General features: G+C 71.3%; 49 protein-coding genes and 1 pseudogene (2 of these 50 cut by a window edge). 26 read left to right on the top strand and 24 right to left on the bottom strand.

Features of this window, described 5'->3' with window-relative positions:
* A protein-coding gene (locus tag ACIGHB_RS03390) for a hypothetical protein (protein WP_360321133.1) crosses the window boundary here: on the top strand, positions 1-553 show its 3' portion. The gene continues 212 nt to the left of window position 1, outside the view; the window shows 553 of its 765 coding nt (coding positions 213-765); the start codon falls outside the window, past its left edge; the stop codon is at positions 551-553.
* Between the two features lie 164 nt (positions 554-717).
* On the top strand, positions 718-1,278 hold the full coding sequence (locus ACIGHB_RS03385) for a hypothetical protein (RefSeq protein ID WP_399909135.1): 561 nt from the start codon (positions 718-720) through the stop codon (positions 1,276-1,278).
* Positions 1,279-1,445: 167 nt separating this feature from the next.
* Here ACIGHB_RS03385 and ACIGHB_RS03380 read toward each other — a convergent pair whose 3' ends face one another.
* On the bottom strand, positions 1,446-1,931 hold the full coding sequence (locus ACIGHB_RS03380; RefSeq protein WP_360321139.1) for a hypothetical protein: 486 nt from the start codon (positions 1,929-1,931) through the stop codon (positions 1,446-1,448).
* A 463-nt stretch (positions 1,932-2,394) separates the two neighbouring features.
* Between ACIGHB_RS03380 and ACIGHB_RS03375 the strand changes: the two genes are divergently transcribed.
* Entirely contained in the window at positions 2,395-3,057 is a 663-nt protein-coding gene (locus ACIGHB_RS03375) for a class F sortase (RefSeq protein ID WP_360321142.1), read from the top strand.
* A gap of 108 nt (positions 3,058-3,165) precedes the next feature.
* On the opposite strand, the gene ACIGHB_RS03370 is transcribed toward ACIGHB_RS03375, so the two are convergent.
* The 3 genes from ACIGHB_RS03370 to ACIGHB_RS03360 all read right to left on the bottom strand — a co-directional run bounded on the left by ACIGHB_RS03370 (position 3,166) and on the right by ACIGHB_RS03360 (position 6,910).
* Positions 3,166-4,449, bottom strand: coding sequence for an extracellular solute-binding protein (locus tag ACIGHB_RS03370; RefSeq protein ID WP_360321145.1), 1,284 nt, complete (start codon positions 4,447-4,449; stop codon positions 3,166-3,168).
* Between the two features lie 265 nt (positions 4,450-4,714).
* Complete coding sequence (locus ACIGHB_RS03365) at positions 4,715-5,593, bottom strand: polysaccharide deacetylase family protein (protein ID WP_399909132.1); 879 nt, start codon at positions 5,591-5,593, stop codon at positions 4,715-4,717.
* Between the two features lie 99 nt (positions 5,594-5,692).
* Complete coding sequence (locus ACIGHB_RS03360) at positions 5,693-6,910, bottom strand: CapA family protein (protein ID WP_360321151.1); 1,218 nt, start codon at positions 6,908-6,910, stop codon at positions 5,693-5,695.
* 290 nt (positions 6,911-7,200) lie between these two features.
* On the opposite strand from ACIGHB_RS03360, the gene ACIGHB_RS03355 reads away from it, so the two are divergent.
* The 4 genes from ACIGHB_RS03355 to ACIGHB_RS03340 all read left to right on the top strand — a co-directional run bounded on the left by ACIGHB_RS03355 (position 7,201) and on the right by ACIGHB_RS03340 (position 9,365).
* A complete protein-coding gene (locus ACIGHB_RS03355) occupies positions 7,201-7,776 on the top strand; it encodes a sigma-70 family RNA polymerase sigma factor (protein ID WP_399909129.1) in 576 nt (191 codons plus the stop codon).
* Positions 7,777-7,780: 4 nt separating this feature from the next.
* Positions 7,781-8,212: a PaaI family thioesterase gene (locus tag ACIGHB_RS03350; RefSeq protein ID WP_360321157.1), complete on the top strand. Its 432-nt coding sequence runs from the start codon at positions 7,781-7,783 to the stop codon at positions 8,210-8,212.
* A gap of 82 nt (positions 8,213-8,294) precedes the next feature.
* Complete coding sequence (locus tag ACIGHB_RS03345) at positions 8,295-8,798, top strand: hypothetical protein (protein ID WP_360321160.1); 504 nt, start codon at positions 8,295-8,297, stop codon at positions 8,796-8,798.
* A 93-nt stretch (positions 8,799-8,891) separates the two neighbouring features.
* Entirely contained in the window at positions 8,892-9,365 is a 474-nt protein-coding gene (locus tag ACIGHB_RS03340; RefSeq protein ID WP_360321163.1) for a hypothetical protein, read from the top strand.
* 4 nt (positions 9,366-9,369) lie between these two features.
* On the opposite strand, the gene ACIGHB_RS03335 is transcribed toward ACIGHB_RS03340, so the two are convergent.
* The 7 genes from ACIGHB_RS03335 to ACIGHB_RS03305 form a co-directional block, all read right to left on the bottom strand.
* Positions 9,370-10,581 carry a histidine kinase gene (locus ACIGHB_RS03335; RefSeq protein WP_399909127.1) on the bottom strand — a complete coding sequence of 404 codons (1,212 nt, stop codon included), beginning with the start codon at positions 10,579-10,581 and terminating at the stop codon, positions 9,370-9,372.
* On the bottom strand, positions 10,578-12,491 hold the full coding sequence (locus ACIGHB_RS03330) for a cation acetate symporter (RefSeq protein ID WP_399909125.1): 1,914 nt from the start codon (positions 12,489-12,491) through the stop codon (positions 10,578-10,580). The genes ACIGHB_RS03335 and ACIGHB_RS03330 overlap by 4 nt, the downstream gene beginning before the upstream one ends.
* Before the next feature lie 19 nt (positions 12,492-12,510).
* Complete coding sequence (locus ACIGHB_RS03325; RefSeq protein ID WP_360321172.1) at positions 12,511-12,894, bottom strand: hypothetical protein; 384 nt, start codon at positions 12,892-12,894, stop codon at positions 12,511-12,513.
* Between the two features lie 109 nt (positions 12,895-13,003).
* A complete protein-coding gene (locus tag ACIGHB_RS03320) occupies positions 13,004-13,771 on the bottom strand; it encodes a LytR/AlgR family response regulator transcription factor (protein WP_399909123.1) in 768 nt (255 codons plus the stop codon).
* 10 nt (positions 13,772-13,781) lie between these two features.
* Complete coding sequence (locus tag ACIGHB_RS03315) at positions 13,782-14,654, bottom strand: Fpg/Nei family DNA glycosylase (RefSeq protein ID WP_399909121.1); 873 nt, start codon at positions 14,652-14,654, stop codon at positions 13,782-13,784.
* A 99-nt stretch (positions 14,655-14,753) separates the two neighbouring features.
* A complete protein-coding gene (locus tag ACIGHB_RS03310; RefSeq protein ID WP_399909119.1) occupies positions 14,754-16,838 on the bottom strand; it encodes a SpoIIE family protein phosphatase in 2,085 nt (694 codons plus the stop codon).
* Between the two features lie 47 nt (positions 16,839-16,885).
* Entirely contained in the window at positions 16,886-18,169 is a 1,284-nt protein-coding gene (locus ACIGHB_RS03305; protein ID WP_399909117.1) for a DUF6777 domain-containing protein, read from the bottom strand.
* A 328-nt stretch (positions 18,170-18,497) separates the two neighbouring features.
* Between ACIGHB_RS03305 and ACIGHB_RS03300 the strand changes: the two genes are divergently transcribed.
* The 3 genes from ACIGHB_RS03300 (at position 18,498) to ACIGHB_RS03290 (ending at position 21,534) form a co-directional block, all read left to right on the top strand.
* Positions 18,498-19,424 carry a YndJ family protein gene (locus ACIGHB_RS03300; RefSeq protein WP_399909364.1) on the top strand — a complete coding sequence of 309 codons (927 nt, stop codon included), beginning with the start codon at positions 18,498-18,500 and terminating at the stop codon, positions 19,422-19,424.
* Complete coding sequence (locus ACIGHB_RS03295) at positions 19,421-19,996, top strand: DUF1990 family protein (RefSeq protein WP_399909115.1); 576 nt, start codon at positions 19,421-19,423, stop codon at positions 19,994-19,996. The genes ACIGHB_RS03300 and ACIGHB_RS03295 overlap by 4 nt, the downstream gene beginning before the upstream one ends.
* A 128-nt stretch (positions 19,997-20,124) precedes the next feature.
* A complete protein-coding gene (locus ACIGHB_RS03290) occupies positions 20,125-21,534 on the top strand; it encodes a lipase maturation factor family protein (RefSeq protein ID WP_399909113.1) in 1,410 nt (469 codons plus the stop codon).
* A gap of 107 nt (positions 21,535-21,641) precedes the next feature.
* On the opposite strand, the gene ACIGHB_RS03285 is transcribed toward ACIGHB_RS03290, so the two are convergent.
* The 3 genes from ACIGHB_RS03285 to ACIGHB_RS03275 form a co-directional block, all read right to left on the bottom strand.
* Positions 21,642-21,812, bottom strand: coding sequence for a hypothetical protein (locus ACIGHB_RS03285; protein WP_360308815.1), 171 nt, complete (start codon positions 21,810-21,812; stop codon positions 21,642-21,644).
* A gap of 300 nt (positions 21,813-22,112) precedes the next feature.
* Positions 22,113-23,588 carry an SDR family NAD(P)-dependent oxidoreductase gene (locus tag ACIGHB_RS03280; RefSeq protein ID WP_360308812.1) on the bottom strand — a complete coding sequence of 492 codons (1,476 nt, stop codon included), beginning with the start codon at positions 23,586-23,588 and terminating at the stop codon, positions 22,113-22,115.
* A gap of 64 nt (positions 23,589-23,652) precedes the next feature.
* Positions 23,653-24,363 (bottom strand): IucA/IucC family C-terminal-domain containing protein, encoded by a 711-nt coding sequence (locus ACIGHB_RS03275; RefSeq protein ID WP_399909362.1) that lies wholly within the window; start codon positions 24,361-24,363, stop codon positions 23,653-23,655.
* Positions 24,364-24,772: 409 nt separating this feature from the next.
* Here ACIGHB_RS03275 and ACIGHB_RS03270 point away from each other — a divergent pair, with 409 nt between their 5' ends.
* A complete protein-coding gene (locus tag ACIGHB_RS03270; protein WP_399909110.1) occupies positions 24,773-25,759 on the top strand; it encodes a DMT family transporter in 987 nt (328 codons plus the stop codon).
* Here the strand turns inward: ACIGHB_RS03270 and ACIGHB_RS03265 are convergent.
* The 10 genes and pseudogenes from ACIGHB_RS03265 to ACIGHB_RS03220 form a co-directional block, all read right to left on the bottom strand.
* Positions 25,640-27,127, bottom strand: a complete 1,488-nt coding sequence (locus tag ACIGHB_RS03265) for a transglycosylase family protein (RefSeq protein ID WP_399909108.1) — start codon at positions 27,125-27,127, stop codon at positions 25,640-25,642. The two genes, ACIGHB_RS03270 and ACIGHB_RS03265, sit on opposite strands and share 120 nt — an antisense overlap.
* A gap of 423 nt (positions 27,128-27,550) precedes the next feature.
* Complete coding sequence (locus tag ACIGHB_RS03260; RefSeq protein ID WP_399909106.1) at positions 27,551-27,913, bottom strand: GNAT family N-acetyltransferase; 363 nt, start codon at positions 27,911-27,913, stop codon at positions 27,551-27,553.
* A gap of 17 nt (positions 27,914-27,930) precedes the next feature.
* Positions 27,931-28,356 carry an aspartate 1-decarboxylase gene (gene panD, locus ACIGHB_RS03255; RefSeq protein WP_360308801.1) on the bottom strand — a complete coding sequence of 142 codons (426 nt, stop codon included), beginning with the start codon at positions 28,354-28,356 and terminating at the stop codon, positions 27,931-27,933.
* Between the two features lie 297 nt (positions 28,357-28,653).
* The gene (locus ACIGHB_RS03250; protein ID WP_399909104.1) at positions 28,654-31,008 is read right to left on the bottom strand and encodes an ATP-dependent Clp protease ATP-binding subunit; all 2,355 of its coding nucleotides are present in this window, start codon (positions 31,006-31,008) and stop codon (positions 28,654-28,656) included.
* A gap of 22 nt (positions 31,009-31,030) precedes the next feature.
* The gene (locus ACIGHB_RS03245; RefSeq protein WP_399909102.1) at positions 31,031-32,443 is read right to left on the bottom strand and encodes a flavin monoamine oxidase family protein; all 1,413 of its coding nucleotides are present in this window, start codon (positions 32,441-32,443) and stop codon (positions 31,031-31,033) included.
* 495 nt (positions 32,444-32,938) lie between these two features.
* Entirely contained in the window at positions 32,939-34,486 is a 1,548-nt protein-coding gene (locus ACIGHB_RS03240) for a long-chain fatty acid--CoA ligase (RefSeq protein ID WP_399909100.1), read from the bottom strand.
* 183 nt (positions 34,487-34,669) lie between these two features.
* Entirely contained in the window at positions 34,670-35,530 is an 861-nt protein-coding gene (locus ACIGHB_RS03235) for a phytanoyl-CoA dioxygenase family protein (protein WP_399909098.1), read from the bottom strand.
* 420 nt (positions 35,531-35,950) lie between these two features.
* Positions 35,951-36,718, bottom strand: coding sequence for a hypothetical protein (locus ACIGHB_RS03230; protein WP_399909360.1), 768 nt, complete (start codon positions 36,716-36,718; stop codon positions 35,951-35,953).
* A 187-nt stretch (positions 36,719-36,905) separates the two neighbouring features.
* A pseudogene (locus ACIGHB_RS03225) lies at positions 36,906-37,313 on the bottom strand (transporter); the annotation flags it as partial.
* 199 nt (positions 37,314-37,512) lie between these two features.
* Complete coding sequence (locus ACIGHB_RS03220; RefSeq protein WP_399909096.1) at positions 37,513-37,704, bottom strand: hypothetical protein; 192 nt, start codon at positions 37,702-37,704, stop codon at positions 37,513-37,515.
* A gap of 1,001 nt (positions 37,705-38,705) precedes the next feature.
* Here ACIGHB_RS03220 and ACIGHB_RS03215 point away from each other — a divergent pair.
* The 15 genes from ACIGHB_RS03215 to ACIGHB_RS03145 all read left to right on the top strand — a co-directional run.
* Positions 38,706-39,911 carry a PucR family transcriptional regulator gene (locus ACIGHB_RS03215; RefSeq protein ID WP_399909094.1) on the top strand — a complete coding sequence of 402 codons (1,206 nt, stop codon included), beginning with the start codon at positions 38,706-38,708 and terminating at the stop codon, positions 39,909-39,911.
* Between the two features lie 229 nt (positions 39,912-40,140).
* Complete coding sequence (locus ACIGHB_RS03210) at positions 40,141-41,697, top strand: flavin-containing monooxygenase (protein ID WP_399909092.1); 1,557 nt, start codon at positions 40,141-40,143, stop codon at positions 41,695-41,697.
* Positions 41,694-42,761 (top strand): alpha/beta hydrolase, encoded by a 1,068-nt coding sequence (locus ACIGHB_RS03205; protein ID WP_399909090.1) that lies wholly within the window; start codon positions 41,694-41,696, stop codon positions 42,759-42,761. Before ACIGHB_RS03210 ends, ACIGHB_RS03205 begins: the two co-directional genes overlap by 4 nt.
* 147 nt (positions 42,762-42,908) lie before the next feature.
* A complete protein-coding gene (locus ACIGHB_RS03200) occupies positions 42,909-44,063 on the top strand; it encodes an NAD(P)/FAD-dependent oxidoreductase (RefSeq protein WP_399909088.1) in 1,155 nt (384 codons plus the stop codon).
* A 124-nt stretch (positions 44,064-44,187) separates the two neighbouring features.
* Positions 44,188-45,708: an APC family permease gene (locus ACIGHB_RS03195; protein WP_399909086.1), complete on the top strand. Its 1,521-nt coding sequence runs from the start codon at positions 44,188-44,190 to the stop codon at positions 45,706-45,708.
* A 12-nt stretch (positions 45,709-45,720) separates the two neighbouring features.
* The gene (locus ACIGHB_RS03190) at positions 45,721-47,211 is read left to right on the top strand and encodes an aminobutyraldehyde dehydrogenase (RefSeq protein WP_399909084.1); all 1,491 of its coding nucleotides are present in this window, start codon (positions 45,721-45,723) and stop codon (positions 47,209-47,211) included.
* Positions 47,212-47,273: 62 nt separating this feature from the next.
* Complete coding sequence (locus ACIGHB_RS03185; protein ID WP_399909083.1) at positions 47,274-48,377, top strand: Zn-dependent alcohol dehydrogenase; 1,104 nt, start codon at positions 47,274-47,276, stop codon at positions 48,375-48,377.
* A 129-nt stretch (positions 48,378-48,506) separates the two neighbouring features.
* Positions 48,507-50,516, top strand: a complete 2,010-nt coding sequence (locus ACIGHB_RS03180) for an FAD-dependent oxidoreductase (protein ID WP_399909081.1) — start codon at positions 48,507-48,509, stop codon at positions 50,514-50,516.
* A 38-nt stretch (positions 50,517-50,554) separates the two neighbouring features.
* Entirely contained in the window at positions 50,555-52,102 is a 1,548-nt protein-coding gene (locus ACIGHB_RS03175) for a class I adenylate-forming enzyme family protein (protein WP_399909079.1), read from the top strand.
* A gap of 47 nt (positions 52,103-52,149) precedes the next feature.
* A complete protein-coding gene (locus tag ACIGHB_RS03170; protein ID WP_399909077.1) occupies positions 52,150-53,328 on the top strand; it encodes an ABC transporter substrate-binding protein in 1,179 nt (392 codons plus the stop codon).
* 17 nt (positions 53,329-53,345) lie between these two features.
* On the top strand, positions 53,346-54,200 hold the full coding sequence (locus tag ACIGHB_RS03165; protein WP_399909075.1) for a branched-chain amino acid ABC transporter permease: 855 nt from the start codon (positions 53,346-53,348) through the stop codon (positions 54,198-54,200).
* Positions 54,193-55,998, top strand: a complete 1,806-nt coding sequence (locus ACIGHB_RS03160; RefSeq protein ID WP_399909073.1) for an ATP-binding cassette domain-containing protein — start codon at positions 54,193-54,195, stop codon at positions 55,996-55,998. The genes ACIGHB_RS03165 and ACIGHB_RS03160 overlap by 8 nt, the downstream gene beginning before the upstream one ends.
* On the top strand, positions 55,988-56,707 hold the full coding sequence (locus tag ACIGHB_RS03155) for an ABC transporter ATP-binding protein (protein WP_399909071.1): 720 nt from the start codon (positions 55,988-55,990) through the stop codon (positions 56,705-56,707). The genes ACIGHB_RS03160 and ACIGHB_RS03155 overlap by 11 nt, the downstream gene beginning before the upstream one ends.
* Positions 56,708-56,719: 12 nt before the next feature.
* Positions 56,720-57,607 carry an amidohydrolase family protein gene (locus ACIGHB_RS03150; RefSeq protein WP_399909069.1) on the top strand — a complete coding sequence of 296 codons (888 nt, stop codon included), beginning with the start codon at positions 56,720-56,722 and terminating at the stop codon, positions 57,605-57,607.
* Positions 57,604-57,671, top strand: partial view of an enoyl-CoA hydratase/isomerase family protein gene (locus ACIGHB_RS03145; protein ID WP_399909067.1) — the beginning only. 691 nt of this gene lie beyond the right edge of the window; 68 of the gene's 759 nt are visible here — the first part of the coding sequence; its start codon is at positions 57,604-57,606; its stop codon lies off the right edge, out of view. Before ACIGHB_RS03150 ends, ACIGHB_RS03145 begins: the two co-directional genes overlap by 4 nt.

Raw genomic sequence — 57,671 nt, 5'->3', positions numbered from 1 at the left:
CCAGGAGGTGGTGCGCCAGGAGGCGCAGGCGATGCACGAGATCTCCGAGCGGGTCGAGGTCTACCCGGAGGCGGTCCGCGCGCGGATCCGCGCGGACGTCGACGCGTACGTCTCCTACGTGGTCCACGAGGAGTTCGCCCACATGGCCGAGGAGGGCGAACTCACCGAGGAGGGCGACGCCCTGCTCGGCAAGGTGCGCCGCAGCGTCACCGACTACCAGCCCGCCAACGACTTCGAGGGGCAGGCGTACCAGCCGCTGGTCGACCAGGTGATGGTCGCCGACGACGCCCGCGGCGCCCGCGGCCAGAGCGCCGGGGAGACGATGCCCGGCGTCGTCTGGTTCGGCCTGATCATCGGCGCCCTGGTCTCGGTGGGGCTGATCTTCACGCTCCAGATCCGGCGCACCGGCCGCGAGGTGCTGCTCGCGGGCCTCTACAGCGCGCTGATCGCCTTCCTGCTCTTCCTCATCTGGGACTTCGACGCCCCGTACGGGCGCGGCCTCGCCGCCACCGACGCGCCGTTCACCGACCTGTTCCCGCAGGTCACGGAGTGACCCGGAGGGCGGGGCTGGGCCGCCCGGGGGACACGCGTGCCCCATTCGCACGTCTGGGATCGCGGCTGTGGTAGTGCGCTCCTAGCGTTTCGGGCAACGAGGTGTACGCAGGCTTCTCGCGGCCAGACCGCCGCGGCCGGCCCTCGGGACCCGGAGGAATCACCATGCGCGCGATACGTGCCGCTTCCACCGCCCTGCTGGGGGCGGCCACCCTCGCCCTGGCCGCCCCCGTCACCGTCGTCCACGCGGCCGACGGTGCGCCCGCGCCGAACCCGCGGGTGCGGGGTGCGAAGGCCCCGGGCGATTTCGTCGTCTCGCCGTCGCTCGTCGCCCCCGGCGGGCGGGTGACGCTCAGCGCCCCCGGCTGCGCCAGTACGGCGACGGCGACGGCGGGCATCTTCGACACCGTCCAGATCCCGCCGGGTTCGTCGGTCACCGCCACCGTGGACACGGACGCCCGCCGCGGCGCGGCGTACACGGTGGCGTTCAACTGCTCGGGCGGGGTGCAGGACAGCGTCGACCTGACGATCAGCGGGGTGGCCGCGGCGACCCCGACGATCAGCTCGACGGTGCTGCTGGCCCCGCGCGGGGTGCGGGGCGGTCTCGGCGGTTCGCAGAGCGGTCTGGAGTCCGGGAAGCTGGCGGCCGGTACGGCGCTGGTGCTCGCGGCGACGGCCGGCTCGGTGTACGCGATCCGCCGCCGCGCCTCTTCCCGCCGACACTGACCCGGTTCCCACCGGATCCCGGTTCCCACCGGATCCCGGTACCCACCGGATCCCGGTACCCACCGGCCCGGTTCCCCGCCCCGGGGGCGGACAGCCCGCCGCCCCCGGGTCCCTGTCCGGGACACGGGGGCGGCGGGCACGGTGGGCCGACCGGGAGGTTCGGCCGGTCAGGCACCCGTGCCGGTCATGCGGCGGCGACGGAGGACGAAGACACCGCCGCCGAGCGCCGCGGCGGCGACCAGGCTGCCGCCGACGGCCATCTCGGTGGAGCTGGGCGCCAGCGAACCGCCGAGACCGCCCTGGGCGCCGCGGCCCGCGAGCACGCGGAACGGGTGCGTGACGACCCGGGAGTTGTCGCTGCACCTGACGGCCAGGTTGTAGTTGCCGGGGGTGGCGTTGTTGTAGACCCGGGCGATCGCGCTGGAGAGGCCGTTCGAGTTGACCGAGAGGTTGGTCTCCGGGAACGCGTTGGACGTGACCGTGCCGCCGTGGCCGCAGCCCCTGGCGGTGATGGTGATCGTCGACCCCGCGTGGACGTCCTGGGGGTTGACGGAGACGTCGCTGGGGCCACGGGTGGCGTGGGAGAGGGGCGCGGCCAGAGCAACCGCCGCGAACGCGGTGGCGGTCACCGCCAGAGTGCGTGCAGCACGCATGGTTGAACCTCCAGTGGAAGACGCCCCGAAGCGGTGCTCCGGGAGATTCGACGAGTACGCCTTCCATGACGAACCATCACAAGTCGGACTGGTCCCTGCACCTCGACACTGGGCCGGTCCGGTGAGCGCCGATGCCGCCGATCGAGTTGCGCGGGACACCACAACCGCAGGTCAGGGGCGTGCGAAATGATTGTCCGACGAGTACTCGGATGGGTCAGCGCGCGGTCACCCGGGGCGAGCAGCGGGCCGGAGAGGCACCGCGCGGACGGCATCTGACGGGTCGTCGGCCAGGGTGCGCGGCCCGGCGGCGTCCGGTCGGCCCGGCGGCGTCCGGTCGGCCCGGCGGCGTCCGGTCGGCCCGGCGCCACCCGTACGGCCGCTCCGGGCTACCCGTTCGGGCCGCCCGGAGCGCAGGCGCGCGGAGGCGCCCTTACCGTTCACACGTCGCCACGAAGGGAGAACCATGCCCCCGAAGGACTTCCGCGTCCCTGAGCGCAGGAGACGTCAACCCTGGGGCGTCCTGGCCCTCGCCATGCTGTCCGGACTCGCGATGATGCGCAACGGCGTGGACGTCGCGGGAGGTCCGCCGCAGCCGGCCGCCGCGGCCCGTCCGGTGGCCCGTCCGGTCGTCCCGCCGCCCGCGGAGGCGTCCGCGGGACTCCAGCCGCTGCCCTTCGCACCCGCCTCGCGGATCCGCATCCCGGCGATCGACGTCGCGGCGCCGGTGATGGACGTGGGGCTGGACCCGGAGGGCTGGGTGGCGGCCCCTCCCCCGCAGGACGCCAACATGGCCGGCTGGTACCAGAACGGCATCGCGCCCGGCCAGCGCGGCACCGCGGTGGTCGTCGGGCACGTCGACAACAACAGCGGCCCGGCGGTCTTCTACGGCCTCGGCTCGCTGGAGAAGGGCCAGCACGTCGAGGTCGAGCGGTACGACGGACGGGTGGCGGTCTTCGAGATCTACGGCATCGAGGTCTACTCCAAGGAGGACTTCCCCGGGCCGCAGGTCTACGGCGACACCGGCCACCCGGAGCTGCGGGTCATCACCTGCGGCGGCGGCTACACCCGGGCGAAGGGGTACGCCGGGAACGTCGTCGTCTACGCGCGGATGGTCGGCTCCCGCTGACCCGTTCGGTGACGCTCGGAGCGGGCCCCGGGGACGTCCGGGGCCCGTTCCGCGCGCGGGCGCCGCCGGTCGGCGACGGGGGACGAGTGACGGCGGAGCCGGGTGAACCTACCCCGCCTGCTTCGTCATCTCCCGGACGTCACGGGCGATGTCCTCCAGGACGACCTGGGGATCGGCGGAGGGTGCGACGGCCTTGCCGATGTTCCGCTTGATCGTGTTGCTGACCTGGAGCCACGACGGTTCGTTGACGGGATACAGCTCGGCGCCGCGCAGGGCGTCGAGGAACTGGGTGGCGCTGGGGTCCGCCGCCGCGTTCTCGGTCTCCAGGTTCGCCGAGACCGTCGAGGGCAGCAGGTGGTAGCGGCCGGCGAACTCGTTGAGGTTCTTGTCCTCGTAGACGAACTCCAGGAAGGAACCGACCAGTTCGCGGTTGCCGTCCCGCTTGAAGGCCATCATCCAGTCGGCGACGCCCGCCGCCGGCGGCGCCTGTCCCTCTTCCAGCGTGTCGGAGACCGGCATGGCGATCGTGCCGACCTTGATGCCCTTGGCCCTGGCCTCGTGCAGCAGCGAGGGATAGCCGTTGAGCATGCCCACCTCGCCGCGCAGGAAGGCGGCGAAGGCGTCCCGCCGGTTGAGCTCGCCCGGCGTGACCGGACCGGTCAGGCCGGGCGCGACCAGGTTGTCCTTGATCCAGCGGAAGGTCTGGGCGTTCTTCTCGGACGCGATGCTGTAGTCGCCGTAACTGTCCGCGTACCCGCCCCCGTTGCTCAGCTCCCAGATCAGGGCCTCGGCGTGTGCCTCCTCGGGGCCCAGCGGCAAGGCGTACGGGTACGGCACGCCCTCCTCCTTCAGCTTGCCGGCCGCGCTCTTGAGGCCGGACCAGGTCCGGGGCGGCTTCGCGCCGGCCTTGTCGAACAGCGTCTCGTTGTAGAAGAGCAGCCGGCTGCTGGCCACGAACGGCAGACCGTACAGGGTGGTCCCGACCGTGCCCGCTTCGGCGAGCGGCGGCAGGAAGTTGGCCTCGGCCCTGACCGAGAGCAGCTCCCGGGCCGCGTAGAGGCGGCCCTGCGCCGCGAAGTCGGAGTAGGCGCCCATCAGGGCCACGTCCGGGGCGTGTCCCTCCTCGACCATGCGGGTGACCTCGCGGTCGACGTCGTCCCACGGGTACAGCGTCACCTCGACCTTCGCGCCGGGGTGGGCGGCGGCGAAGGCGGCGGTCAGCTTGTCCCAGTAGGCCCGGGAGCTGGTCGCCGGGCTGGTGCCGTACTCGGCGGCCACCAGGCGCAGCGTCGTCCCGTCGCCGTCCTCGGAGGAGCCGCAGGCGGTGACGAGAGAGCCCAGCAGGCCGAGTGCGGCCACGCAGGCGGACGCGCCGGAGAGTCTTGGTCGCACGGATGTTCCTCATTTGCTTTTGGACAGTGCGTCCGGAATTCTGCCCTGGCTCAGGGCATCTGGCGCCCTCCGCCGACAGGTTGTGGCCCTTGCTCCAACCCCACCGCGCGAGCCTGGTGTCTTCGACCAGGCGTTGGTCCGGACCGCACCGGGGCCGGTCCCGGGGCGGGCGCGCGGGGACCCGGTCCGGGCGGTCCCGGTGTTCGCGGACCGGAACATCGCGCGCGGGCCCGCGAGACCTCCCGCCCCGGCCCGGTCGGCGCCGTCAGCGGCGCGGCACGGTGATCGTGTAGCCGGCGTCGAGGAGCGCGGGCAGGTAGCGGCCGAGTGCGGCGACGCTCTGGGAGCGGTCCCCGCCGGCGTCGTGGGAGAGGACGATGACGCCGTCCCCCGCGCCGTCGAGGACCCTGCGGACGATGGTGCCGGTGCCGGGCTCCTTCCAGTCGAGGGTGTCCACGGACCAGGCGAGCGGTTCCATGCCCAGTTCGGCGCCGATCTCGAAGGAGTGCCGGTTCCAGGCGCCGTAGGGGGCCCGGTACCAGAGCGGCGCGGTGCCCAGCACGCGTTCCACCACCTCGCTGGTGGAGCCGAGTTCGTCGCGGATGCGGGAGGGCCGCAGTTTTGGCACGAGCGGATGGGACCAGGAGTGGTTGCCGACCACGTGCCCGTCGTCGGCCATCTCCCGGAGCAGGTCCTGGTTCTCCACCGCCATCTCGCCGCAGACGAAGAACATCGCCCGGCAGCCGTGCCGGCGCAGGGTGGCCAGGATGGCGGGGGTGTAGCGGGGGTCGGGGCCGTCGTCGAAGGTGAGCACCATGGAGCGGCCGACCCCGGTGAGCGAGAGGAAGGGCCGCTGCCGGACCGGGGGGAGGGCCCGGGGCCGGGCGGCGGGGGCGTACGCGGTCATGGGCTGGAGCCGGTACGCGGAGGGGCGCAGCCGGGGCGAGGAGGCGGGCGGCCCGGCGGCGGGGCCTCCGGCGCCGGGCGGCCCCGGGGGCGCGGCGGCGGTTCCGGTGCCTCCGCCGGTGCCCTCGCCGGTCGTGATGCGGTCGAGGGCGAAGGCGCCCGCCGCGACGGTGGCGCCGAGGGCGGCGGCCAGACGCAGCACCGACCTCCGCCCCGTGGTCAGCTGATCGTTTTTCATGACCAATGGTTCGTACGGGGAGGGGCCCGGGTCCCTGAACGACACCGGGCGGCCCCCCGATTGCACCCGTTGGGTCCAGCGGAGCGCCGGGCCGGCGCCTCACGAGCCGAGTTTCAGACCGTCCTTGTCGGCGCCCCTGCCGAGCACGACCTGGCGGATCGTCTCGCGGATCTCCGCGTGGCGGGGGTCGGAGCCGTCGGTGGCGGTCAGGTCCACGATCCGGCCGCGCGCGGTGTCGAACCACTGCGGAAGGAACTCGGCCCGGGTGACCTCCCAGCGTCCGCCGGCCTTCTTCGGCGGGGCGAAGGTGAAGCGGCCGATGCTGCTCTGGTTGCCGCGCGGGTCGAAGACGCCCTGATGGTTGATCATGTCGCCGGCGATCTGGTCGCCCATGCCGTAGATCACCCAGGTGCCGTTGACCTTCTCATACGCCTGGGGGACGTGGGCGTGTGTGCCGATGATCAGGTCGATGTCGGGACGGCCTGCGGTGCGGGAGGCGGTGAGCGAGCGGGCGAGCGAGAGCTGGCGCTCGTCGGGCGCGGTCTCCCACTCGGAGCCCCAGTGGACGCTGACCACGACGACGTCGGCGCCGGCGGCGCGGGCGGCCCGGGCGTCGGCGATGACCTTGTCCTCGTCGAGGAGGTTCACCGCCCAGGGCTGTCCGGCCGGCAGCGGATAGCCGTTGGTGTCGTAGGTGTAGGCGAGCTGGGCGACGGTGGCGCCGCCTGCCTTGAGCAGGGTGGGGCGGGCGGCCTCGGCGGCGGTGCGGGCGGAGCCGGCGTGCTTCACGCCGGCCGCGTCGAGGGCGTCGAGGGTGCGGCCGAGGCCGGCCGCGCCGTCGTCGAGGGTGTGGTTGGAGGCGGTGGAGCAGGAGTCGTAGCCGGTGGCCTTCAGCGCGGTGGCGACCTCGGGCGGGGACTTGAAGGAGGGATAGCCGGTGTAGGGCCCGCCGTTCTCCCCGTACACCGTCTCCATGTGGCAGATCGCGAGGTCGGCGCGGGAGGCGATACGTTTCGCCCCGGCGAACATGGGGCGGAAGTCGTAGCCGCCCTCGCCCGCGTCGGCGGCGGCGCGGCGGATGATCGAGTCGTGCGGCAGTACGTCGCCGGAGGCCACCAGGGTGAAGCCGGCCGGCTTGGGCGCCGGCGCGGCGGGCCGGGGCGCCGTGGAGCCGCCGGGCGAACCGCCGGGCGAGCGGACGCCGCCGTCGGGACCGCCCTGGCCGCACGCGGCGACGACGGCGAGCAGGGAACCCGCGAGGACGGCGGAGCCGGCCCGGACGAGTCTGGCGCGTGCCGGTCCGGTGTCTGCGGTCATGACGACAACCACCCCGATCATAGGAAGAACATCTGATCTGCCGAATTCATCCCTCGGGAGCGCCGCAGTCAAGGGACCCGGCCGGGCCGGGCGGCGAACCCCACCGAATCGGACGTACGGCCCCCGCCGGGCCGCCGCTCGCCCCGCACGCGACCGCTCGCCGTGCCATTCGCCGCTCGTTACGACCGTTCGTCGCAGACCGCTGTCCGTTCCCTGTCCCCTTCCGCCCGGATGCGTTCGTATACGGCGCGGACGACGAACCGCTGAGCGGGCGGGGAAGGGTGGCACTCATGACGACGGCGACGATGGCGGCGGCAGGGACGACCGACGAGCGGACGCTGCAGGAACTCCAGCGGGAGCACGGCCCCGCCCTGCTCTCCTTCCTCCTGGGGCTGACGTACGGCGACCGCCAGCGCGCCGAGGACCTCGCCCAGGAGACCCTGGTCCGGGCCTGGCTCCACCCCGAGGCGTTCAGCGGCGCGTACGCCTCGATCCGGCCCTGGCTCTTCACCGTGGCCCGCCGGCTCGCCATCGACGCCCGCCGGTCCCGGCTCGCCCGGCCCGCCGAGATCGGCGACGGGGTGCTCGCGGTGACCCCCGACCCCTCGGACGCCACGGAGTCGGCCGAGGCCGCGCTGGACGTCCGGGCGGCGGTACGGGAGCTGAGCCCGGAGCACCGGGCGGTGCTGGTCCGGCTCTACTTCCACGGGCTCACCGTCAACGAGGCCGCCGTGGACCTCGGGATCCCGGCCGGCACGGTCAAGTCCCGTTCCCACTACGCCCTTCGGCAGCTCGGCCGCTCACTGCCCGGCTACCGGCCGCGCCGCGGCGCCATTGCCCGGCCCCGGACCGCCGCCGCACAATGACGCCGTGACGCTCCCTGACACCGCGGCGCTTACGCCCGCCGCCGCCGAGAAGATCCTCGCCGACAACTTCGCCCCCTGGGTCCTCGACCTGGGGCTCACGGTCGACTCGGTCGACGGCCACGAGGCCGTCCTCCGGCTCCCCTGGTCCGACCGGCTGGCGCGCGAGGGCGGCGGGATCTCCGGCCAGGCCCTGATGGCCGCCGCCGACACCGCCACGGTGATCGCCGTCTCGGCGGCCCGCGGCGGCTTCGTCCCCATGACGACGGTCCAGCAGTCCACCAGCTTCCAGCGGGCGGTCCTCGGCGCCGACGTCCTGATCCGCGCCCGCCTCACCAAGCTGGGCAGGCGCATGGCCTTCGCCGACATCACGATGACCGCGGAGGGAACCGCCGAACCGGCCGCCCACGCCACCGCGGTCTACGCCCTGCTGGGCTGACCCCCCTTCGCGCCGCCGTGTACGGCGCGAAGGTCCGGGGGTCTATACACTCCATGTATACACCGTGCGTATAGTCGCGGGCATGGCTTCACGACCTCATACCCCCGCCCTGCCCCGCCTGGTCAAGGGCGCCGTCGTCAGCGCGCTCGCCGTCGGCGCGGCCCACGTCGTGCTCTCCGACACGCTCCGGTTCGCGCTCGTCGGGCAGGCGTCCGCCACGCTGGGCGCGCCCACCGGCTACGGCACCGCTCAGGTCTTCACCACCGCGCTGCTCAACACCTCCCTGGTCATGCCGCTGGTGCTCTGGGCCGGCATGCGGCTGAGCGGGGAGCGGAAGGTGGGGGCGATGGTGCTGGTGGGGAGCGCGGGATGGATCACCGCCGTCTGGAACGGGATCGACGGGATCGACGACTCCTTCGGCGCGGTCCTGCCCCTGCGGTCCCTCGCGCTCGTCGTCGCCGTCACCGCGCTCGCCTCGCTCCTCCGCCGCCGCCCCTCCCCCGCCCCTTCCGCACCCTCCGTCCCGTCGGCCCCATCGGCACCGATCCGGCCGGGGAACGTATCCGAAACCACACCGGCGAGTTGAGCAAAGCGGTCCACGCGGACGCCCCGAGCGGAGGAGGCTCTGCTCCGGGTCCCGAGAACCGCGGGTCCCCGACGTCCGGAGAAGGTGGGAACGTTGTCGCCCGAGAGCACGAACGGCGCCGGCCGCAGGAGCGGCGGGGGTCTGGCCGTCCCGATGGCCTGGCTGTGCGCCGAGTACCTGTCCGACCAGTACCTGACCGCGGCGGGGCTGGCCGAGCCCGGCTCGCTGGAGCACCGCGCCTCCGTGCGCGCGCTGGCCCTCACGGTCCATCTCTCCGGAGATCCCGGGGCCGACGAGTGGCTGCACCTCACCGCGTACGAGGCGGGATGGCCGGAGTGGGTGGAGGAGCGGCTCGCCGCGGAGGAGGCCGAGGACCCCGACGGAGCCGACCTGGCGCTCGCCCGGGACACCTGGCGGGCGCTGCGGGAGACCTGGGTGCACGCGGCGGACCTGGACGGCCTGCCGGCCGCCGCGACGGGCGTCCTGGTGGACGAGACGGCCCGGACCTGGCTGCCCGCCTGGCAGCTCGGCCTGCCCCTCGCCCACCTCGCCGTCTGGCTCTCCTGACCGGTCAGCGCGCGGGCGAAGGGTGCACCCCGGGACGGTACTTGGGGAAGCGCGCGGTCACCTTCAGGCCGGCGCCGACGCCGGTCTCGATGACCAGGCCGTACTCCTCCCCGTACACCTGACGCAGCCGCTCGTCCACATTGGACAGGCCGATGCCGGAGCCGCCCGGGTGCTCGCCGCGCAGCACCGCCCGCAGCCGTTCGGGGTCCATGCCGACGCCGTCGTCCTCGACGGTCACCACCGCCTCGGAACCGGCGTCCCGCGCGGCGATCGTCACCCGGCAGCCCCGCTCGCGGTCCTGGAGCCCGTGCTTGACCGCGTTCTCCACCAGCGGCTGGAGGCAGAGGAACGGCAGCGCGACCGGCAGCACCTCGGGGGCGATCTGGAGCGTCACCTTGAGCCGGTCGCCGAAGCGGGCGTCGGCCAGCGCCAAGTACTGCTCGATCGCCCGGAGTTCATCGGCCAGCTGGGCGAACTCGCCGTGCCGGCGGAAGGAGTAGCGGGTGAAGTCGGCGAACTCCAGGAGCAGGTCCCGGGCCCGCTCGGGGTCGGTCCGGACGAACGAGGCGATCGCGGCGAGGGAGTTGAAGATGAAGTGCGGGGAGATCTGGGCGCGCAGCGCGCGGATCTCCGCCTCCACCATCCGGGTCCGGGAGCGGTCCAGCTCGGCCAGCTCCAGCTGGACCGAGACCCAGCGCGCCACCTCGGTCGCGGCCCGGACCAGCACCGCCGACTCCCGGGGCCCGTAGGCGACGAGCGCGCCGAGCACGCCCTCCTCGCCGGTGAGCGGGGCGGTCACCGCCCACCGCAGCGCGCAGCCGGGATCGTCGCACCCGGTGGGCGCGGAGCGGCTGCGGCCGGTCTCCAGGGTCGCCGCCGCCAGCTCGGGCACGCCCGCGTGGTGGTGCGCCTCGCCGGGGCCGTCCCAGGCGAGGACGGCCGAACCGTCGGTGAGGCAGAGCGCCTCCGTCCCGAGGAGCGAGCGGAGCGGACGGGCCGCCCTCCGGGCGGTCTCCTCGGTCAGTCCGGCACGCAGCGGCGGGGCGGCGAGCGAGGCGGTGTGCAGGGTGTGGAAGGTGGCGCGTTCGACGGGGGTGCCGAGGTCGAGGTCGGCGGAGCGGTCGCCGTGCCGGGCGGTGATCCGGCCGAGGACGACGCCGGCGGCGAGCAGCACGGTGCCGGCGGCACCGGCCGCGGCCAGGACGATGCCGCTCACCGGCGGGGCTCCTGGGCGGGGGCGGGGGCAGGGCCGGGGACCGTGTGCTTGCCCGGGCCGGGGACCGTGTGCTTGCCCGGGCCGGTGGCCTCTCCTGGGCCGGGGGACTCCCCCGGGCCGGTGGCCTCCCCTCGGCCGGAGGACTCCTCGGGCGCGGTGGATTTCCCGGGAGCGCTGAACTTCTCGGGGGCGGTGAATGCCTCGGGGGCGGTGAACTCCTCCGGCAGGTGGAGGCGGGCGAGGGTCGACGCCGTGCCGGGCGGGACGCTGCGCGGGGTGGCGAGCGAGACCAGCACCATGGTGAGGAAGCCCAGCGGGACGGACCAGACGGCGGGCCAGGCCATCAGGGTGTGCGGCCAGCCCGCCGGGGCGAGTCCGGCCCGGGTGGCCATCACCGCGGCGAGCGCGGAGCCGCCGCCGAGGAGGAGCCCCGCGGCCGCCCCCGGCGGGGTCAGCCGCCGCCACCAGATGCCGAGGACGAGCAGCGGGCAGAAGGAGGAGGCGGAGACGGCGAAGGCGAGCCCGACCGCGTCGGCGACCGGCACCTTCGAGGCGGCGAAGCCCACCGCGAGCGGAACGGCACCGGCGAGCAGGGTGGCCAGCCGGAAGTGCCGCACCGCGCGGGAGGGCAGCACGTCCTGGGCGAGGACGCCGGCGACGGACATGGTGAGCCCCGAGGCGGTGGAGAGGAAGGCGGCGAAGGCGCCGCCGGCGAGGAAGGCGCCGAGGACGTCGCCGAGCGCGCCGCCGACGATCCGGTCGGGAAGGACGAGCACGGCGGCGTCGGCGGAACCGGTAAGGGCGAGCTCGGGGGCGTAGATCCGCCCGAGCGCCCCGTACACCCCCGGCAGCAGGTAGAAGACGCCGACAAGTCCGAGGACGACGAGGGTGGTGCGGCGGGCCGCCCGGCCGTTGGGGCTGGTGTAGAAGCGGACGGCGACGTGCGGCAGGCCCATGGTGCCGAGAAAGGTGGCGAGGATCAGCCCGTACGTGGCGTACAGCTGGTGCCCGTCGCGCCCGCCCGCGAGCGGCTGGGACCAGCCGAGCGGCTCGGTGCCGTCGGCGCGCCGCTCGGGGACCGGGGCGCCCGGCGGAAGGGCGAGCACGGCGCCGCCGGAGACGTGGTGGGTGCCGGGGCCGAGGGTCACGGCCCGCTCCTCGTACCGGACGGCGTCGACGGTGCCCGTGACGGTGACCGTCAGCGGGGCGTCGAGCCCGACGCGTACCGTGTCGGCGACCCGGACGACGGTGTGCTCGCGGAGCACGGCCGGCGCGTCGAAGCGGGCCCGGGGCGCGCCGTCGCCGTACCAGGCGGTCACCAGGAAGAAGGCCGGGACCAGCAGGGCGGTGAGTTTCAGCCAGTACTGGAACGCCTGGACGAAGGTGATGCTGCGCATGCCGCCGGCGGCGACGGTGCAGGTGACGACGACGGCGACGAGGAGGCCCCCGACCCAGTCGGGTGCCCCGGTCAGGATCTCCAGGGTCAGCCCGGCTCCCTGGAGCTGCGGCAGCAGGTAGAGCCAGCCGATGCCGACGACGAAGAGGCTGGCGAGCCGCCGGACCTGCGGGGACTCCAGCCTGGCCTCGGCGAAGTCGGAGAGGGTGTACGCCCCGGAGCGACGCAGCGGGGCGGCGACGAGGACGAGCAGCACCAGGTAGCCGGCGGTGTAGCCGACCGGGTACCAGAGCATGGCGGGGCCCTGGACGAGGACGAGTCCGGCGATGCCGAGGAAGGAGGCGGCGGAGAGGTACTCGCCGCTGATGGCGGCGGCGTTGAGCCGGGGCCCGGCGGTCCGGGAGGCGACGTAGAAGTCGGAGGTGGTGCGGGAGACGCGCAGGCCGAGGGCGCCGATGAGGACGGTGGCGAGGACGACGGCGGTGACGGCGGCGACCGCGTAGGTCTGGTTCATGCGGGGCGGTCCACCGGCCTCAGCGCTCGACGAGGCCGGTGAAGTCGCGCTCGTTGCGCTCGGCGCGGCGGACGTACCAGCGGGCGACGGCCCAGACGACGGGGTACACGCCGACGCCGAGGGCGGCCCAGACCAGCGCCTCGGGGGCGGGCAGGGCGAGCACCAGCGGGAGGGTGCCGACGAGCAGGGCGAGCGCGCCGAGCGCGGTCAGGGCGGCGCGCAGCTGGCTGCGCATCAGGGAGCGGACGTAGGTGTGGCCGAGGGTGGTCTGCTCGTCGATCTCGGAGCGGGCGGGCGGGTGCGCCGGGCGGGGCCGGGGCCGGGCGCCGGGACGGTCGCCGAAGGCGTCGGCGTGGGTGACGGTCTCGCGCCGGGGCCGGCGCGGCTCGGGGTGCTCCGGCATCGGCGTCGCTCTCTGACGGGCGGGTGGGCCCGTGGAGTGTAAGCGGAACGGGCCGGTCGCCGGTAGGGTCCGCCGGTCGGCCGCCGGCCCGCCCGTGGGGTCCGCCGGTTCAGCCGCCGGCGCGGCGCATCAGCAGGTCGCGGAGGTGGCGGGCGTGGCGCCGGCTGACGGCGAGGTCGGTGGCGCCGACCCGGACGGAGGTGGCGCCGCCGTCGAGGCGGAGCTCCTCGACGCGGCCGAGGGCGACGAGGTGGCTGCGGTGGATGCGGACGAAGCCCCGGTCGGCCCAGCGCTCCTCCAGGGTGGAGAGGGGGATGCGGACGAGGTGGCTGCCGTGGTCGGTGTGGAGGCGGGCGTAGTCGCCGTGGGCCTCGACGTACGCGATGTCGTCGACGGCGACGAAACGGGTGACGCCGCCGAGCTCGACGGGGATCTGCTCCGGGGCGGGGGCAGGGGCGGGGGCGGGGGTCGGAGTCGGCGCGGTGGCGTGCACGAGCTCGTGGACGCGCCGCACGGCCTCGGCCAGCCGCTCGCGCCGGACCGGCTTGAGCACGTAGTCGACGGCCTTGAGGTCGAACGCCTGGAGCGCGAAGCCCTCGTGGGCGGTGACGAAGACGACGAGCGGCGGGCGGGCGAAGCCGGCGAGCAGCCGGGCCACGTCGAGGCCGGTGAGGCCCGGCATGTGGATGTCGAGGAAGACGACGTCGATCGCCTCGTCGCCGCCCGGCCCGGACTCCAGCGCGCGCCCGATCCGGCGGAGCGCGGCGGTCGCGTCCCCGGCGCCCTCCGCGGTCGTGACCCGGGGGTCGGCGCGCAGCAGGTAGAGGAGTTCCCCGAGGGCGGGCTCCTCGTCGTCGACGGCCAGTACGCGCAGCATGCGCGGGAGCCTACTTGAGCAGCCGGGACATGCGGCGGTCGGCGAGGACCTTGCCGCCGGTCTGGCAGGTGGGGCAGTACTGGAGGGAGGAGTCGGAGAAGCTGACCTCGCGGATGGTGTCGCCGCAGACGGGGCAGGGTTCGCCGGTGCGGCCGTGGACGCGCAGGCCGGTCTTCTTCTCGGCCTTGAGCTCGCCGGCGGCGAGGCCGTGGGAGCGGGCGACGGCGTCGTGGAGGGTGCTCCGCATCGCCTCGTAGAGGGCGGTCGTCTCGTCGGGGGTGAGGGTGGCGGTGGGTTTGAACGGGGACATCCTCGCGGCGTGCAGGATCTCGTCGCTGTAGGCGTTGCCGATGCCGGCGATCAGGCTCTGGTCGCGCAGGGCGCCCTTGATCTGGCGGCGTTCGCCGGCGAGGAGGGCGGCGAAGTCCTCCGGGCCGAAGTCCTCGGCGAGCGGGTCGGGGCCGAGGCGGGCGACGCCCGGCACCTCGTGGGGGTCGTGGACGAGGTGGACGGCGAGGCGTTTGGTGGTGCCGGCCTCGGTGAGGTCGAAGCCGTCGCCGCCGGTGAGGGCGGCCCGCAGGGCGAGCGGGCCGCGGCCCGGCTTGGGCGGGCCCGAGGGCAGCGGGTCCTGCCAGCGCAGCCAGCCGGCCCGGGCGAGGTGGACGACCAGGTGGAGGGGTCCCTCGCCGGTGGCGGCGGTGATGTCGAGCCACTTGCCGTGGCGGTCGACGCCGGTGACCTCGGCGCCGTCGAGGACGCCGAGCGGCGGGTCGTACGTCTTGAGCACGCTGATCGCGACGGGCAGCACGCGGGCGAACTCCTTGCCCACGAGGTGCTCGCCGAGAAAGACACGGAGCGCTTCCACCTCGGGCAGTTCGGGCATGCCCCCACCCTGCCGCACCCCGCCCCGGCCCGCGCGCCGGACAGCGGGCCGAAACGGAAGCGGAGGGGCCGGGCCGGAGAGGTCGGGCCGAGAGGCGGGTCAGTCCGGGGACGTGAATTCGCACCAGACGCATTTGCCGCCGCCCCGGGACTCGACGCCCCAGGTGTCGGAGAGCTGGTCGACCAGGAGGAGGCCCCGGCCGGAGACGCCCGCCTCCCCGGCCTCGCGGCGGCGGGGCAGGGCGCTGGAGCGGTCCTCGACCTCGACCCGCAGTCTGCGTCCGGCGCCGGGCAGCTTCCGCAGGGTGACGATGGCGCCGCCGTCGGTGTGCATGAGCGCGTTGGTCATGAGCTCGTCGGCGACGAGTTCGATCTCGTCGGCCCGGGTGGCGGCGCCCCAGGCGCGGACGGCGGCCCGGATCATGTGGCGGGCGGCGCTGAGGGCCTCGGGATCGCTCTGGGCGACGTGCTGGCGGAAACGCCCGCCCGCGGGGGTGTACGCGCCGAGGCGGCGCAGCAGCAGGATCGCGACGTCGTCCTCGCCGCCGCGCTCGGCGACGACCTCGCAGAGGAGGTCGGCGAGTTCCTGGAGGTCGGAGGGGCCGCGCCGGACGAGGGCGGAGAGCCACTCCAGGCCCTCGTCGAGGTCGGCGCCGGGCTTCTCGACGAGGCCGTCGGTGTACAGCATGAGGGTCTGGCCGGGGTCGAGTTCGAGGGTGGTGACGGGGTAGTCGAGGCGGCCGAACTCGGCGGAGAGGCCGAGCGGCAGCCCGCCCTCGACGGGCACCCGGCGGCAGCTGCCGTCCGCCTCGCGGACCAGCGGGTCGACGTGGCCGGCGCGGACCACCTGGACGACGCCGGTGCCGGGGTCGGCCTCGGCGTAGGTGCAGGTGGCGAAGCGCTCGGTGTCGAGTTCGTGGAGGAAGACGGAGGCCCGGGCCATGACGGTGGCGGGGGTGTGGCCCTCGGCGGCGTAGGCGCGCAGCACGATCCGCAGCTGGCCCATGACGGCGGCGGCGTGGGTGTCGTGGCCCTGGACGTCGCCGATGACGGCGCCGACCCGGCCGCCGGGGAGCGGGATGACGTCGTACCAGTCGCCGCCGATGTCCCGGCCGAGCCGGGCGGAGCGGTAGCGGACGGCTATCTGGGCGCCGGGCGCGTCGGCGATCCGGCGGGGCAGCATCGCCTGCTGGAGCCCTTCGGCGAGGTCGTGCTCCTGCTCGTACAGCACGGCGCGCTGGAGGCTCTGGGCGATGCTGCTGCTGAGGGCGACGAGGAGGGTCCGTTCGTCCTCGCTGAAGCCGATCCGGTCGCTGTAGAGCAGGCCGAGGGCGCCGATGGGGCGGGCCTGGGCGATGAGCGGGAGGTAGGCGGCGGCGGTGATGCCGAGGCCGCTGATGTGCGGCCAGAGGACGGGGAAGGAGGCGGCGAAGTCCTCGGCGGTGTCGATGAAGCGGGGCCGCAGGGTGCGGATGACCTCGCTCATCGGGTAGGGCTCGTCCACCCGGGTGAAGCGGGTGCCGGGGACGAAGGCGCCGTCGGGGCCCTCGGCGACGAGGTGGATGCGGCCCGCCTCCAGCAGGCCCATGACGAGGCTGGCGGCGCCGAAGTGCTCCAGGGCGTGCGAGTCGTTCAGGAGGTCGATGACGTCCTGGACGGTGCGGGCGTAGGCGAGGGCCGCGGTGGTGCCCTCGACGACCCCGGCGCGCTGCCGGCGGCCCTCGTCGAGGCCGAGGCGGGCGGCGGACTCGGTGAGCTCGTGGGTGGCGTCGCGCAGGACGCCGACGATCCGGACGGGGCGGCCCGTGGGGTCGCGGTGGACGATGCCCTGGGTGTGGGTCCACTGCTGGGAGCCGTCGCGGCGGCGGATGCGGAAGTAGGCCCCGTACTGGTCGGCGCCCTCCTTGAGGGCCTGGGCGACGAGGGTGTCGAGCCGGCGGCCCTCGTCGGGCAGGACGCGGATCCCGAGCGATTCGGGGCGCCCGTCGTACTCGTGGGGGTCGAGGTCGAAGACGGCGAGGGCGGCCTCGTCCATCTCCATGGTGCCGGCGGTCAGGTCCCAGTCGAAGCCGCCCATCCGGAAGGCGGCTCCGAACGCGCTGAGGATCGGCGCCGCCGCGCCGTCCGTGGGCGCCGCCGTGCCCGGCCGGCCCGCCGTGTCCGCTCCCCCGCTGCCCACGCTCATGGGGCCACGCTAGAGGCAGCGGGTTGCTCGCGCACCACGAAGATCTTTCAGCCGGGGAAGGTGTCGGGCTGGGTGGCCCCGGGATCGACGGGGAGCAGGTCCTCGGGGAGGGGGTAGCCGCCGTCGGGGTCGGTGGAGGGGTCGCCGTCCGGGTCGGCGTACGGGTCGGTGTACGGGTCGGGGCTCGTGTACGGGTCCGTGTAGGGGTCCGTGTACGGGTCGGCCGGGGGTTCGGTGTACGGCTCCGGGGGCGTGTCCTCGGCCGTCGGCCCGTCCGGCGTGGAGGAGCCCTCGGGGGCCGCGGGGGTGTCCGGTGCCGCGGGCGTGTTCGGCGCGGGCGGGGTGTCCGGTGCGGCGGGGGCGTCGGGTGTCGCGGGGCGGGACGGTGTGGCGGGGCGCTCCGTCGGCGGCCGGGAGGTGGGGTCCTCCGGCATGTCGGGGTCGGGGTCGGGGGTGACGGGGTCGCTGAGGGCGCAGGTGTCGGGGTCGCAGGCGGGTTCGGTGTCGGGCTTGCGGTCCTGGTCCCCGTCGCTGCCCGCCTTCCGCTCGATCCAGCTGTCGTCGGAGACGTTCACGATGACCAGGCTGGCGACGACGGTGGTGGTGGGCTTGACGATGATCACGTTGTCGGGGTCGAAGCCGGTCCAGGGGTCGCCGTGGTGGACGGCGCCGGAGACGCTGACGGGCGCGCGGAGCGGGTTGCCGCAGGCGCAGCGGACCCGGGGAGTGCCGTAGGGGTCGACGAGGACGGCGGTGCCGGCCTGGAGGACGGACTGGAAGGCGGCGGCCCTGCCGTCGCGGAAGCCGTGGTTGGTGACGCGGGTGTCGGCGCGCAGCAGGACGGGGGTGAGGTCGCGGAGCCAGTCGGCGACGCCGCCCTCGGGGATGCCGGCGGCTTCGGCGAAGGCGGTGAGCTTGGCGGGTTCGGCGGCGAGGTAGGCGACCTGCTGCTCGACGTCGCAGCTGGCCTCGGAGCGGGTGCCGCCGTAGAGCCCCGGGGTGGAGCCGGTGACCTCGCGGATGCCGGGGGCGCTGACGGGCCGGGCCGCCGGGTCCGCTTCCCGGGGGGCGCGGAGTCCGGCGCCGCGTGCGGTGGAGACGGTGAAGGGATCGGGTCCCTGGTCGGCCACCGTCTGGAGGTGCACCTCGTGGGCGGCGCCGAAGGCGGCCCGGCCCGCGGCGCCACCGCTCCCGTCGGGGGAACAGCCGGCGAGGAACAGGGCGGCGCCGAGCGTGGCGGCGAAGGCGGTGCGGCCCTGGTGGCGGGCGGCTCCGGGGGCGGGGCGGACGGCGGTGGCGTTGCTCCGCGTCCGGCGCTGCGTGGGGCGCACGTTGCTTCTCCCGGTCGGCTCGGATGGGTTCCTCCCGTTCTGTCGCAGCCGGTGACGGGGCGCAAGCGGAGAGCGTCCGACCGGGCGGGCGGTTCGTCCGGACGATCCGCCGGGCGGGGGGTCCAGGCCGCCGGACGATCCGCCGGACGGGTGTCCGGCCGTCCGTACGGTCCCGCCCGGCGGGGAGTCCGAGCCGCCGGACGGTCCGGCCGAGCGGGGAGTCCAGGCCGCCGACCCATCGGACTTGAACGCGTTCAAGAGAAGCCCTACGCTCGGTCCCGTCACCGTTGAACACGTTCAAGTCGGGGGGATGGACACCATGAGCACACTGTCTGCCTTCGTGGTCCCGGTCGTCACGCTCGGGATGATTTGGGTGGTGCCGACCGGGCTCGCGCTCGTCGACGGGCCCCGGCCGCCCGGCTGGGACGCGCTCCGCCGGGCCTGGCCACTGCTCGCCCTGCCCGGCGCGGTCTCGCTCTGGCTCCCCCGCTCCGGCACCGCGACCGCCCTCGCCGCCTGCTACGCGCTGGCCACCCTGGCGCTCGCCCTCCAGGCCCCGGCCCGGCTGCTCCTCACCCTCCCCCGGAGGCCGGCCGGCACGACCCCGCCCCCGGCCGGCGGGACCCGGCCCTCGCTCCGCGCCCCGCGGCCGGGCGAGATCGCGGTCCTCACGGCCCTCGTCTCCCCGGCCGTCGCCGGAGTGGCGCTGGTCGCCGAGCGGGCCGCGTACCCCCTCTTCGGCTTCGAGCTCGACCTGCTGGCGCTGACCGTCCCGCACTTCCACTTCGCGGGCTTCGCCGCCGCCCTGGTCGCCGGACTGCTCTGCCGGACCTCCGGCGGGGGCGCCCTGGCCAGGGCCGCCGCGCTCAGCGTCCCCGCCGGCACCCTGCTCGTCCTGGCCGGCTACTTCGTCGACGACTGGACGGAGCTGGCCGGCGCGGTCGTCCTGACCGCCGGCATGGCCGCCGTCGCGGTCCTCACCCTGCGCGAGCGGCGCGGACTCGCCGCCGACCGCGCCACCCGCGCCCTGCTCGCCGTCTCCGCCCTGGTCCTCGTCGTCACCATGGCGCTCGCGCTCTGGTGGGCCCTGGGCGAGGCGACCGGCCTGCCGCACCCCACGCTGACCTGGATGGCCGCCACCCACGGCCTCGGCAACGCGCTCGGATTCGCCGTCTGCGCCCTGCTGGCCCACCGCCGGCTCCGCACCGCCCCCCGCCACCCCGTCACCCTTCCGCGAACGGAGCTCCCGGCATGACCCGCATCCTCGGCGACCTGACCCCGCGCCGCGCCCTCAGCTACCGCGAGGTCGGCGCCACCCGCACCCCCGACACCCTCCCCGCCGGCTACCACCACCTGCGCCACAGCACTCCCGTCGGTCACGGCCCGGCCGCCTTCCGGGCCGCCGCCGAGGCCGTCACCACCTGGCGGATGCACCGCGCCACCGGCGCCCGGGTCCGCTCCGCGGCGGGCCGCGCGGCGCCGGGCGTCACCGTGGAGATCGCGCTCGGCATCGGCCCCTTCGCCTACGGCGTCCCCTGCCAGGTCATCTGGGTGCCCGAGGAGGAGCGCCGGGCCGGCTTCGCGTACGGCACCCTCACCGGGCACCCGGAGTGCGGCGAGGAGTCGTTCCTCGTCGAGCTGGAGCCCGACGGCACCGTCCGCTTCACGGTCACCGCCTTCAGCCGCCCCGCCGCCTGGTACACCCGGCTCGCCGGGCCCGTGGTGCCCCGCCTCCAGCTCGCCTACGCCCGCCGGCTCGGCCGCGCCCTCACCGGGATCGCCACCGGGGCCGGCACCGGGACCGCCACCGCGGCCGGCACCGGCTGAGCCCCGCCCGGAGGCCCGGGCCCGGAAGCCCCGCCCAGGAGCGCCCCGCCCCGGAGGCCCCGCCACCCACCCCGCCGGACCGCCCGCCGGACCGCCCCGGCGGGCCCTCCGGGCCGATACTGGAGGCGATGGAGTGGTTCACCGCGCCCGAGCTGTGGCTGGGCCGGACCGTCTTCCAGCGCGGCCTGGCCGTGCTGTACTGCGTGGCCTTCCTCTCGGCCGCCCTGCAGTTCCGGGCGCTCATCGGCGAGCGCGGCATGCTGCCCGTACCGGAGTACCTGCGCCGGACCACCCCGCTCCGCTCGCCCTCGCTCTTCCACTGGCGCTACTCGGACCGGCTGTTCGCCGGGGTCGCGTGGACCGGCGCGGCGCTCGCCGCGGCGCTGGCCGCCGGGGCCGGGGACACGGTTCCGCTCGCCGTCGCCATGCTGATGTGGCTGCTGCTCTGGGGCCTCTACCTGTCGATCGTGAACGTGGGCCAGACCTGGTACGGCTTCGGCTGGGAGTCCCTGCTCCTGGAGACCGGCTTCCTCGCGGTCTTCCTCGGCAACGACGACGTCGCCCCGCCCCTCCTCGTCCTCCTCCTGCTCCGCTGGCTGCTGTTCCGCGTCGAGTTCGGCGCCGGCCTCATCAAGATCCGCGGCGACGCCTGCTGGCGGAAGCTCACCTGCCTCTGCCACCACCACGAGACGCAGCCGATGCCCGGCCCGCTGAGCTGGTTCTTCCACCGGCTCCCCCGCCCCCTCCACCGCGTCGAGGCCGCCGCCAACCACGTCGTCCAGCTCGGCGTCCCGTTCCTCCTGTTCACCCCGCAGCCGGTGGCGTCGATCGCGGCCGGCCTGATGATCGCCACCCAGCTGTGGCTCGTCCTCTCCGGCAACTTCGCCTGGCTCAACTGGCTGACCATCGTGCTGGCCGCCGCCGTCCTCGACCTCTCGGCCCTCACCGCCGCCCCTCCACGCCCCGACCCCCCGCTCTGGTACGCGGCCCTCGTCGTCGCCGTCACCGCCCTGGTCCTGGTCCGCAGCCACCGCCCGGTCCGCAACCTGCTCTCCCGCCACCAGGCCATGAACCGCTCCTACGACCCCTTCCACCTGGTCAACACCTACGGCGCCTTCGGCACGGTGGGCCGGGTCCGCGACGAGATCGTGGTGGAGGGCACCAGCGACCGGGACCCGGGCCCGGACACGGAGTGGCGGGAGTACGGCTTCAAGGGCAAGCCCGGCGACCCCCGCCGTCTCCCCCGCCAGTTCGCCCCGTACCACCTGCGGCTCGACTGGCTCATGTGGTTCGCGGCGCTCTCACCGGGCTACGCGCGCGACTGGTTCGGGCCCTTCGTGGAGCGGCTGCTCGCCGGGGACCGGGACACCCTGCGGCTGCTCGCCCGCAACCCCTTCCCGGACGCCCCGCCGGTCCACGTCCGCGCCCTGCTGTACCGGTACCGCTTCTCCACCTGGCGCGAGCTGCGCGCGACCGGGGCGTGGTGGCAGCGGCGGCTGCTGCGCGTGTACCTGCCGCCGGTCCGGCTGCGGGACTGAGCCGGACACGACGGTGCCCCCGGTCCGGGAGGGACCGGGGGCACCGGAGCCGTACGGGCCACGGGGGGCGGGCCCGGGGACGGCGCACTGTGTCGAGGGCAGCGGTATCAGTCGATGCCCGGCAGGATGTGGGGCTCCGCGAGGTCGTCCTCGTAGCCCGCGAGGCGGATCGGGGCCGACCTGGCCCAGACTTCGAGGCTTCCCAGCTCGCCGTTGCGCCGCGGTCGCTCGGAGGGTTCCTTCGGTCGCGGTTCCTGCTTCGTCATTTCGGGTGTCACCGCGCACTCCTTTGTGTCGCGTCAGTTGAGGACGTAGGGCCGTTCGGTCGCGGTGGCGCCGTTTCTCGGGCGGGACCGCGGCCGAGGTGGGTGGCCAGTCCCCTGATCGGCTGTGGAGCGGGTGTCGCTTCGGTGGCCGACCGTGGACATCAGAGTAACCAGATGAGCGCGCATGCGCTCTACCGGGCTCAAAAGTGTGACGCGTTCGGGTGACGGAGACCGAAAGAGCGCCCTTTCCGGAGGAAAAGGCGCTCTTGACGACGGACGGGGGTGAAGTCCTCACCCTCTGTCCCGGGACGGCTACCACTTGCCGGGGGCGTAGTCCTTCATGAAGACGCCGTACAGGTCCTCGCCGGCCTCGCCGCGCACGACCGGGTCGTAGACGCGGGCGGCGCCGTCGACCAGGTCCAGCGGGGCGTGGAAGCCCGCCTCGGCGAGCCGCAGCTTCTCGAAGTGCGGGCGCTCGTCGGTGATCCAGCCGGTGTCGACCGAGGTCATGAGGATCTTGTCGGACTCGAACATCTCCTGGGCGCTGGTCCGCGTCACCATGTTCATGGCCGCCTTGGCCGCGTTGGTGTTCGGGTGCCCGGCGCCCTTGTAGCCACGGGAGAACACGCCCTCCATGGCGGAGACGTTGACGACGTACGAGCGGCCGCTCGCGGCCTTCGCCGCGGCCTCGGCCATCGACGGGCGCAGGGCGCTGATCAGGATGAACGGCGAGGTGTAGTTGCAGAGCTGGGTCTCCAGGAGCTCCACCGGGGAGATCTGGTCGATGGTCTGCACCCAGGTGTTGGACTCCACCACGTCGGGGAGGAGGCCGCCGGCGTCGATCGCGGTGCCCGCCTGGTACTGCTCCAGGCCGGCGTTGCCCGCGACGAGGGCGAGGTCGGCGACCTTCTGGGCGTCGAGGCCGCTGGTGCCGACGGGCAGCGCGGCGAGACCGTCGACCGCGCCGGAGTTGAAGGCGCCGATGACGTGGTGGGAGGGCAGCTCGCCGGCCGGCAGCGGCGCGGACTCGCCGTCGACCAGCGCGGCGTACGCGGAGGGCAGCCGGCGCACGGTCTGGGTCGCGTTGTTGATCAGGATGTCCAGCGGGCCGGCCGCGGAGACCTGCTCGGCGAGGGCCACGGCCTGGCCCGGGTCGCGCAGGTCGATGCCGACGACCTCCAGGCGGTGGATCCACTCCGCCGAGTCCTCCATCGCCTTGAAGCGGCGGATGGCGTCCTTCGGGAAGCGGGTGGTGATCGTGGTGTGCGCGCCGTCGCGGAGCAGCCGCAGCGCGATGTACATGCCGATCTTGGCCCGGCCGCCGGTGAGCAGGGCCCGCTTGCCGGTGAGGTCCGCGCGGACGTCCCGCTTGGAGCGGTTGAGCGCCGCGCACTCCTGGCAGAGCTGGTGGTAGAAGTAGTCGACCTCGACGTACCGGGTCTTGCAGGTGTAGCAGGACCGGGGGCGCTGGAGTATGCCCGCGATGCGGCCGGCCTCGGTGACCGAGGAGGGCAGGATGCCCTCGGTCTCGTCATCGATGCGCTGGGCGGAGCCGGTCGCGGTGGCCTCGGTGACGGCCCGGTCGTGGGCGGTCTTGGCGGCCCGGCGCTCCTGCCGGCGGCGCTGCTTGACCATGCGGTAGATGCCCGCGGTGGCGCGGCGGACGGCGATCGCGTCGGGGTGGTCGACCTCGATCTTCTCCAGCTCGTCGAGCACGCTCAGGCAGACGGCCAGGCGCTCGGGGTCGATGCCCGGCCCGTACTCCTGGAATTCTTCAGTCACCGTCATGGCCTTCGTCGTTCCTCGATCACTCGCGGGCGGGTTGCCGCCGGGGGGGTCCGAAGAGGCAACTTTACGGAGCCGAGGGCCGCCCCTCCAAACCCGTTCCCGGGGCGTGGTCGAACACACAGTCGCCGCAGAGGCCGCCGGATGGGCAGCGGTAGTAGAGGCAGCAGCTGGTGCGGCGGAGCGCGGGGCCGCGGACGGTGCGGGCCAGATCGGGGTGGTCGAAGAGGCCCTGGACGAGCGCGGCGGCCCGCTCGGCGGCCTCCGGCCGGTCGTGGGCGCGGGCCCAGCGGGTCAGCTCGCGTAGGGCGCCGGCGAGGGCGGAGCCCGCGTTGCCCCACAGCAGCCGGGGCGAGATCCGCCCGTCACGGGCGAAGGCCGCGTGCAGGGGGACCAGATGCGCCTCCTGGACGGCCTCGCGGAGCGCGGCGACGGTGCCGGGGCGGGTGCCGGTGCCCGACCACCAGAGGTCGTCGGGTGAGGTGAGGGCCGGATCCCAGTGCAGGTCGGCGGGGTCGAGGGCGGGGAAGCGGCCGTACAGGGCGGCCGGGCCGAGCGCCGTGGACCAGAGGCGGGCGGCGAGCCCGAGGTGGGCGACGGAGGCGCCGACGCGCCGCTCGGGCGCGCCGAGCCGGGCGGCGACGCGGTCCACGCGCGCGTGGAGGGGTGCGTCGTCGTCGGGGTCCTCGCCGGCGTAGAGCCGGGCGAGCGGGCGGTGGTCGCCCCGCTCCGCGCCTGCGGGCGGCGGGGCGGTCCTGAGGGCGAAGAAGCCGCCGATGGAGGCGGTCTCGGCGGCCTCGGCGGGGCTGTACGCCGGGGTCGCTCCGTACGGGCTCTTCTCGGGATCCACCGTTCCCCCCTCGGGCTCCCGCCGCGGGGACGGCCCCGGCGGCGCGGGCCCACCGTATCCCGGGGTGATCAGTGATCTTACGGGGACGATCAGTGATCTTCCGGGCCAAAGTGGACCGGTCGAGGTGGTGACTGGCTCAGGATGTGGCTCCCGTTCGCGGGGCGCGAGCGAGACCGCAACCGCCCGCCGCCGCGCTCTCGCATGGTTTGCACCGTTCTGACCTGCGATGGCGTACGCCTCAGGGTGTACGGCTCCCCGCTGTACTGCGACGGTGGTACCGCCGCGGGCATTCCCTGGTCTGACGACGGGAACGGGCCGGCGCGGGATCGTGGAGGGTATGAGTCCGCTGCTGCTGTCCGTCGTCCTGTCGCTGGTCTCCGCGGTCGCGTACGCGGGCGCGGCCATCGTGCAGGAGCGGGTCGCGGCCGCCGCCGGACCGACGTACGCCCCGCTGCGCAATCCGGTGTGGTGGGGCGCCGTGCTGCTCAACGGAGTCGGCGCGGCGCTGCACGTGGTCGCCCTCGCCTACGGGCCGCTGAGCGTGGTGCAGCCGCTGGGCGCCCTCACCATCGTGTTCGCGCTGCCCATGGCGGCCCTGTTCGTACGGCGCCGGGCCGGGCGGCGGGCCTGGCACGGGGCGCTGATGGCCACGGCCGGACTGGCCGGTCTGCTGAGCGTGACCGACGGGACGGAGGGCCGTACCCCCGACGCGGCGCAGCGCTGGCTGCTCGCCGGGGTCACCTTCGCCGTGGTGGCGGCGCTGTTCCTCCTCGCCCGCTTCGTCGGCCGGTCGGTGCTGCGCGGGGTGGCCCTCGCGGCGGCGGCGGGCGTGGCCTTCGGGGTGGCGTCGGTCTTCACCAAGGCGGTGGCCGAGGAGTGGTCGGCGGACGCGCCGCTCGCCGAGTGGGGCTCGGCGCTGGTCCTGTCGGCGCTCGCGGTCACCGGACTGCTGCTGTCCCAGGCGTCCTACCGGGGCGCCGGGCTCGCGGCGCCGCTCGCGACGGTGACGGTGGTCAACCCGGTGGTGGCCGCGACCGTCGGGCTCACGCTCTTCGGCGAGGGGTTCCGGTACGGGGCGGCGGGCACGGTGGCGGCGCTGGTCTGCGGCGCGGTCGCCGCGGGCGGGCTGGTCGAGCTGACCCTCGACCGGATGTCCCGCCCGGGCGACGACGGACCTTCGGCGCCGGACGGCGGGCCCTCGGCGTCAGATGGAGACGCCGCGGGCCCTGAGGTAGGCGAGGGGGTCGATGTCGGAGCCGTACCCGGGACCCGTCCGCACCTCGAAGTGGAGATGCGGCCCCGAGCTGTTGCCGGTCGAACCTGAGCGCCCGATGCGCTGACCGCCGGAGACCCGCTGCCCCTCGCGGACGGAGAGGGCGGAGAGGTGGGCGTACTGGCTGTAGCGGCCGTCGTCGTGGCGGACGACGATCTGGTAGCCGTACGCGCCGGCCCAGCCCGCGGAGACGATCCGCCCGTCGGAGACGGACGTGACGGTGGTGCCGGTGGGGACGGGGAAGTCGACGCCGGTGTGGTAGCCGCTGGACCAGGACGAGCCGGGCTTGCCGTAGCGGGTGCCGATGGCGGCGGAGACGGGGGCGGAGTACCGGTCCTCGCGGGGAGCGGCGGCGGGCTTGGCCTGGGGCTTCGGCTTGGTCTGGGGCTTGGGCCGGGGCTTGGCCTGGGTCTGGGGCTTGGGCTTGGGCTTGCTCTGGGGCTTGCTCTGGGTCTGGGGCCGCGGCTTGGGCTGGGGCCTGGCCTGGTTCTGGGGCTTGGCCTGGGGCTTCGCGGCCGGCTTGGCCGGGGCCTGGGCCGCCTCGACCGGGGGCTTGGTCTGCGGCCGGGAGGCCGGCTTCGTGGCGGGACGCTCCGCGGCGGGCCGGACGGCCGGGGGCTTCGGGGCGGCCGTGGCGGGCGGCTTCGGGTTCGTCACGTGCGCGGAGGGCGGCGCCTGCGGGTGCGTCGGGCGGGCGCTCGGGGTGGCCGGCGGGCGCGGCGGGGCCGCGATCCGCAGGGTCAGGCGCTGGCCGGGGAGGATGAGGTCGGGATCGTCCCCGACGACCTTGCGGTTGATCTCGTACAGGCGCTTCCAGCCGCCGCCGACCCGCTCCTCGCGGGCGATCGCGGAGAGCGAGTCGCCGGGCGTGACGGTGTACATCTCGCGGACGGTGGGGACGGTCGTCGGACCGGCCTCGGCGGGCTCGGTCCGCGGCAGGGCGCGCTGCGCGGGCAGAGAGGCGGTCCGTACGTCGTTCCCGCGGCTTCCGCCGTTCCCGCCGTTCCCGCCGCTTCCGCCCCCGGAGCCGTCCGGGGCGGGGCCGCCGCGGGCCAGCCCGGCGCGGCTGCCGCAGGCGGGCCATGCGCCGGGCCCCTGGCCCTTGAGGACCCGCTCGGCGACGGCGATCTGCTGGTCCTTGGAGGCCAGGTCGGCGCGGGGCGCGAACTCGCGGCCGCCGTACGCCTCCCAGGTGGACTGGCTGAACTGGAGGCCGCCGAAGTAGCCGTTGCCGGTGTTGATGCGCCAGTTGGAGGAGGACTCGCAGGAGGCGACCTTCTCCCAGACGTCGAGCGAGGCCGCTTCGGCGGCTCCGGCGCCGATGAGGGGCAGCGCGATGCCGCCTCCGACGGTGGCGGTGAGCGAGGCGCGGTTGATCCGGCTCGGCTGGTGGCGGCGGTGACGTCCGCGTACGGCCATGGGCCCCCCTAGAACACAGCGACAGCGGTCCAAGTTACGGGGGTCGTACGCTGTGTGACAAGCCGGATGCGGAAGTCCGCCAGGTCCGTGGACTCCCTTGCGTCACCGGGCGGTTGACGTGCCGCGCCCGGCGGGTCCGGGCTGCGGCTGGGGCTCCGGAGGCGGCACGGGCCCGCCGGGCTGCGGCGGCCCGGGCGGGGTCGGGTCGGGCGGGGCCGGCACCGGGTTGGGCGGGGGGACCGGCGGGGGCGACGGTTCCGGGGACGGGATGGGCGAGGGCGGCAGCGGGTCGGGGTACGGATGGGTCATGACGGACCTCCCGGTCGACGGCCCCCCGCGATCCCCCTCCCTCCAGGGTGGCACCGGCGACGCCACCGCGGCCCCGCACGCACCGCCTTCCGGGTCACGCGCGGGGGCGCGGGCTCACCACAGGCCGGGGGTGGCGGCCAGCTGCCGCTCGGCCGCGCGGACCGCCTCCGGGGGCGGCGGCGGGGCGACGTCGGGGTGGCGCGCGGCCCACTGGGCGGCGTAGGGGCAGAGCGGCACCACGGGGACGCCGGCGCGGGCGGCGTTCGCGTAGAACGCGCGGACCAGCGCGCCCGCGATCCCCCGGCCCTCGTGGTCGGCGTCGACGACCGTGTGGACGGCGACGAGGGCGTGCGGCGCCTCGTCGAGGGCGAAGTAGACGATCACGCCGGCGAAGACGTCGTCGACGTACGCCTCCAGACGCCCCTTCTCCCGGACGTCACGGATGACCGGCTCGGCCGGCCGCTGCCGCTCTGCCATGCCCCGCGCTCCCTCGGTCAGGCGGGTGCCGGCACCGCGTGCGGCGGACGCACGGTGTCGCTGCCGGGCACGGGCGCCGAGGCGTCGGCGCCCACCTCCACGATGCGGTTCGCGGCGTCGACGTGCACGACACGCGGCACGTACGCACGCGCCTCGGCGTCGTCCATCTGCGCGTAGCTGATGAGGATCACCAGGTCACCGGGGTGGACGAGCCGCGCGGCGGCACCGTTGATCCCGATGACCCCGGAGCCCCGCTCCCCCTCGATGACGTAGGTCTCCAGACGGGCACCGTTGGTGATGTCGACGATGTGCACCAGCTCGCCGGGCAGCAGATCGGCCGCGTCCATCAGATCGGCGTCGACGGTCACGGACCCGACGTAGTGGAGGTCCGCCTGGGTGACGGTGGCGCGGTGGATCTTGGACTTGAACAGAGTACGCAGCACTTGGAACTCCTCTGAGACGGCTCCCTGCCTGCTTTGTGCAGGTCAAGGGCAGTCGCGACTCTACACCGGCACGCGCCGAACGATGTTTGTGAGGAACATCGCTCGGTCGGGCGACACGGGTCCTCACCTGGGATTTCGTGCTGTCACCGGCGGCTGTTCAGGCAATCCTCCGGGAACGCCCGGCGACTCATGCTGACCGAATGCTGACTTACCTGATGAGCCATCAAACATGTGGGAGGCCACTCTGCACACGGACGACGTGTGTCCCCGCACCGAATTGTCGGGCCTCCTGTTGATTCAGTCGGTTGATCCAGTCGGGACTGGAGCACTCGACGGCCCGCTGCCGGGCCCCGCCGCCCGGACCTCGTCCTCCGCGGCGTCCCGCACCACCGCGAGCCGGAGCGACGACCCCTCGCGGTCGAACCGGATCGTGTCGCCCGATCCCGCCCCGCCCTGCAGGATCTCGTGCGACACCGCGGAGACGAGCTGCTTCCGGATCGCCCGCAGCAGTGGACGCGCACCGTCGTTGCCGTCGTCCAGCTCGCTGACCAACTCACGTGCCTGACAGGTGAGTTCGAGCGAGATGCCCTGGCTCGACAGGTGGGCTGCGACCACGCCGACATGCAGGTCGACAAGCTGCTCCAGCTCACGGCGGCCAAGCGTCGCGAACTCAACGACGTCGTCGAGCCGGGTCACGAAGTCGGCCCGGAACTGCTGCCGGACGGCGTCCGGACCGGCGAGGCCTGATGTCATCACCAGTACCACGTTGCGGAAGCTGACCAGCCGGCCCTGGCCGTCGGTGAGCGATCCGTGGTCGACCACCTGGCGCAACAGTCCGTGGATGTCCGGGTGTGCCTGCTCGATGTCGTCCAGGAGGACGACCGCGTACGGGCGTCGCCGAACGGCCTCGGTCAGCTGGCCGCCCTCCTCGTAGCCGACATAGCCCGGTGGCGCACCGATGAGGCGGGTGACGGACTGCTTTTCGGCGTACTCCGACATGTCGAGCTGGATCAGCGCGTCGTCGCTGTCGAACATGAACTCGGCCAGTGCATGGGCGAGATGGGTCTTCCCCACGCCGACCGGTCCGCAGAACAGGAGCGCGGCAATAGGCCGGTTCGGATCCCCGAGACCGGTGCGGGCGTTGCGTAGCGCCGCCGAGACACTGGCGATCGCATCCCGCTGGCCCACGACGCGGGCGCCGAGGCGCGCCTCCATGCGGAGGAGCTTCTCCAGTTCCTCCTCGCGCAGCCGGGAGACCGGGATGCCGGTCCACTGCGCGACGACGCGTGCGACATCCTCCTCGTCGACGATCGCGGACTCGCCTGCATCGGGCCACCGCGAGCCCGAGTCGAGTTCGATCCGGCGCTGCGAGGCGGCCTCGTCGATGAGGTCGATCGCCTTGTCGGGGAGGTACCGGTCCGCGATGTAGCGCTTGCTGAGTGTCACCGCAGCGGCAAGTCCGGCATCGGTGATCAGCACGTCGTGGTAGCCCTCGTAGCTGGGCCGCAGGCCCCTGAGCATCTCGACGGCGTTGTCGGTCGTGGGTTCCTCGACGTGCACCGGCTGGAAGCGGCGCTCCAGCGCGCCGTCCGACTCGACGTACTTGCGGTACTCGTCGCGCGTGGTGGCTCCGAGCGTGCGCAGCGAGCCGCGGGCCAGCATCGGTTTGAGGAGGTTGCCGGCGTCGACGGCGCCCTCCGCGGCGCCGGCTCCGATGATCGTGTGCAGTTCGTCGATGAACAGGATGATGCCGCCGTCCGCCGCGTCGACGTCCTTGAGCACGGCCTTGACCCGGTCCTCGAACTCCCCCCGGTACGACGCCCCGGCGATCAGGGCACCGACGTCCAGCGCGATCACCCGACGGTTCTGCAGCGCTCCCGGGACCTCGCCCGCGACGATGCGCTGGGCGAGCCCCTCGGCAATCGCGGTCTTGCCCACCCCCGGGTCGCCGATCAGCACGGGGTTGTTCTTGCGCCGCCGGGACAGCACCTGGACGACACGGGCGATCTCGGTGTCGCGGCCGACCACGGCGTCGAGTGTGCCGCGGAAGGCGAGCTCGGTCAGGTCGCGGCCGAACCGGAGCACCTGGCTGGACACCCGGGCGGGCCGCCATCGGACGTCCAGGCAGGTGCGCTCGGGTTCGGCGTCGAGGACCTGCCATGGTCCGCGCACGCGTCGTACGGAGTCCAGTACCGCCGTCCGGTCGGCGCCCGTGGCGCGCATCAACTCACCGACCGGGTCGCGCCGGTCGGCCAGGGCGACAACGAGGTGCTCGACCGACACGAACGCGTCGCCCAGCTGACGTGCCTCGTGCTCGGCAGCCCGCAGCAGCGAGAGGAGCCCGGGCTGGGGCCGGGCGGTTTCGGCGTCGGCCGTCAGCCGCTCCCCCGCGAAGTCGCCCAGAGGGCCTCGGAAGTCCTCCGGGCCCACGCATAGCGAACCTCGAAGATCATCCGGGTCCACGCCCAGGTCCGCCAGCACCGGGCCGATGATGGTCGCCTGCTGGTCGAGGACCGCGGCCAGCACGTGGGCCGGGCCGGTCGCGGCCGGACCACTCGGCCCCGGACCACTCGGTCCCGGCGACCAGGCCCGGTCCAGCGCTTCCAGCGCGCGGCGGGTGTAGTCGGCCTTCAGCTCCTCACGGGGGAACATCTGCGTCGTCCGCCTATCCGACTCAGGCCTCGTGCCGCGTCGCCGCGGTGCCGATCGATCCCTTGGCGCGAGCGCGCACCTTGACCTCGATGGCCTCCCGGGTAAGCCGGCGCTGCACGTCGACCGCCGCCTTCTTGCCCATCTCGACGGCGCCCTCCATCCACGCCATGAAGGTGCTGGCGATGTCCGAGGTCGCGAAGTGGACCCGGCCCTCCGGGCGGGAGAGCTCGGAGTGCCACCGGCTGAGGCGCTGAGGCGGGTACGCCGCCATGCCACCGCGGCCGGACCACTGGTCGCCCACCCAGTCATGACACTCGTAGGCGACGAGCTCGGCGTCCGGGCACATCGTCTTCACGAACCGCTCGATACCGGCGAAGCTGGTGCCGAAGCGGTCGTCCCGGTCCGGGTGGTCGATGAAGAAACCGACGACGAGCTGGCCGTCCTCCCCCAGATCGTGCTCGCCGAAGATGACAGCCGCACCATTGGCCTGGGGGGCCTCCGCCAGCATGTAGGGGAATCGCGGAGCGTTCTTGACCTGCGCGTACACCTTGACGGGGTAGGCGACGCTGCGCTCACTCGAGGTGGTGAACTTGGCCTCGCTCAGCGGCGGTTCGAAACGGATGGTGGACCAGCAGGCCAGCGGGGTCGCCACGACGACCGTAGCCGCCGTGAAGGTGTCGCCGGCCTCGGTCGTCACCCTCACGCCGTCCTCGTTCTGCTCGACGCTCGCCACCGGGGTCTCCAGCCGGATGTCGGCCCCAGCGGAGTCGTCGGCCATCGCCTGGATGAGCGCACCGGTGCCCTCGACGATGTAGGCGTCCAGCACGCCCCAGGTACGGATCAGGCTGTGGTCCATCTGCGCGATGAACCCCAGCGGGGGAAGCGCGGAGATCTCCTCCGGATAGCGGCCGGTGAGGATGGTCCCGAAGAAGGTGAAGAAGCCACGGACGGAGTCACTGACCCCGAGGTTGTCGAGGTACTCATTGAAGGGGATGTCCAGGTCCTGGACGTTCTGGCGGTCCAGCGGCACTCCCCGCTGGATCCGGTGCGCGTCCGTGAGCATCTTGAAGGCGGCCTTCTCGAAGTCGTAGACGTCCTCCAGCGGCACCGGCAGCGGGCCCGGGTTGTACTGCCCGGCCAGCAGTGTCGGGTAGCACTCCGGCATCGAGCTGTGCGTCGTGGTCAGCCCGTACCGCTCGATCTCGGACATCATGTTGATCTGGCGATCGGGCCACACCCACTGCCCGCCCAGCTCGACGATTCCCTCGTAGTCCCCCACAGCCCGCTGCTCGGACCAGGTGCGACCACCCAGCCGGTCGCGCGCCTCCAGCAACAGCACGGAGTAGCCCTGATCCGACAGATCCCGGCACGCGCTCACCCCGGCGAACCCTCCGCCGATGACGATCGTGTCGTAGTCGAACGTCCCGTCCTTCATCTTCTGCTCCCTTGATTCTGGTCCGATGACTGGATCAAACGACTGAATCATTTGCTCCGGTCGCTTTCTCGATCGAGGTTGTGATGCGGGTTGCCGCCTGTCGATCCCCGGCGACAGTGCTACTTCGGCAAGGAGTGGGGCGAGCGAGAGAGCAGCGCGGCTCCCCCGAGGCCTTGCGGCATAGGGCTGCCGACCGCTATGTGGCCCTCGCCGGTCGGTGCTGCGCGACTCGCGCTCGATGCGCCACGCCGCTGCTCACAAGACATGGCCGGTGGCGCCTTCCCGTAGATGGGCGCGTGGCTGCGGGACTTGGGGTGGTGGTCGCGTGGGTACCGGGCGGATGCCTTTCACCTGCCTGGTCCGTCAAAGCTTGTAAGAGAGCGGCGGCGTTCGATCTCGCTCGAGCTCTGGCCGACTTCCGGCCTCGTCGCCCCGTCACCGCGCTCGGATCGGCCGGCTCTCCTCCGGTCGTCCGCTCGGCTGACCCGCAAGAGGTCAGCCGAGTTCGCGCTTGAGGATCTTTCCGGTGGCAGTCATCGGGAGCGATTCGGCGAACTCGACGGTGCGAGGGTACTTGTAGGCCGCCATCTGCTGCCGCGCCCAGTCGACCAGCTCGGCCTCGCTGAGGTCGGCGCCGGCGTTGCGGATCACGAAAGCCTTGATCTCCTCGCCATGACTGTCGTGGGGTACGCCGATCACCGCCGCCAGCGAGATGTCGGGGTGGGTCATCAGAACCTCCTCGACTTCGCGTGGGTACACGTTGAAGCCGCCGCGGATGATCATGTCCTTGGTGCGGTCGACGATGTAGTAGAAGCCGTCCTCGTCCTTCCTGGCCAGATCACCGGAGCGGAACCAGCCGTCCCGCATGGCCTCCGCGGTGACCTCGGGGCGGTTGTAGTAGCCCTTCATGATGTTGTGGCCCTTGATCGCGATCTCGCCGACCGAGCCGACCTCGGTGACCTCGTTCCAGTCACGGTCGACCAGCTTGCACTGCACCCCCCAGATCGGGATGCCGATCGAGCCCGGCCGCGGCTCGCGCTGCGGGTCGGAGAACGTCGTGACAGGCGAGGTCTCCGACAGGCCGTACCCCTCCAGGATCTGGATTCCGAACCGCTTCTTGACCTGGCTGATGATCTCCAGCGGCAGGGCAGCGCCTCCGGACACTCCGACCCGGAGGTTGCGGGCGATCCGGTCCACGTCGATGTCCTCGGTGAGCGCGCCGAGCAGGCCCCACCACATGGTGGGCACTCCGGCGAAGAAGGTGATGTCCTCCTTCTCCATGAGCGCGACCGCCTGTGCGGCGTCGAAGCGCGGCAGCAGTACGAGCGTGGCGGCCATCGAGAAGCCCGCGTTCATCTGCACGGTGGCGCCGAAGGTGTGGAACAGCGGCAGAGTGAGCAGGTGCGTGTCAGTCGCGGGCCGGTTGCCGAACAGACCGTTGCAGCTGAGCGCGTTGAGCACGAGGTTGGCGTGGCTGAGCTCGGCGCCCTTGGCCTGGCCTGTCGTGCCACTCGTGTACAGGATGACCGCGGTGTCGTCGCTCGAGGTGACGGCGCTGTCGAAAGTGGGTGCCTGGCCGCCCAGAGCCGCCCCCAGGGTTTCCGCGCCCTCGATCGGGCTGGCCGCGGCCGGGTCGGCGGTGATCAGGAAGAAGTGCTCGCATTCGGTGGCCTGCTCGAAGCCGGCGAAGCCTTCGGCGCCGATCGGCAGTTCCGGAGTGCCCTGGAAGCAGAAGTACGCCTTCGCCTCGGAGTCGGCGAGGTGGTACGCGACCTCACGGCCCTTGAGCAGCACGTTGAGCGGCACCACGACCGCGCCGGCCTTCAGGATGCCGTAATAGACGATCGGGAAGTACGGCAGGTTCGGGCAGCTGAGGGCCACTTTGTCGCCGGGACTGACGCCGCGCTCGACCAGGAGGTTCGCGACCTGGTTGGCGGCGCTCTCCACCTGGGCGTAGGTGAGCCGGGTGTCGCCGAGGACCAGTGCGTCGCGGGTGGGGTGGCAGCGGGCGCTGTCTTCGAGGAGCGAGGCGAGATTGAGCATGATTCCTTCTTGCGGGTGCGGGTGCAGGTGCGGCGGACAGAGGGTGTCTCTGGGGCCGCCGTAATGGAGTCGGGGCGTCGGCGGGTGCACCCCGCAGGACCCCTGATGTCACAGATGTCCGTCGTCAGGCGGGCTCACCTGCGTGTCGCCGTCGTCGATTCAGCGTCCTTCGGTAGAGGGGCATCACAGCCCGAGGTGCTCTGCGAGCTCGCTGTAGTCGACCTGCCACAGCCCCGGGGAGCCCTTCGGGTACTGCGAGCGGAACCCGGTCAGGCGCTGCACCCGCGGCGAGAGAGTCTTGGCCAGGTCGAGGTCGATCAAGAAGGGGTGAGCCTCCTCGCCGACCAGGTAACCGGGATTGAGGGCGAAACCTACCGCCCGTCGGTACTCGTCGGACGTGACGTTTGCGCCACCGCCGTGCACGGTCTTCCCGCTGAAGAAGAGCGCGTCGCCCGCACGCATCAGAGCTGGGATCGTCTGCTCGGGAGCCCCGCGATCCTCGAAGTCCTCCCAGTGGTTGCTTCCTGGGATGACCCGGGTGGCCCCGTTCTCCTCGGAGAAGTCGGTCAGGGCGATCAGGAAGTTGACGGTGACTTCCGGGCCTGCCGGCCCCATGCCGACGAATGGGAAGTAGTTCTCCAGGTCTCGGTGGAGAACCTGCGCCGCGTTACCGGGCCCGATCTCGATGACCTGCGCAGTGGTCATCCAGTAGGTGCCCGACTCCTCCAGGTAGACGGCGTCGGCGAGGGCGTGCACCAGGTCGTGATCGATGACCTCACGGCGGAACGTCTCGCTGCGCGTGACCAGGTTCGTGAGCCGCTTGGTGTTCTTGCCGTGGAACTCGGCGACGAACTCGTCCTCGTGCTTGGAGCCGGCGGCCAGTTCTTGAAGAGGCTGCTCGATCTCGCGATTGAACCGCTCGACCTGCTCCGGCGTGAGGAGTCCTTCGATGATGACGCCACCGTCCTCGTGGAAGACGGCCAGGATCTCATCGGCCGGTGCGGAGGCCGGGATCCGGCGCAGAGAAACCTCTGAGATGGTCATTCCATACCTTTTTCGTTGCCGGGGCGCGGGACGATTGTGTTCAGCAGGGACCGCTGAGCCTCTCGTAGGCGCGATTCCAGTCGAGGGCGGTCCCTCGGTGGCTGAAACCGAGCGTTCATACGTCCGGCGCCTGTGACCTGGATCTCTAGTTTGCTCCCTGCGGGCCGCGCCGTACCACATCAGTTCACCTCCAGTTCGCGCGGATCGTGGTGCACAGTGCACATGGGAGGAGTCGCAGAGCATCTCTTCGCCCCTCGCATGGCTGAAAACCGGTGGTAGAGCGGCGAGGCATCCTGCCGTCCCCTCGCCCGACGGGCGGCGACGCAACCGGGGGGCTCGGAGGACGCCGTAGCCGGCTCCGCTCAATCCGGACTTCTTCCCGTCAGGATCCTGCACTCGAAGCGCCCGAAGTCGCTGTCATTATTTTTTGGCGAGGTGATGCTGCCGTACCACCCGAGGAGGAATGCGACCGGTACGGAGATCACGCCCGGATTGTTCAGGGGAAACCAATAGAAATCCACTCCCGGCCAAAGTGCGTATTCGGTTCCGGAGACGACGGGGGAGAAAAAGGTGAGGACGACGCAGATCAGAAGTCCCCCGTATACGGACCACAGGAGCCCTCGGCGACGGAATCCGGACCAGAAGAAGGAGTAGATCAGTACGGGGAAGACGCATGATGCGGCGACGCCCAGCGAGAAGACGACCAGGAATTCGATTGGGTACCGATGGGTCGCAGCGGCGAGCGATAGGCCCCCCCATGCATAGGAGGACCACTGCTAGACGCAGCGCCCGCACTTCTCCGATGTCGGTGTGCCGGCGCTTGCCTCGAGCGAACACATCGTGGGCGATGGACACGGCGGCGGCGAAGGTAACGCTGGTCACGGTCGTGAGGGCGGCGAGGAAGGCGACGCAGGCCATGATGGTGATGAGCGTGACCTTCGCCGCCGAGTTGTCGGACAGCAGGCCCGCAGCGAGCAGAATCGGGGACGACTGCCCATTGGCATCGACGGCCTCGATGTTCTTGCTTCCCACCACGGCCGCCGCCGCGAAACCCGTCGTGGTCAGGAGCAGGAAGAACGCGCCGTTCAGCCCCGCAGCGATGCTCATGGATCGGCGTGCGCTGCGCCCGGTCAGGGAGGTACTGATACGCAGCAGGAGGTGAGGCACCACGGCCGTACCGAGGATCATCACGAGGTGGTCGCTGATCGTGCTGAGAGGGCCGAGGCTCTGGCTGTGTCCAGAGCCCACGGCTCAGGTATGCGTCCGGCTCCCGGCTGTTGGCCACCGCGGCGTCGAGCAGACTCCCGGGCTCCCACCCGAATTTATTCACCGCCAGCAACGTGACCACGGCGAGCGTCACCAGGGTGAGCGGTACCTTGACGACCTGCATGAAGCTGGTGCCTCTCAGATCTGCCACCGCGGCGAAGGCGGCGACGAGGCAGCCCATCACCACCGTGCAGAGGACCTGAGCCTCGTCGCTCGAAATGCCCATCAGGAGGGCCGTGACGATGCCGGTCGCCCTCAGCTGCACCATGAGGAGGGGAATGGCGATGACCAGTGTCACCACGGCCCCGGCGATGCGCAGCCCCGGACCTGAGACGCGCACGGTGAAGAGATCGCCGAGGGTGTACAGGCCGCTGTTGCGGATCTTCTGGGCAAGGAGGAGCAGTACGGCCAGCGCCACGACGTAGTCAATGGCGACGGTGAACGCGTCGTAGCCGAAAAGGGCGATGCCTCCGGGGACTGCCAACAGGCTGATGACAGTGATCTGCTCGCCCGCCATGGCGATCCCGTTGAAGACCGGTGAGAGCGACCGGTCCGCTGTGTAGAGCCTTTCCGGGTTGTCCTCCTGTGTGGCGAGCGTCAGAACCCACAGGAGGGAAATACCGATGAATACCAGGAAGGCGATGATCACAGGGCCCTGGGTGTCCGAACCGATCGGTTCCACCGGTCCGGAGCTGAGCATGTGCAGGTTCACCGCTTCACCGCCACGGCTCGTTGGACGGAGGAGTAACGGGCGTCTCGACCCGAGGAAGGCATGAGGTCAGGAACTGCTCGAGGGGATCGCGCAGACGCGCGGACCGGTCCTCGTACAGCCAGGCGGTGACGACGAGGAGGGTGCCTTGGAGGAAGCCCCACACCACGCCCAGCGTGAGCTTCCCGTACACAGGCACCGACGGCACGTCCGTGAACGACGACAGCACGGTGCCGACAGCGAGAGGAACCGCGTTCAGCACAAGGAAGGCGCGGTCGCCGCGGTGCGCGGCCTCGCGGAGTTAGGAGAAGCGTTCTTGTTGCGGGGCATCGGCCGAGAGGTGGAGCGTAGGTGGTCGGCCGGACGGAGCAGGAGTGTAGGAGCGCACGGAAACCTCCGGACGGTGAGGTGGGTGGCTGGGGCGTGGTGGCGCGTGACCTGTCGCCGTGCAGACGTTCCGGAGGGGGCGACGGATGACCGGGCCGACGACGAGAGACGACACGTCAAGGCGGCTGCGCGCGCCCTGCTGAGGTACGGCAGGGGGCAGACCGCTGTGCTCACCGCAACCTTGCCGCGGATCGTCGTGAGCGGCATTCCTCACTTTGGCGCGAGGGCGGCCGCTCGCATCCGCCGCCACCCGGGGCGTGGTGTGATGCGCCGGGTGTCGGGCGAGCGAATGCGGGTGAAAGGGTCGGGAACGGACCACGAGCCCGAACAGGGCCTTGCGGCAGCGTGCATCTCAAGTGTGGTTGCTGGCGCACGCCATGCAGTGGTCAGGAGGATCACGGATCCCCCTACGGCCTGTCGAACGACCTTGGTGCCAGCGGACGGCACCTAGAAGGCCACTCGCTGGTCAGGCGGGTGGTCTCGGCTCGCGCCGGCGGGAGCAGGCTGAGGTGGCTGAGCCCGTGGCCACGCGGGATCCTACTCGTCGGTATACCTCGTCGCGATTAAGGAGCAGCAAGCCGGCCTGCTCCTCATCCGGGACCTGAACCGGGGAACAGTCGGCCAAGGACCGAGTCGACGCCGGTTCCCATTCCGAAAAATATCCGGAAGGATGCGGGCGCGCGCCCCTCGGGCAGCCCTGGCCGCCCGGATGGCCTGCGGCCGGCCGCCTCAGCTCGGCGCTACACCGCACTTGGTCGCCGGGAGTACGCTGTGCATGCTATGGAAGAGTTGTGGCCAGCTCCATCCGCACGGGTGTCCGAGCTGATCCGAGCGATTGCCGAACAGATGCTGCCTCTGTCGGAAGACCTCCTGGACAGGCTGTGGGCCGCTTCGCAGCGGGGGACACGCGAGCGGGGATTCGTGGAAGATCCCGTACTGGCGGAAGCGGACCGGCGCCTCAACAAGGCGAACATGACGCACTGGCTCGTGTCGAACCTGCACGATCCGGGCCGTCGAGTGGAGCCGTCCCGGGACCAGGAGATGTACATCTACGCCCGGGACCTTGTGCTGCGCGGCATGGACATCGACGACCTCGGGTCGTGGAGGGCGGCGCAGCGGGTCGGATGGCAGTGGTGGATCGAGGCCTGCTTCGCCGCGACCACGGACCAGGGCGAGTTGCGTGAACTGGTTGAAGTGTCCGGCAACTCGATGACCACGTTCGTCGACGACTCGATCGCCGCCGTGGCGGCATACACCGACGACGTTCGGTCGGAGCTGGGGCGCGGTGCTCACACCCAGCGGTTCGCCACCGCGCAGCTCCTCCTGGAGGGCGCCCCCATCAGCCGCGTACGAGCGGAGGAGCAGCTCGGTTACGCCTTGACCGGACATCACGTCGCGGCCATCGTGTGGGCCGATGCCGAAGAGCGTGCACCCCACCTGGAGGAAGCGGCTGAGCACGTCATGCGGGCGTGCGGTGCCACGCGTCGTCTGACGCTCGTGGTCAGTACCTCTTCCCAATGGTTGTGGATGCCAGTCAGGGGCGTTCCGCCGGTAGCGGGGCTCCAGAAGATCCTCGCCAAGACCCCGGGCGTCAGGGTGGCGCTCGGACGGCCGGCGCCGGACGTCGAGGGGTTCCGAACCAGTCATCTGGACGCCGTCGCGGCACAGCGACTGCTTGCGCGGCTGCGGTCTCCGCATGTCGTCGTGCGCTACGAGGACGCCTACCTCGTCGATCTGCTGACCGCCGATCTCGCCAAGGCGGAGCAGTTCGTCGCGACCACGCTGGGAGAGCTCGCGACAGCCGACCCGGTCATTCAGCGCACCGTCCGCATGTATGTGAGTGAGCGGTTCAACATCTCGAGTACCGCGGACCGGATGTTCGCGCACCGGAACACGGTCGACCGCCGGCTGGCCCGCGCGAAGGCCATGCTGCCGCGACCTCTCGATCAGGACCCGACCGGGGTCGACGCGGCCCTGATGCTCTTGGAGCTCCAGCAGGACCAGCAGCCGAGCGACTGACCCGGGGGTTCTGCCCCACCCTCGGAGGCCCCGCCCGCACCGGCCGGCGGGGCCGATGCGTTGATCGGCGTCGCTCAGAATTCGTCCCCCATTCGACGCTCAGACACCGGCAGTGTGCAACGTGCACCACGCTCAGCCACAACTCGCGCGTTCAGTGTGTATAGCGCCACACCAAACCTAGGCACCATGAAGTCCAGCCGCTGAACCACAGATGCGAGGGAGTGGTGGCATGGATACCTCTACCGTTTCGGCAGAGTGTTTTGACGTCGTCGTCATCGGGGCGGGTATTTCGGGAATCGGAGCCGCCTGCTACCTGACGAAGGAGTTCCCGAGCAAGAAGATCGCGGTGCTCGAGGGGCGTGAAAGCATCGGAGGCACGTGGGATCTCTTCCGGTACCCCGGCATCCGGTCCGATTCCGATCTGCACACCTACGGATACGAGTTCAAGCCGTGGCGCCACGAATCCGCGATCGCCGACGGGCACCTGATTCGTGACTACCTGCGGGAAACCGTCGAGGAGTACGGCCTGGAGAGGCTCATCCGGCTCCGGCACGAGGTCGTGTCGGCGGACTGGTCGAGCGATGAGGCTCTGTGGACCTTGACGGTGCGGGTCACTGGCGGCGAGGCGGTCAGCGAGCTGACGATGAAGGCTCGTTGGGTGTACGGCGCCACCGGCTACTACCGCTACGACGAGGGGTTCACGCCCCAGTTCGAGGGCCGCGACGAGTTCACGGGTGACATCGTTCATCCGCAGCACTGGCCGGAGAACTACGACTACTCCGGCAAGAACGTGGTCGTCATCGGCAGTGGCGCGACGGCGGTCACCCTCCTGCCGGCCATGACGGCGGGGCCCGGCGCGGCGCGCCATGTCACGATGCTCCAGCGCACGCCGAGTTACATCATGGCGCTGCCGCGGGTCGACACGCTGTCGCTGCAGCTGACGAAACTGTTCGGCCCCGAGCGCGGATACGCGCTGACGAGGCGCAAGAACGTCTGGCGCGACCAGGGCTTCGTGAAGCTGGTGCAGACGTTTCCGCGATTCGGTCGGGCCTTGATCCGCTACTACACCAAGAAGGCCCTCCCGGCCGGCTTCGACGTCGACACCCACTTCAATCCGCCGTACGACCCGTGGGACCAGCGACTGTGTGCCACCCCGGACGGCGATTTCTTCCAGGCGATCAGCGACGGGAAGGCATCCGTTGTCACGGACCGGATCGTGCGCTTCACGAAGGACGGCATCCTGCTGGCCTCGGGACGCCAGCTGAAGGCCGATGTCATCGTGACGGCGACCGGTCTGAACATGCGGTTCTTCGGCGGAGTCCAGCAGAGCGTGGACGGAAAGCCGGTTGTGCTCGCCGACACCGTGACGTACCGGGGGATGCTGCTCTCCGGCGTGCCCAACTGGGTCGTGGCACTCGGATACACCAAGTCGTCGTCGTGGACTCTGAAGGTGGGCCTCACAAGCCGCTACATCTGCGACCTGATCACGTACATGGACGCCCACGGACACGAGATCGCCGTCCCGGTGCCCGACGCGGGCATGCCCACGCGGCCGCTGCTCGATCTCACCGCCGGCTATGTCGCGAGGTCCATGGACACGCTCCCGCGCCAGGGCACCGGGCTGCCCTGGCGGATGCTGACCTCGTACAGCCAGGATGCCAAGCTCCTCAAGGGCGCCCTGTTCGACAGGCATCTGCAGTTCAGCGCCAGGACCTCGGCGCCGGGGCGGTCCGGGTACGGGAAGCTGCAGACCACCGCCTCTCAGCAGCAGGGAGGGACACGATGACCTCGGCCCCTGCCAAGCTCACCCTGGCGGAGCGGATCCAGCGGGCGATGGGCATCCTCGCCTGTCGCCTTCCCCAGCCGATCCTCCGCCGGCTGGCGGACGTGCCCGTCAATGCCGACGGCGAGGAGATGGCGCCTGAGATCGCCCTCCTGATGCAGATGACCGAAAAGGGGGACGACTACAGCGACCTCGACCCGGTGCGTGCGCGCGAGGTGGTCGCAGCGGAGTGCCGGGTGTTCGCCGACCGGATGCCGTCCTTCGCGGTCGAGGAGGAGCTCCGGCTGCCCGGCGGACTGCGGGCCACGCGCTACCGGGCCGGATCCGCGTCGCGGGGTCTCCTCCTGTTCTTCCACGGCGGCGGGTTCGTTGTCCACAGTCGAGCCGACTACGACGCTCCGGCGAAGCTGCTGGCTCTCAAAGCCGGCGTCGACGTGCTCTCCGTCGAGTACCGGCTCGCTCCGGAGCATCCGTTCCCGGCCGCGCACGATGACGCGTTGACCGCATGGGACTACGCCGTCGATCGCGCGGAGCAGTGGGGTCTCGATCCGCGCCGGATCGTCGTCGCCGGGGACAGCGCCGGTGCCAACCTTTCCGCGGTGCTGTGCCAGCAGCTGCGCGGCCGCGATGTCCAGCCCTGTCTGCAGGTCCTGATGTACCCGGTCGTGGACCTGTCGGCCAAGCGGTCCTCGCACCACGAGTTCGCCGGTTCCCCGGCTCTCTCGGCCAAGCAGATCAAGTGGTTCAGCAGCAACTACCTGCCGGCCGGTACCGATGTGCGGGATCCGCGGGTCTCCCCGCTGCTCGGGAACCTGGACGGCCTGCCGCCCGCGGTGGTGTCGGTCGCCGGATTCGATCCGCTGCGGGACGAGGCGCTCGATTACGCCGCCGGGCTCCTAGAGAACGGGGTACCGACCCGCGTCTTCCGCGAAGGCGGGCTCGTGCACGGCTTCATCCAGCTCACGGCTCTCAGCCGGACCAGCCGGACGGCCATCGAGCGAGTTGCGGCGGCCATCGCCCAGGCGGTGTCCCCGGAGGGACTGGCCCCGGCGTCAGGCCGTCTCTGAGCATTGCGTCCCGACGCGAAGGGTGTCGGTTCGGGCGCGGGCCGCCTGCGTGAATTCTGCATCAGCGAGAGCCCCCGCAGGGCGAACGGGCAAGGAACGTACGTTGATTTACCGTCATGCACTTACGGCAGTTCGCGAGGTCGCGTCATGCCGATAACCCAGAAAGTCGTCATCGTCGGTGCGGGGGTCCTGGGCCTGAGCACCGCATGGCACCTCGTGGAACTCGCGCCGTCGCCGCTCGATATCACGGTGCTGGACATGGCCCACCCGGGCGAGGGCACCTCGGGTCTCTCCGTCGGAATGGTGGAGACGCAGTTCTCGACCGCCGACGCCATCGAGGTCAGGGCGTACGGCCGCCGGTTCTTCGATGCCTTCAGCGGGGAGACAGGTCTTTCCTTCACGCGTTCGGGATATCTCCGACTGGCGCGGACCGAAGAGGACATGGCCGGCTTCCATGAGTCGCGCGCACTCCAGCAGGATTTCGGCATCGTCGACGCCGAAATCCTGGACCGAGACCGGATCGCTTCCTCGTGGCCGGACCTGATAACGGGCGATGACCTTGTCGGTGGTCTCATCGGCCGTTCCGACGGATACATCGACGCATACGAATTCTGCGCGAGGATGACCGCGCGGCTACGAGCCGCAGGCGTGCGCGTGCTCTCGTCGTCGCCTCTTGTCGCAGCTGACCGGGCCGATTCGGGCGCGTGGACCCTGACGACGGCCACCCATCGACTGGACGCGGACTGGGTCGTGAACGCGGCAGGGCCGTGGGCACCGGAGATCGCCGCTCTCCTCGACGCCCCGGTAGCAGTGTCGAACCAGCTGTACGGCGTCGTCGTGGCGAACTTGAAGGAATGGCCCATCCGTTCGCTGCCCTTCGTCATGGACTACATCCCGGGATCGGGCGTGCCGGGGGTGTACTTCCGCCAGGAGGGCGCCACCCAACTCATCGCCGGTCTGCACAGCGAGGACGGCAACCTCAAGGAAGCAACGCCCAGTCTGCGGCCCAAGCCGCTCGACGAGGAAGTCACGACGCTCGTAATCGAACTCCTCTCACAGCGCGTGAAGGGCGCCGACGAAGCGACCGTCGGCAGAACCTGGGCCGGCGTCTGCGCGATGACCCGCGACGGACTGCCCGTGGTCGGTCGCCATCCGGCACGCGAGAACGTCATCAACGCTGTCGGCGCGGGCGCCTCCGGGATACAGCTGGCGCCGGCCATCGGACGACAGGCAGCGCAGGCGCTGCTCGGGCTTCCGTCGAGCCTGTCGGCAGACCACGAGTGGAACGCGAAGTCGGGCTGACCGCGACCGGCACGCCGGCCTTCACGGCCATGCCCGACCGATGCGCAAGCCGAATCCCGGTGCCGACGGCGACCTACCGCCGTACGGCCGAACCGGCCACCGAACATGCTGAGGAGACCTTCTGGTGACCCCTTCCACGTCATCGCCCGGTGCGTCTGAACGTGCCTTTGATTCAGGGCAGTTCACCCGCTCCATGGGCGTCGTGGAGACACTCTCCCTGGGCTTCACCTACCTGTCGCCGCTGGGTGCTGTGGCCGCCCTGATGCCGCTGGGGCTGACCACGGCCGGACCGCCGTCGATCTGGTGGCTGCCCATCGTGGCCGCCGGCCAGCTGCTCGTGGCCCTCGTGTTCGGAGAGATCGTCTCCCAGTTTCCGATCACCGGCGGCATCTACCCGTGGGCCCGTCGGCTGTGGGGGCCGCGTTACGCCTGGCTCGCCGCATGGATCTACCTGTGCGCGCTGATTGTCACGATCACAGCGTTGGTCCACTACGCCGTCCCGTTCGTCGGCAGCCTCTTCGGCTTCACGCCCACCCCCGTCCAGACCTTCTTGATAGCCGTCGGTCTGCTGCTCCTGGCGATGGTGTTCAACCTCAGCGGCACCCGGACACTCGGTACCGTCGTCCGCATCGGCTTCTACGCGGAGATCGTGGGTGTGGTGTTCTGCGGCCTCTACCTGCTGATCTTCGAGCGGCGCAATTCGTTCGGCGTCTTCTTCGACGCGATGGGCGCCGGCGGCGACGCACCGTACTACGAGACGTTCCTCCTGGCCGCGCTCACCGGGCTGTTCCTCTTCTACGGGTTCGAAGCCTGCGGGGACGTCGCGGAAGAGGTGAAGAACCCGGGCCGTGCCATTCCGAAGGCGATGATCCTGACCGTCGTGACCGGGCTGTTCTCGGCGGGTCTGGCGTTCATCGGCTTCATCCTGGCGGCCCCGAGCCTGCCGGCCATCGTCAACGGCGAGGTCGCGGATCCCGTCTCGGCGATCCTGCGGGACACCGTCGGACCGGTGGGCACCAAGATCTTCCTGGTGGTGGCGCTGACCGCATTCATCTCGTGCGCGCTGTCGCTGGAGGCCGCGCTGAGTCGGCTGGTCTTCGCCTTCGCCCGGGACGGCATGCTGCCCGGCAGCAGGAAGCTGTCGACGCTGACCGGACAAGGCTCCCCACGCGCCGCCATGGTGGTGTCGTGCGCGGCCCCGACCGTCCTCTGCGTCTGGGTGCTCGCGCAACCCGACAGCCTGCCCCGTGTCACAGCCTTCGCGGTGTGCGGCATCTACCTGTGCTTCCAGATGGTCGTCCTCGCCGCCCTGCGGATGCGGCTCAAGGGCTGGCGGCCCGGCGGCCCGTGGAGCCTCGGACGGGCCGGTCTGACCGTCAACATCGCCGCGCTGCTCTTCGGCGTCTCCGCGATGCTCGTCCTGATTCGGCCCGGTGACGCCTCGCTGGCCTTCGTCGACCGCTGGAGCGTTCTGATCGGCCTCGGCGTGGTCCTGGTCAGCGGTGCGCTCTACATGGCCATGGCTCGCCCCTGGCGAGGCTCGACCGCCCCCTCCGGCGACGCACTCGAAGTCGCCGAACGCGGCGATGCCGCTCGGAACTCCGTACCGACCGCCCCTACCGAAACCGCATCTGTCGACAGCTAGGAGTCGGACACCATGATCACCAAGGACACTCTGACCGAGGCCGCGGACCGCATCGCACGGGTGCCGAGGGCACATTTCATCGACGGCGCGTTCACCGCGGCCGGCGGCGACGCCGGCACCATCGCACTGGTCAACCCCGCCAATGAGGCCTCACTGGGCACCATCCCCAGCGGCACCCCCGCGCACGTCGACGCGGCGGTGGCCGCGGCGCGACGGGCTCTGCCCGGCTGGGCCGGCCGTACGCCCGCGGACCGCGCGGAGGTGCTTCACGCGCTGGCCGACGTGGTCGACGCCAACGTCGATCTGCTCGCCGCGATCGAAGCGATCAACGGCGGCAAGCCACTGGCCGCCGCGAGCGACGAGATCCCGGTCGTCTCGGACTCACTGCGCTTCATGGCGGGCGCGGCCCGCACGGCGCAGGCCCCGGCGGCCGGGCAATACGTCGAGGGGCACCTCTCGTACATCCGGCGTGAACCGGTCGGCGTCGTCGGTGCCATCGCCCCGTGGAACTACCCGCTGATGATGGCCGCCTGGAAGATCGCCCCCGTGCTGGCGGCAGGCAACACGATGGTGCTGAAGCCTTCCCAGCTGACGCCTCTGACCACCCTCGTCCTGATGGAGCTCGCCGCCGACATCCTCCCTGCCGGCGTGCTCAACGTCGTCCTGGGCACCGGGTCGATCGTCGGCGATGCCATGAGCCACCACCCCGGCATCGACATGATGGCGCTCACCGGAGGCGTTCGCTCCGGCCAGAGCGTCGCGGAAGCCGCGGCAGCCACGGTCAAGCGGGTGCATCTGGAGCTGGGCGGCAAGGCGCCGGTCGTCATCTTCGACGACGCCGACCTCGACTCCGCGGTGGAGACCGTGGCCGTGGCGGGCTACGTCAACGCCGGCCAGGAGTGCGGCGCGGCCACTCGGGTCATCTGTCACGAGGACGTCCACGACGAGTTCGTCGCGAAGCTCGTCCGCGCGGCGGAGGCCCTGACGATCGGTGACCCCGCCGAAGGAGGGTCCATTGAGCTCGGACCTGTGATCAGCGCCGCGCAGCGCGACCGCATCGCCGCCATGGTCGACCGGGCCCGGCGTGACGGCGCCAAGGTTCTCACCGGTGGTCAAGTCCCGGACCGCGCCGGGTTCTTCTACCCGCCGACCGTCATCACCGACGTCGCCGCAGGCTCCGAGATGGCCCGGGAAGAGGTGTTCGGTCCGGTCATCTCCGTGGAGAAGTTCGCCACCGAGTCCGAAGCGATCGCCAAGGCCAATGACGTCGTGTACGGGCTCGCCGCTTCCGTGTGGACCGCCGACCCTGGCCGCATGCTGCGCGCCGTCGAGCAACTCGACTTCGGCACTGTCTGGGCGAACTCCCACCTCGCGGTGGCCACCGAGATGCCCTGGGTGGGCTTCGGCCACTCCGGCTACGGCCGGGACAACGGCACCTACGCGCTCGACGACTACACCCGCACCAAGCACGTGATGTTGGCGATGGGCGCCGCCCGCGACTGACCCGGTCCCGGCCGCTCACCGCCCGGCCACCACTCAACCTGGTTCTCACGAAAGGACGTGCCATGAAGGTCACCGCCGCAGTGTTCGAATCCGTCGGGAAGCCGATGACGGTCGAGGAGCTCGACCTCGAGGACCCGAAGGAGGGTGAGGTCCTCGTCAAGCTGGCCGCCAGCGGCCTCTGTCACAGCGACTACCACGTGGTCAAGGGCGAGTGGTCGTCCGAGGGCCCGGTGGTGCTCGGCCACGAAGGCGCCGGGGTCGTCGAGAAAGTGGGCCCGGGTGTGACGACCGTGTCGGTCGGCGACCATGTCGTGCTGTCGTGGGTGCCGTACTGCGGTGCCTGCACGTACTGCAACTCCGGTCGGCCCGCGCTGTGTCCGAAGGTCACGGAGACCGCCTACGAGAACGTCATGTTCGACGGCACGTCGCGCATGTCCCGCAACGGCGAACCCGTGCCCAGCTACCTCGCCACGGGGGCGTTCGCCGACCACGTGGTCGTCCGGGAGACCAGCGCCATCCCCGTCCGCAAGGACGCGCCGCTGGACAAGGCGGCGCTGGTCGGCTGCGCCGTGACCACCGGTGTCGGCGCGGTCGTCAACACCGCGGGCGTGAAGCCGGGCGACACGGTGCTCGTCATCGGCTGCGGCGGCGTCGGCCTCTCGGTCATCATGGGCGCCCGCCTGGTCTCGGCCGGCCAGATCATCGCCGTGGACGTCAACGACGGGTCACTGGAGCGCGCCCGGTCCCTTGGCGCCACGACAGTGATCAACTCCCGCCAGACGGACCTAGCCGAGGCAGTCCGCGAACTCGTGGGTGAGGCCGGCGTCGACTGGGCCTTCGAGGCTATCGGCCTGAAGCCCACCATCGAGCTCGCCTACGAACTCATCCGTCCGGGGGGCACCGCCGTGGTGGTGGGGCAGTCGGCCGAGGGCGTGACGATCGAGATCGACCCCATGGTCATGTCGGACCGCGAGAAGTCGCTGATCGGCAGCAACTACGGAAGCTGCCACCCCGCGCTGGACTTCCCGCGCCTGGTGGACCTGTACATGCAGGGCAAGCTCGACCTGGACCAGCTGGTCGGCCGCACCGTGTCGATCCACGAGATCAACGAGTCCTTCGCCGCGATGGGCAAGGGCGAGGGCGGCCGGACCGTCATCACCTACTGACCCGCGTTACTTCACCGTTCCGAGGGTTCCGAGGCCGGCGAGGTGTGGCGCGACGTGCGAGACGCACCACCGTGCGCAGCGCGCACCTTCGCCTGTCCGGCGACAGGTCCCCTCAACCATGGAGATCAAGTGAGCATCCGCGAAACCCGCGATGGGGGCAGCCTCGCCGCGCTGCTGCAACCCCTGACCCTCGGCAAGCGAACGTTGCGGAACCGGGTCGTGGTGACCGCGCACGCGACGCACAACATCGACGCCGCGTCCCTGCCGAACGACGATGACGTCGCCTATCACGTCGAGCGCGCCCGGGGCGGGGCGGCCATGATCACCATGGGCCTGGCCGCCGTTCATCCCAGCTCGCCCACGCCCTACGGGATCTACCACAACTTCGACGACCGGGTCGTGCCGCGCTACGAGCGGCTCAGCGCTGCCGTCCACGAGCACGGCGGCCTCATCCTGACGCAGCTTGGGCACATGGGAGCCCGCACGGATGGCGCCACCGGGCCGGCCTGGGCGCCCTCGCAAGTCTCCCATCACTCGTGGGGGAGCATGCCGCACGCCATGAGCCGTGCCGAAGTGCACACGATCGTCGAGGCGTTCGCGGCGGCCGCGCGGCGGTCCGTCCGCGGAGGCATGGACGGCGTCGAGATCTCGGCCGGGCACGGCCTGCTGATCAACGAGTTCCTCTCCCCGCTGACAAACCTGCGGGAGGACGAGTACGGCGGTGACGACGAGCGCAGGTTCCGGTTCTGCCGGGAGATCCTGGAAACGGTGCGCGAGGCGATCGGCGACGCGATCCTCGTGGTTCGTGTCAACGGGGCCGACGAGGTGCCCGGTTCGCTCAGCCAGGAAGCCTGGCTGGAGATCGACCAGCGCATCACCGAGACGGGACTGGTCGACGCGATCAACGTCTCGGCGAACTTCGACGGCTCCGTGGTTCCCACCATGGCCGCCCCGCGCGGCTGTTACCTGCACTACGCGCGGAAGGTGCGGGAGCGGGTGGACGTGCCGGTGTGCGCGGTCGGCCGGATCACCGATCCGTCGATGGCGGCTCAGGCCATCGAGGACGGCGACGCGGACTTCGTCGGGATGACGCGGGCGCACATCGCCGATCCCCACCTGGTCAACAAGGTGAGGGAGGGACGGACCGACGAGATCCGTCCGTGCATCGGATGCATACAGATGTGTCTGGGCGAGCTGGAGCGACACCGCAACGTGAAGTGCGTCTACAACCCGGTGACGGGGCGCGAGCGCCTGGTGCGCGACCTAGAAACCACTCCGGCGCCGATGAGCCGCAGTGTAGTCGTGGTCGGCGGTGGCCCGGCCGGGCTCGAGACCGCACGCGTCAGCGCCTTGCGGGGGCATCGGGTGACCCTGTTCGACGAGCGTCCGGAGCTGGGCGGGGTCGTACGTGTCGCCGCCAAGACGGACGGACGTGACGGTCTGGTCGACGCGGTGGACTGGCTGGGCAACGAGGTGCGTCGGCTCGGCGTCGACGTGCGGTTGCGCAGGACCGCCGAGGCCTCGGACGTCGTTGCCCTGAAGCCGGACGTCGTGGTCTTGGCCACGGGTGCGTCCGAGACGTTGCCGCAGTGGGCACCACGGGACGACCGGCGACTCCTCGCCGCGGCGGACGTGGTCGCGGGCCGGCCGAAGCTCTCCGGCAGGGTCGTCGTGGTCGACGAGTCCGATCGGACCTCGGGTATGTCGGCTGCGCTTGCGGCCGCGGCCCGGGGGTGCGACGTCCAGTTGTTGACCACGCGCCCTGGGCCCGGGGAGCTGGTCGAACCAGAGGTCCGCCACGACTTCCTGACGAGGCTGGCAGCAGCCGGCGTCACGATCCGTTGCTCGACGCGGGTCCGCGCGTACGACGTCGCGGAGGGTGTCCTCCACTGTGGAGTCGGGGGCCTCGCCACGATGACGTACCGCGACGTGGACGCGCAGGGCCGGCCGGTCGAGCAGGCGCGCCAGGACATCTCGATCGCCGCGGACCACGTCGTGCACACCTGGACCGAACCACGCGCCGAACTCTTCGAGGACCTGCCCGCGTCGCTCGACGTCCGTGCCGTCGGCGACGTTCTCCACCCGCATCGCATCGAGGGAGCTGTGCATGCGGCATTCGATCTCGCAATCGAGCTTTAGCCCCGCCGTTCGCGGGCAGAGCGCGGTCCATCCGGTCCTTGCCGGAACAGGTAAGTGAGGCACCCCCTTTGGAAAGCGCAACACACAGGACGATCCACGCCGCCCTCGACCACGCGGTGGCGGCCTGGCCGGAGGAGCCAGCACTCGTCTTCGACGGCACGACCCTCACCTTCTCGGAACTCAGGAACGCCGCGCTCGGCCGCCTGGGTGTGCTGCAGGAGCAGGGACTCCCCGCAGGCGAACCGGTCCTGGTGATGCTCGGCAACTCCGAGCAGTCGGTCATCACCTGGCTCGCGCTCGCACTGGGCGGCTTTGTGGAAGTCCCCGTGAACACGGCCTACATCGGCGAGACACTCGCCCACATCGTGCGCGACTCCGGCGCCCGTACGGTCATCACCGAGTCGCCATACACGGACCGGCTCGCCGCGGCCGGCAGCGAGGCGCTGGCAGCGATCCTGGTGGTCGACGCGCGGGAGGCCGAGGCCGGTGCCACGGTGCGCCCGCTGCCGGACACCGTCGGCCGTGGTGAAGTGGTCCGCCGGGATGAACTGGCCGATACGGCAGTGATGTACACGTCCGGGACGACAGGGCTGTCCAAGGGCGCGGTCATCGCCGAACGTCACGCCTACGAGTACGCCTCCGCGGTGGCCGACCTGCTGGATCTCGCTCCCGGGGACGTCTACTACGCTCCGCTGCCGCTCTTCCACATCGCCGGACGATGGGGGGTCGTCTACAGCGCCTTGCAGCGGGGCGCGTGCACCGTCCTGGTCAAACGCTTCAGCATCGGCTCCTTCTGGAGCGACGTCCGGGCGCACGGCGTCACCGCGACGTTCCTGCTGGGGGCCATGGCCCAGTTCGTGCTCAACCAGCCGGTACAGCCCGACGACGCGGAGAACCCGCTCGACCGTGTTCTGATGGTGCCGCTGATCGAGGGCGTCGACGAGTTCCGTTCGCGCTTCGACGTCCGCGTCACCACCTGTTTCGGGTCGACCGAGGCGAACGTCCCCATCGCTTCGTCCTGGGACGCGAGCCTGCGGACCGGCCTTGGCAGGCTGCGCCCCGGGTACCGCATCCGGCTCGTCGACGACCAGGGGTACGACGTCCGGCCGGGCGCGCCCGGCGAAATGCTCCTCGCCACCGACGAGGACGGCCTGGTCCTGCGTCGCTACCACGGCAACGCGGAAGCCACCCAGACCGCTCTGCGGGACGGCTGGCTGCACACCGGGGACATCGTCAGGCAGGACGCCCGGGGGAACCTCCATTTCGTCGACAGGACCAAGGACGCGCTGCGCAAGCGTGGCGAGAACATCTCGTCCTTCGAGGTGGAGCGCGAAATCCGTTCCCACCCGGCGGTTCTGGAGTGTGCCGTGGTCGGTGTCGCCTCCGACTTCTCCGAGCAGGAGATCGCGGCATTCGTCCAGACCGCTCCCGGACACCGGGTCACAGCGGACGAGATCAGGGCGCACGTGGCCGAGCGCGCGCCGAAGTTCCTGGTGCCCGACCACGTGCACTTTGTCACCGAGTTTCCCGTCACACCCACCGGAAAAATCCAGAAGTTCGAATTGCGCAAGCAGATCAACTCCTAGGGCCTGGCCCAGGCCGCAGCCGGTACGAGAAGAAGGGAATACCAACGATGCGGAACACCGCGAAGAAGAGATGGAAGGCGGCAGCCGTCGCTCTGGTCACGGCGCTGGCGCTGACCGCCTGTGGAGGCGGAGGCGGCAGTGATGGCAGCCATGTGCTCACGATCGGTCTCGTCAGTTCATTCTCGGGATCGGCCGCTTCCTTCGGCGTGGCCGAGCGGGCCTCTCTCCAGACGGCGGTCGAGTACGTGAACAAGAACGGGATCGCCAAGATCGACGGCAAGCCGGTCACGTTCAAGATCAAGGAGTACGACTCGGCGTACGACCCGACGAAGGCCGTCACCGTCAGCCGTCAGGCACTCGACCTCGACGGCGTGCGCTATCTGGAGGTCATGGGAGGCGGCATCGTGCCCGCCGTCCAGCCCCTGGTGAACAAGGAGAACGCGCTCATCTTCGCCACGGCGGCCGGCGACGGCTTCATCGGCAAGGACCAGCCGAAGACGTTCCGCCCTCTCTACGACACGCGCGAGAGCCTGAAGGCCATCCTCGAGCACCACCGGTCCGAGGGTGGGTCCGCAGGCAACCTCGTCCTTGTGTACCCGGACGACGACCTGGGCCAGGGCCTGGGCCCTGATGCCGTCAAGATCGGTGAAGACCTGGGCTTCGAGGCGCACACCGAGCTCGTCGCCCGTGATGTCACCGACTTCGCCCCCGTGATGTCGAAGGTCGCCAAGACCGCCGGCATCATCGACTTCGGCCCGCTGCCGCCGAGTCAGCAGGCAGTCGCGATCAAGCAGGCACGCCAGTTGGGGTACAAGGGCATCTTCGCCTTCTCCGACACGCTCATTCTCGGCACTCTGCTCAAGACAGTCAGCGCACGCGACCTCGAGGGTTCCCTGTCCGCGCCGGCGCTGGAGGCCCAGGTCGCCCTGACGCCCGAAGGCAAGGCGTGGGCTGCCTCGGTGCGGAAGAAGACGGGGCAGGTCGACGGGTGGACGGCCGTCGCGTACGACAACCTGCTGCTGCTCGCCGCAGCCGTCAACGACGCCCAGACCCTGGACCCCGCCAAGGTCGCGGACGCCCTGCCGGCACAGAAGGTCGACGGCATCCTCGGCGAAGTCTCCTACGGCGGTGCCGACAGGTACGGCATCGATCGGATCATGGAGCTGCCGTACGCCGTCTCCGAGGTCAGGTCCGGCAGGGCCGAACTGGTCGCTTCGGGCTCCTGAGATAAGGCGGACGAGGTATGGAAGTGGCACAGGTTCTCTTCAACGGCGTCTCGGCCGGCGCGGCGCTCGCGCTTGTCGCCGTCGGTCTGACGCTGGTCTTCGGAATTCTTCGCGTCGTGAACTTCGCCCACGGGGTGCTGTTCATGCTCGGCGCCTACGCGACCTATCTGTTCACGGTAAGGCTGTCCGTTCCCTACCTCGTCGCCATCGTTCTTGCCGCACTCGTCATCGCGGCGGTGGCCATCGGACTCGACCTGCTGGTGTTCAGACGATTCCACGGCATGAGTCTCGAGGGAGCGATCGCGGCGATAGCCCTGACGCTTCTTCTCCAGAACCTCGCCTTCCTGGTCTTCGGAGGAGCATCCCGCGGAGTCCGCGGACCGTTGGACGACGTGACCGTCACCTTCGCCGGTCTGACGATGCAGGGCCAGCGACTCTTCATCATCGGTGCGGCCGTCGTCCTCGTCCTCGCGCTCGGTTTCCTCGTCTACCGAACCCCGTTCGGACGTGCGATGCGCGCTGTGCAGCAGGACCCGTCCGCCGCGCGGCTCCAAGGCATCGGGCCCAGCCGCCTCAGCACGCTCACCTTCGGTCTGGGCGGTGCACTCGCGGGATCGGCAGGCGCCCTCGTCGCACCTGAACAGGTCCTTCTTCCCAGCATGGGGGAGGCGCCCCTGCTGCTCGGGTTCGTCGCCATCATCCTCGGCGGCATGGGCAGCGTCGGCGGTGCGCTGATCGCCTCGCTGGTCATCGGCATCGTCCAGAGCGGCGTCTCCACCTACTGGACTCCGCAGGCCTCCGTCTGGATGAGCTTCGCGCTCGTCCTCGTCGTCCTGACGCTCCGGCCCAAGGGGTTGTTCGGCCATGAGTAACCTCCATTCCTCCCTTCCCGGATCCGTGTGGGCGCGGCCCTCGACGGCGGTCATGGCGGTGTTCGGCGTCGCCGCGGTGCTCTTCGGGCTCACGCAGTCCGGCTACTACCTCCACGTCGGCGTGATCACGTCGCTGTCGATCGTGCTCGCCGTGACCCTCCGTCCGCTGCTCGTGGCGGGCGAGGCCTCTTTCTGCCACGGAAGCTTTTATGCGCTCGGCGCGTACACCGTCGCCACCCTCGCCACCGAGTACGGCTGGAACGTCTGGCAGGCCCTGCCGGCAGCCGGACTCGTGGCCGCTCTCGCTTCGTTGATCATCGGGATTCCGAGCCTGAGGACCACCGGCTCCTACTTCTTCCTGATGACCTTCGGCTTCCTCATCGTCGTCACCTCGCTGCTCCAGTACTTCAAGGGACTGACGGGCGGATTCAGCGGGATCGTCGGCATCCCTCAGCCGGACGGTGTGAGCACCGTCGACGACTTCTACTTCGTCTGCCTCGCGTTCGGCCTCCTGGTCGTCGTGGTGTTCACCGCTCTCGACCGATCCCGTTGGGGGTTGGAGCTGCGGGCCATCGGCGATGCGGCGGACCTCGCGGCGGCGGCCGGTGTCGCCACGTTCCGGCGCAAGCTCTCGGCGTTCGTGCTCGGAGCGTTCGTCGCGGGTGTCGCAGGCGGGCTGTTCGCCTCATACATGGCGTTCATCGCCCCAGCCACCTTCAGCATGTGGCTCTCGATCTACGTGCTCACCTACGTCATCCTCGGCGGACGCCGTTACGTGTCCGGCGCCGTGGTGGGAACGCTGATCCTGGGCGCGCTTCCCGTCGCCGTCCGCTGGTCCGATGCCTACGTCGGCATCGTCGTGGCCGCGGTGACGCTGGGCATCCTCATGGTGTTGCCGCGGGGTGTCGTTACCTCCGTCATCGAGCGGTTCGGCGCCGGATCCGCAGCCCGGCGAAACAACGTGAGCGACGAACTGCCGGCATCCGCCGATCTGCCCCCGCTCACCTCACTGCCGGCGACGAACGGTCCAGTCCTCACGGTCACCGGTGTCAGCCAGGACTTCGGTGGAGTCAAGGCGCTCACGGACGTGGAATTCACCGTGGTGGCGGGCGAGATCCTCGGCATCATCGGGCCGAACGGCGCCGGAAAGACCACCTTGTTCAACGTGCTCAGCGGCTTCCGGACACCGACCTCGGGAGAGGTCGTCCTCTCCGGGCGCTCTCTCTCCGGGATCCCGCCGCACAAGCGCGTCGCCGCAGGGCTGACCCGCACCTTCCAGGGCGCTGCCGCATTCGACTCGCTCTCGGTGGTCGAGAACGTCGTCGTCGGAATCAGGAGCGAGAGGAGGTCGGCGCTGTCGACCGCGTTCCAGCCGATCGCGGCGTCGACGGCGGACCTCGCACAGGCCCGTGCACTCACTCATCTCGTCGGCCTCGGCCAGTGGGACAACACGCCGGCCGGATCACTTCCGTACGGAGCACGTCGACGCCTCGGTGTTGCCATCGCTCTGGCAACCAACCCGAATGTCCTGTGCCTCGACGAACCCCTGGCCGGTCTGTCCGATACCGAAGTCGCGGACATGCTCTCGGCGTTGGAAGCCGTCCGGGCCCGGTTCCCCATCACGGTCATTCTGATCGAGCACCGGATCAACGTGATGCTCGAGATCTGCGACCGATTCCTGGCGCTCGACTTCGGGCGCGTCATCGCCTTGGGCGACCCGGCCGAGGTGGCGGCGAACCCAGCCGTGGTCGAGGCGTACGTCGGACAGGGAAAGGCAGCTTCCGGTCATGGCGAGTAACGCGATCAGTCTGCGTGGCATCACGGTCTCCTATGGACAGGGTCCCGCCCTCGATGGCATCGACCTCGATGTCGTGGCCGGGGCGACAACGGCCGTCCTCGGCGCGAACGGCGCAGGGAAGACGACCGCACTCAACGTCATCGCGGGCGTTCTCAAGCCGACCGCTGGGCGCGTCGTCGACTCGGCCGGAACCGAGGTGAAGGGTCGGACGGGCATCATCCGGCCCGGGGTGGCGATGAGCCCGGAGGGCCGGAAGCTCTTCGGGCAGATGACTGTCGAGGAGAACTTGCTCCTCGGTGCCTATGGCCTGCGTGATCCTCGGCCGAACAAGGACAAGTTGGCCGAGATATTCGACATGTTTCCGAGGGTCGCGGAACGGCGCCGACAAGCGGCCGGAACCCTCAGCGGAGGCGAACAGCAAATGGTCGCGATCGGCCGCGCCTTGATGCGTGAGCCCGACCTGCTTCTGCTCGACGAGCCGACCCTCGGCCTCTCGCCGCGGATCGCGGGCATCGTCGCGGACATGATCGCCCGCATTGCCGCCGGCGGCCTCACCGTCGTTCTGGTCGAACAGGACGCGGCCGTCGCACTGGCCCTCGCGGAACGGGCCTACGTCCTCGTCAACGGCCGTGTCGGGTTTGCCGGTGCGGCGCAGGAACTGGATCCAAGGGAAATCCTCAACACCTATTTCGACACTGACGCGAGATGAAATGAGCCCGTAATGAACGCGCGCTATGTTGACTTTCGAATCCGACCCGCAGACGACGCGACGAGCGTCGACCTCGAGGGCACGGACAGCGAGGGCTATACCCGTGTCTACGGAAACGAGTTCACGGGCGGTCGGTCCCTGCCCCACCTGATCGACGAAATGGAGAAGCACGACGTCATCGGCGTCATGCAGGCGGAGTGGGAAGAAGGCGACCCCGTCGCCGTCAACGAGCAGGTCCACCGTGCCGTCACGGCACACCCCGATCGTCTGGTGGCCGGCATCGCGACCACCGACCCCCGACTTCCCAACGCGCTCGAGATCCTGAAGCACGCCCATGACGATCTGGGGCTCCGCGGCTGGAACTTCCAGCCCGGTTTCCTCAAGGTGGCCGCGCACGATCCCGTAGCGGCACCACTGCTGAAGTACTGCCAGGAGAACGGGCACCCCGTCACGGTGCACAGTGGCATCAACTTCAGTGAGACTGGGCCGATTTCGTTCGGGCATCCGGCGGCGCTGTGCGAGATCGCGTGCGCCTACCCGGGACTCGTGATCGTCGCGAACCACGGCGGCTGGCCGTGGGTCACGGAGACGTTGGCCGTGCTGTGGAAACACCGCAACGTCTACGCCGACTTCGGGGCCGTGGCCCCGAAGCGGATGGTCGGACCGAAGGGCGGCTGGGAGCCAGTCGCCCACTGGATGAACACCATGATCTCCGACCAGGTCCTCCTGGCCAGCGACTGGCCCATGATCCGGCACGAACGGCTGATCGCCGAACTCGACCACCTCCAGCTGGGCGAAGAGTCGTACGACAAGTACACGCGCACAAACGCCGCCCGCCTCATCGACTCGATCTGGGGCACCCGCCTCGTCGATCACCTCAAGACAGGAGCCACCTCATGACCGCACGTGACCTGATAGCGGAGAGCGCCGAGGGAGTGCTGGCCCTCACCCTGAACCGGCCGGA

Origin of the sequence: Streptomyces sp. NPDC085460, assembly GCF_044541975.1 — a bacterium.
Lineage (GTDB): Bacteria > Actinomycetota > Actinomycetes > Streptomycetales > Streptomycetaceae > Streptomyces.
Note: the sequence above shows the minus strand (reverse complement) of the source record. Positions and strands in the feature narration are given on the sequence as shown.

Coding starts and splice junctions, on each gene's coding strand:
- ACIGHB_RS03385 (WP_399909135.1), top strand. CDS start 718: ATGCGCGCGATACGTGCCGCTTCCACCGCCCTGCTGGGGGCGGCCACC.
- ACIGHB_RS03380 (WP_360321139.1), bottom strand. CDS start 1,931: ATGCGTGCTGCACGCACTCTGGCGGTGACCGCCACCGCGTTCGCGGCG.
- ACIGHB_RS03375 (WP_360321142.1), top strand. CDS start 2,395: ATGCCCCCGAAGGACTTCCGCGTCCCTGAGCGCAGGAGACGTCAACCC.
- ACIGHB_RS03365 (WP_399909132.1), bottom strand. CDS start 5,593: ATGAAAAACGATCAGCTGACCACGGGGCGGAGGTCGGTGCTGCGTCTG.
- ACIGHB_RS03360 (WP_360321151.1), bottom strand. CDS start 6,910: ATGACCGCAGACACCGGACCGGCACGCGCCAGACTCGTCCGGGCCGGC.
- ACIGHB_RS03355 (WP_399909129.1), top strand. CDS start 7,201: ATGACGACGGCGACGATGGCGGCGGCAGGGACGACCGACGAGCGGACG.
- ACIGHB_RS03345 (WP_360321160.1), top strand. CDS start 8,295: ATGGCTTCACGACCTCATACCCCCGCCCTGCCCCGCCTGGTCAAGGGC.
- ACIGHB_RS03330 (WP_399909125.1), bottom strand. CDS start 12,491: ATGAACCAGACCTACGCGGTCGCCGCCGTCACCGCCGTCGTCCTCGCC.
- ACIGHB_RS03325 (WP_360321172.1), bottom strand. CDS start 12,894: ATGCCGGAGCACCCCGAGCCGCGCCGGCCCCGGCGCGAGACCGTCACC.
- ACIGHB_RS03320 (WP_399909123.1), bottom strand. CDS start 13,771: ATGCTGCGCGTACTGGCCGTCGACGACGAGGAGCCCGCCCTCGGGGAA.
- ACIGHB_RS03315 (WP_399909121.1), bottom strand. CDS start 14,654: ATGCCCGAACTGCCCGAGGTGGAAGCGCTCCGTGTCTTTCTCGGCGAG.
- ACIGHB_RS03310 (WP_399909119.1), bottom strand. CDS start 16,838: ATGAGCGTGGGCAGCGGGGGAGCGGACACGGCGGGCCGGCCGGGCACG.
- ACIGHB_RS03295 (WP_399909115.1), top strand. CDS start 19,421: ATGACCCGCATCCTCGGCGACCTGACCCCGCGCCGCGCCCTCAGCTAC.
- ACIGHB_RS03290 (WP_399909113.1), top strand. CDS start 20,125: ATGGAGTGGTTCACCGCGCCCGAGCTGTGGCTGGGCCGGACCGTCTTC.
- ACIGHB_RS03280 (WP_360308812.1), bottom strand. CDS start 23,588: ATGACGGTGACTGAAGAATTCCAGGAGTACGGGCCGGGCATCGACCCC.
- ACIGHB_RS03270 (WP_399909110.1), top strand. CDS start 24,773: ATGAGTCCGCTGCTGCTGTCCGTCGTCCTGTCGCTGGTCTCCGCGGTC.
- ACIGHB_RS03265 (WP_399909108.1), bottom strand. CDS start 27,127: ATGGCCGTACGCGGACGTCACCGCCGCCACCAGCCGAGCCGGATCAAC.
- ACIGHB_RS03260 (WP_399909106.1), bottom strand. CDS start 27,913: ATGGCAGAGCGGCAGCGGCCGGCCGAGCCGGTCATCCGTGACGTCCGG.
- ACIGHB_RS03250 (WP_399909104.1), bottom strand. CDS start 31,008: ATGTTCCCCCGTGAGGAGCTGAAGGCCGACTACACCCGCCGCGCGCTG.
- ACIGHB_RS03245 (WP_399909102.1), bottom strand. CDS start 32,443: ATGAAGGACGGGACGTTCGACTACGACACGATCGTCATCGGCGGAGGG.
- ACIGHB_RS03240 (WP_399909100.1), bottom strand. CDS start 34,486: ATGCTCAATCTCGCCTCGCTCCTCGAAGACAGCGCCCGCTGCCACCCC.
- ACIGHB_RS03235 (WP_399909098.1), bottom strand. CDS start 35,530: ATGACCATCTCAGAGGTTTCTCTGCGCCGGATCCCGGCCTCCGCACCG.
- ACIGHB_RS03230 (WP_399909360.1), bottom strand. CDS start 36,718: ATGATCCTCGGTACGGCCGTGGTGCCTCACCTCCTGCTGCGTATCAGT.
- ACIGHB_RS03210 (WP_399909092.1), top strand. CDS start 40,141: ATGGATACCTCTACCGTTTCGGCAGAGTGTTTTGACGTCGTCGTCATC.
- ACIGHB_RS03205 (WP_399909090.1), top strand. CDS start 41,694: ATGACCTCGGCCCCTGCCAAGCTCACCCTGGCGGAGCGGATCCAGCGG.
- ACIGHB_RS03200 (WP_399909088.1), top strand. CDS start 42,909: ATGCCGATAACCCAGAAAGTCGTCATCGTCGGTGCGGGGGTCCTGGGC.
- ACIGHB_RS03190 (WP_399909084.1), top strand. CDS start 45,721: ATGATCACCAAGGACACTCTGACCGAGGCCGCGGACCGCATCGCACGG.
- ACIGHB_RS03185 (WP_399909083.1), top strand. CDS start 47,274: ATGAAGGTCACCGCCGCAGTGTTCGAATCCGTCGGGAAGCCGATGACG.
- ACIGHB_RS03170 (WP_399909077.1), top strand. CDS start 52,150: ATGCGGAACACCGCGAAGAAGAGATGGAAGGCGGCAGCCGTCGCTCTG.
- ACIGHB_RS03165 (WP_399909075.1), top strand. CDS start 53,346: ATGGAAGTGGCACAGGTTCTCTTCAACGGCGTCTCGGCCGGCGCGGCG.
- ACIGHB_RS03160 (WP_399909073.1), top strand. CDS start 54,193: ATGAGTAACCTCCATTCCTCCCTTCCCGGATCCGTGTGGGCGCGGCCC.
- ACIGHB_RS03155 (WP_399909071.1), top strand. CDS start 55,988: ATGGCGAGTAACGCGATCAGTCTGCGTGGCATCACGGTCTCCTATGGA.
- ACIGHB_RS03150 (WP_399909069.1), top strand. CDS start 56,720: ATGAACGCGCGCTATGTTGACTTTCGAATCCGACCCGCAGACGACGCG.